At 59.5% G+C, this 54,828-nt stretch carries 57 protein-coding genes, 1 other RNA gene and 1 pseudogene (2 of these 59 running past the window's edge); 34 read left to right on the top strand and 25 right to left on the bottom strand.

Annotated elements, in window-relative coordinates:
* The 3 genes in view from mltG to AB6B39_RS12070 are tightly spaced (at most 54 nt apart) and all read left to right on the top strand, a layout consistent with a single transcriptional unit that may run on beyond the window.
* On the top strand, positions 1 to 202 hold the end of the coding sequence (gene mltG / locus AB6B39_RS12080; protein WP_284370005.1) for an endolytic transglycosylase MltG. 857 nt of this gene lie to the left of the window's left edge; the window shows 202 of its 1,059 coding nt (coding positions 858-1,059); its start codon lies off the left edge, out of view; it ends in the stop codon at positions 200 to 202.
* Positions 203 to 206: 4 nt separating this feature from the next.
* Positions 207 to 857: a guanylate kinase gene (gene gmk, locus AB6B39_RS12075; protein WP_284370007.1), complete on the top strand. Its 651-nt coding sequence runs from the start codon at positions 207 to 209 to the stop codon at positions 855 to 857.
* Positions 858 to 911: 54 nt separating this feature from the next.
* Positions 912 to 1,592 carry a hypothetical protein gene (locus tag AB6B39_RS12070; protein WP_284370009.1) on the top strand — a complete coding sequence of 227 codons (681 nt, stop codon included), beginning with the start codon at positions 912 to 914 and terminating at the stop codon, positions 1,590 to 1,592.
* A 7-nt stretch (positions 1,593 to 1,599) separates the two neighbouring features.
* Here AB6B39_RS12070 and rsmA read toward each other — a convergent pair whose 3' ends face one another.
* The 5 genes from rsmA to AB6B39_RS12045 form a co-directional block, all read right to left on the bottom strand.
* Positions 1,600 to 2,457, bottom strand: coding sequence for a 16S rRNA (adenine(1518)-N(6)/adenine(1519)-N(6))-dimethyltransferase RsmA (gene rsmA / locus AB6B39_RS12065; RefSeq protein WP_284370011.1), 858 nt, complete (start codon positions 2,455 to 2,457; stop codon positions 1,600 to 1,602).
* A gap of 7 nt (positions 2,458 to 2,464) precedes the next feature.
* A complete protein-coding gene (gene pdxA / locus AB6B39_RS12060; RefSeq protein ID WP_284370013.1) occupies positions 2,465 to 3,493 on the bottom strand; it encodes a 4-hydroxythreonine-4-phosphate dehydrogenase PdxA in 1,029 nt (342 codons plus the stop codon).
* Position 3,494: 1 nt separating this feature from the next.
* On the bottom strand, positions 3,495 to 4,775 hold the full coding sequence (locus tag AB6B39_RS12055) for a peptidylprolyl isomerase (RefSeq protein ID WP_284370015.1): 1,281 nt from the start codon (positions 4,773 to 4,775) through the stop codon (positions 3,495 to 3,497).
* A gap of 179 nt (positions 4,776 to 4,954) precedes the next feature.
* Positions 4,955 to 6,049 carry an LptF/LptG family permease gene (locus AB6B39_RS12050; RefSeq protein ID WP_284370017.1) on the bottom strand — a complete coding sequence of 365 codons (1,095 nt, stop codon included), beginning with the start codon at positions 6,047 to 6,049 and terminating at the stop codon, positions 4,955 to 4,957.
* Positions 6,049 to 7,203, bottom strand: coding sequence for an LptF/LptG family permease (locus AB6B39_RS12045; protein ID WP_284370019.1), 1,155 nt, complete (start codon positions 7,201 to 7,203; stop codon positions 6,049 to 6,051). The genes AB6B39_RS12050 and AB6B39_RS12045 overlap by 1 nt, the downstream gene beginning before the upstream one ends.
* 136 nt (positions 7,204 to 7,339) lie before the next feature.
* On the opposite strand from AB6B39_RS12045, the gene AB6B39_RS12040 reads away from it, so the two are divergent.
* Together AB6B39_RS12040 and AB6B39_RS12035 are read left to right on the top strand one after the other, a co-directional pair.
* Positions 7,340 to 8,851, top strand: coding sequence for a leucyl aminopeptidase (locus tag AB6B39_RS12040; RefSeq protein WP_284370021.1), 1,512 nt, complete (start codon positions 7,340 to 7,342; stop codon positions 8,849 to 8,851).
* A gap of 77 nt (positions 8,852 to 8,928) precedes the next feature.
* The gene (locus tag AB6B39_RS12035) at positions 8,929 to 9,384 is read left to right on the top strand and encodes a DNA polymerase III subunit chi (RefSeq protein ID WP_284370023.1); all 456 of its coding nucleotides are present in this window, start codon (positions 8,929 to 8,931) and stop codon (positions 9,382 to 9,384) included.
* Positions 9,385 to 9,457: 73 nt separating this feature from the next.
* Here AB6B39_RS12035 and AB6B39_RS12030 read toward each other — a convergent pair whose 3' ends face one another.
* A complete protein-coding gene (locus AB6B39_RS12030; protein WP_284370025.1) occupies positions 9,458 to 9,718 on the bottom strand; it encodes a DUF1289 domain-containing protein in 261 nt (86 codons plus the stop codon).
* Positions 9,719 to 9,800: 82 nt separating this feature from the next.
* Between AB6B39_RS12030 and AB6B39_RS12025 the strand changes: the two genes are divergently transcribed.
* From AB6B39_RS12025 to AB6B39_RS12005, 5 genes are read left to right on the top strand one after another with little or no spacing between them, the layout of a single operon-like run.
* A complete protein-coding gene (locus AB6B39_RS12025) occupies positions 9,801 to 10,487 on the top strand; it encodes a corrinoid protein (protein ID WP_284370027.1) in 687 nt (228 codons plus the stop codon).
* Entirely contained in the window at positions 10,484 to 11,074 is a 591-nt protein-coding gene (locus AB6B39_RS12020) for a DUF1638 domain-containing protein (protein ID WP_284370030.1), read from the top strand. The genes AB6B39_RS12025 and AB6B39_RS12020 overlap by 4 nt, the downstream gene beginning before the upstream one ends.
* Positions 11,075 to 11,085: 11 nt before the next feature.
* Positions 11,086 to 11,991: a dihydropteroate synthase gene (locus AB6B39_RS12015; RefSeq protein WP_284370032.1), complete on the top strand. Its 906-nt coding sequence runs from the start codon at positions 11,086 to 11,088 to the stop codon at positions 11,989 to 11,991.
* 44 nt (positions 11,992 to 12,035) lie between these two features.
* Positions 12,036 to 13,955: an ASKHA domain-containing protein gene (locus tag AB6B39_RS12010; RefSeq protein WP_284370034.1), complete on the top strand. Its 1,920-nt coding sequence runs from the start codon at positions 12,036 to 12,038 to the stop codon at positions 13,953 to 13,955.
* 10 nt (positions 13,956 to 13,965) lie between these two features.
* Positions 13,966 to 14,643: a PepSY domain-containing protein gene (locus tag AB6B39_RS12005; RefSeq protein ID WP_371398599.1), complete on the top strand. Its 678-nt coding sequence runs from the start codon at positions 13,966 to 13,968 to the stop codon at positions 14,641 to 14,643.
* Here the strand turns inward: AB6B39_RS12005 and fsa are convergent.
* On the bottom strand, positions 14,640 to 15,290 hold the full coding sequence (gene fsa, locus AB6B39_RS12000; RefSeq protein WP_284370038.1) for a fructose-6-phosphate aldolase: 651 nt from the start codon (positions 15,288 to 15,290) through the stop codon (positions 14,640 to 14,642). The two genes, AB6B39_RS12005 and fsa, sit on opposite strands and share 4 nt — an antisense overlap.
* A gap of 62 nt (positions 15,291 to 15,352) precedes the next feature.
* On the opposite strand from fsa, the gene AB6B39_RS11995 reads away from it, so the two are divergent.
* The 3 genes from AB6B39_RS11995 to AB6B39_RS11985 all read left to right on the top strand — a co-directional run bounded on the left by AB6B39_RS11995 (position 15,353) and on the right by AB6B39_RS11985 (position 19,037).
* Positions 15,353 to 17,515 carry a primosomal protein N' gene (locus AB6B39_RS11995; RefSeq protein WP_284370040.1) on the top strand — a complete coding sequence of 721 codons (2,163 nt, stop codon included), beginning with the start codon at positions 15,353 to 15,355 and terminating at the stop codon, positions 17,513 to 17,515.
* Positions 17,516 to 17,628: 113 nt separating this feature from the next.
* Positions 17,629 to 18,318 carry a hypothetical protein gene (locus tag AB6B39_RS11990; protein ID WP_284370042.1) on the top strand — a complete coding sequence of 230 codons (690 nt, stop codon included), beginning with the start codon at positions 17,629 to 17,631 and terminating at the stop codon, positions 18,316 to 18,318.
* Entirely contained in the window at positions 18,315 to 19,037 is a 723-nt protein-coding gene (locus AB6B39_RS11985; RefSeq protein ID WP_371398598.1) for a sensor histidine kinase, read from the top strand. The genes AB6B39_RS11990 and AB6B39_RS11985 overlap by 4 nt, the downstream gene beginning before the upstream one ends.
* A 2-nt stretch (positions 19,038 to 19,039) precedes the next feature.
* Here AB6B39_RS11985 and AB6B39_RS11980 read toward each other — a convergent pair whose 3' ends face one another.
* Both AB6B39_RS11980 and AB6B39_RS11975 read right to left on the bottom strand, forming a co-directional pair.
* Positions 19,040 to 20,335, bottom strand: coding sequence for an adenylosuccinate synthase (locus AB6B39_RS11980; protein WP_284370046.1), 1,296 nt, complete (start codon positions 20,333 to 20,335; stop codon positions 19,040 to 19,042).
* Positions 20,336 to 20,418: 83 nt separating this feature from the next.
* Positions 20,419 to 21,081, bottom strand: a complete 663-nt coding sequence (locus AB6B39_RS11975) for an acyloxyacyl hydrolase (protein ID WP_284370048.1) — start codon at positions 21,079 to 21,081, stop codon at positions 20,419 to 20,421.
* 77 nt (positions 21,082 to 21,158) lie between these two features.
* Between AB6B39_RS11975 and AB6B39_RS11970 the strand changes: the two genes are divergently transcribed.
* Positions 21,159 to 21,650 carry a GAF domain-containing protein gene (locus tag AB6B39_RS11970; protein WP_284370050.1) on the top strand — a complete coding sequence of 164 codons (492 nt, stop codon included), beginning with the start codon at positions 21,159 to 21,161 and terminating at the stop codon, positions 21,648 to 21,650.
* Here the strand turns inward: AB6B39_RS11970 and AB6B39_RS11965 are convergent.
* Genes AB6B39_RS11965 through AB6B39_RS11935 form a run of 7 tightly spaced genes read right to left on the bottom strand, consistent with a single transcriptional unit; the run spans position 21,647 to position 28,150 of the window.
* Entirely contained in the window at positions 21,647 to 22,384 is a 738-nt protein-coding gene (locus tag AB6B39_RS11965) for a HesA/MoeB/ThiF family protein (RefSeq protein WP_284370052.1), read from the bottom strand. The genes AB6B39_RS11970 and AB6B39_RS11965 overlap by 4 nt on opposite strands.
* Before the next feature lie 20 nt (positions 22,385 to 22,404).
* Complete coding sequence (cysK, locus tag AB6B39_RS11960; RefSeq protein WP_371398597.1) at positions 22,405 to 23,364, bottom strand: cysteine synthase A; 960 nt, start codon at positions 23,362 to 23,364, stop codon at positions 22,405 to 22,407.
* A gap of 20 nt (positions 23,365 to 23,384) precedes the next feature.
* Entirely contained in the window at positions 23,385 to 24,350 is a 966-nt protein-coding gene (locus tag AB6B39_RS11955; RefSeq protein WP_284370056.1) for a sensor histidine kinase, read from the bottom strand.
* Positions 24,347 to 24,799 (bottom strand): dUTP diphosphatase, encoded by a 453-nt coding sequence (dut, locus tag AB6B39_RS11950; protein ID WP_284370059.1) that lies wholly within the window; start codon positions 24,797 to 24,799, stop codon positions 24,347 to 24,349. The genes AB6B39_RS11955 and dut overlap by 4 nt, the downstream gene beginning before the upstream one ends.
* Positions 24,800 to 24,857: 58 nt before the next feature.
* Positions 24,858 to 25,337 carry a hypothetical protein gene (locus AB6B39_RS11945; protein ID WP_284370061.1) on the bottom strand — a complete coding sequence of 160 codons (480 nt, stop codon included), beginning with the start codon at positions 25,335 to 25,337 and terminating at the stop codon, positions 24,858 to 24,860.
* Positions 25,334 to 26,551, bottom strand: coding sequence for a bifunctional phosphopantothenoylcysteine decarboxylase/phosphopantothenate--cysteine ligase CoaBC (gene coaBC, locus AB6B39_RS11940; protein WP_284370063.1), 1,218 nt, complete (start codon positions 26,549 to 26,551; stop codon positions 25,334 to 25,336). Before coaBC ends, AB6B39_RS11945 begins: the two co-directional genes overlap by 4 nt.
* A gap of 18 nt (positions 26,552 to 26,569) precedes the next feature.
* Complete coding sequence (locus AB6B39_RS11935) at positions 26,570 to 28,150, bottom strand: ABC1 kinase family protein (RefSeq protein WP_371398596.1); 1,581 nt, start codon at positions 28,148 to 28,150, stop codon at positions 26,570 to 26,572.
* Between the two features lie 279 nt (positions 28,151 to 28,429).
* Here AB6B39_RS11935 and AB6B39_RS11930 point away from each other — a divergent pair, with 279 nt between their 5' ends.
* Positions 28,430 to 29,476 (top strand): ribonucleotide-diphosphate reductase subunit beta, encoded by a 1,047-nt coding sequence (locus tag AB6B39_RS11930; protein ID WP_284370067.1) that lies wholly within the window; start codon positions 28,430 to 28,432, stop codon positions 29,474 to 29,476.
* A 101-nt stretch (positions 29,477 to 29,577) separates the two neighbouring features.
* Positions 29,578 to 30,402 (top strand): tyrosine-protein phosphatase, encoded by an 825-nt coding sequence (locus tag AB6B39_RS11925; RefSeq protein WP_284370069.1) that lies wholly within the window; start codon positions 29,578 to 29,580, stop codon positions 30,400 to 30,402.
* Here AB6B39_RS11925 and AB6B39_RS11920 read toward each other — a convergent pair.
* The 3 genes from AB6B39_RS11920 to AB6B39_RS11910 form a co-directional block, all read right to left on the bottom strand.
* Positions 30,399 to 31,061 (bottom strand): TadE/TadG family type IV pilus assembly protein, encoded by a 663-nt coding sequence (locus tag AB6B39_RS11920; RefSeq protein ID WP_284370071.1) that lies wholly within the window; start codon positions 31,059 to 31,061, stop codon positions 30,399 to 30,401. The genes AB6B39_RS11925 and AB6B39_RS11920 overlap by 4 nt on opposite strands.
* A complete protein-coding gene (locus AB6B39_RS11915) occupies positions 31,058 to 31,687 on the bottom strand; it encodes a TadE/TadG family type IV pilus assembly protein (protein WP_284370073.1) in 630 nt (209 codons plus the stop codon). The genes AB6B39_RS11920 and AB6B39_RS11915 overlap by 4 nt, the downstream gene beginning before the upstream one ends.
* A gap of 119 nt (positions 31,688 to 31,806) precedes the next feature.
* On the bottom strand, positions 31,807 to 32,337 hold the full coding sequence (locus AB6B39_RS11910; RefSeq protein WP_284370075.1) for a pilus assembly protein N-terminal domain-containing protein: 531 nt from the start codon (positions 32,335 to 32,337) through the stop codon (positions 31,807 to 31,809).
* Positions 32,338 to 32,630: 293 nt separating this feature from the next.
* Here AB6B39_RS11910 and AB6B39_RS11905 point away from each other — a divergent pair, with 293 nt between their 5' ends.
* The 5 genes from AB6B39_RS11905 (at position 32,631) to AB6B39_RS11885 (ending at position 36,686) form a co-directional block, all read left to right on the top strand.
* A complete protein-coding gene (locus AB6B39_RS11905; RefSeq protein WP_284370077.1) occupies positions 32,631 to 32,837 on the top strand; it encodes a Flp family type IVb pilin in 207 nt (68 codons plus the stop codon).
* Positions 32,838 to 33,038: 201 nt separating this feature from the next.
* Complete coding sequence (locus AB6B39_RS11900) at positions 33,039 to 33,542, top strand: prepilin peptidase (protein ID WP_284370079.1); 504 nt, start codon at positions 33,039 to 33,041, stop codon at positions 33,540 to 33,542.
* A 112-nt stretch (positions 33,543 to 33,654) separates the two neighbouring features.
* Positions 33,655 to 34,488 (top strand): Flp pilus assembly protein CpaB, encoded by an 834-nt coding sequence (gene cpaB, locus AB6B39_RS11895; RefSeq protein ID WP_284370081.1) that lies wholly within the window; start codon positions 33,655 to 33,657, stop codon positions 34,486 to 34,488.
* Between the two features lie 2 nt (positions 34,489 to 34,490).
* On the top strand, positions 34,491 to 35,972 hold the full coding sequence (locus AB6B39_RS11890; RefSeq protein WP_284370083.1) for a type II and III secretion system protein family protein: 1,482 nt from the start codon (positions 34,491 to 34,493) through the stop codon (positions 35,970 to 35,972).
* A gap of 6 nt (positions 35,973 to 35,978) precedes the next feature.
* Entirely contained in the window at positions 35,979 to 36,686 is a 708-nt protein-coding gene (locus AB6B39_RS11885; protein WP_371398595.1) for a CpaD family pilus assembly lipoprotein, read from the top strand.
* 38 nt (positions 36,687 to 36,724) lie between these two features.
* On the opposite strand, the gene AB6B39_RS11880 is transcribed toward AB6B39_RS11885, so the two are convergent.
* Complete coding sequence (locus AB6B39_RS11880; RefSeq protein ID WP_284370087.1) at positions 36,725 to 36,958, bottom strand: hypothetical protein; 234 nt, start codon at positions 36,956 to 36,958, stop codon at positions 36,725 to 36,727.
* 61 nt (positions 36,959 to 37,019) lie between these two features.
* Here AB6B39_RS11880 and AB6B39_RS11875 point away from each other — a divergent pair, with 61 nt between their 5' ends.
* From AB6B39_RS11875 to AB6B39_RS11860, 4 genes are read left to right on the top strand one after another with little or no spacing between them, the layout of a single operon-like run.
* Positions 37,020 to 38,432 (top strand): AAA family ATPase, encoded by a 1,413-nt coding sequence (locus AB6B39_RS11875; RefSeq protein ID WP_284370089.1) that lies wholly within the window; start codon positions 37,020 to 37,022, stop codon positions 38,430 to 38,432.
* 5 nt (positions 38,433 to 38,437) lie between these two features.
* Entirely contained in the window at positions 38,438 to 39,841 is a 1,404-nt protein-coding gene (locus AB6B39_RS11870) for a CpaF family protein (protein ID WP_284370092.1), read from the top strand.
* A complete protein-coding gene (locus tag AB6B39_RS11865; RefSeq protein ID WP_284370094.1) occupies positions 39,841 to 40,830 on the top strand; it encodes a type II secretion system F family protein in 990 nt (329 codons plus the stop codon). Before AB6B39_RS11870 ends, AB6B39_RS11865 begins: the two co-directional genes overlap by 1 nt.
* A gap of 9 nt (positions 40,831 to 40,839) precedes the next feature.
* On the top strand, positions 40,840 to 41,802 hold the full coding sequence (locus AB6B39_RS11860) for a type II secretion system F family protein (protein ID WP_284370096.1): 963 nt from the start codon (positions 40,840 to 40,842) through the stop codon (positions 41,800 to 41,802).
* Between the two features lie 72 nt (positions 41,803 to 41,874).
* On the opposite strand, the gene AB6B39_RS11855 is transcribed toward AB6B39_RS11860, so the two are convergent.
* Entirely contained in the window at positions 41,875 to 43,005 is a 1,131-nt protein-coding gene (locus AB6B39_RS11855; protein WP_371398594.1) for a tetratricopeptide repeat protein, read from the bottom strand.
* 251 nt (positions 43,006 to 43,256) lie between these two features.
* On the opposite strand from AB6B39_RS11855, the gene AB6B39_RS11850 reads away from it, so the two are divergent.
* A complete protein-coding gene (locus tag AB6B39_RS11850; protein WP_284370100.1) occupies positions 43,257 to 44,684 on the top strand; it encodes a leucyl aminopeptidase family protein in 1,428 nt (475 codons plus the stop codon).
* Here the strand turns inward: AB6B39_RS11850 and AB6B39_RS11845 are convergent.
* A complete protein-coding gene (locus AB6B39_RS11845; RefSeq protein WP_284370102.1) occupies positions 44,643 to 45,746 on the bottom strand; it encodes a hypothetical protein in 1,104 nt (367 codons plus the stop codon). The genes AB6B39_RS11850 and AB6B39_RS11845 overlap by 42 nt on opposite strands.
* A 160-nt stretch (positions 45,747 to 45,906) precedes the next feature.
* Between AB6B39_RS11845 and AB6B39_RS11840 the strand changes: the two genes are divergently transcribed.
* Positions 45,907 to 46,410 (top strand): MarR family transcriptional regulator, encoded by a 504-nt coding sequence (locus AB6B39_RS11840; protein WP_284370104.1) that lies wholly within the window; start codon positions 45,907 to 45,909, stop codon positions 46,408 to 46,410.
* A gap of 6 nt (positions 46,411 to 46,416) precedes the next feature.
* A complete protein-coding gene (locus tag AB6B39_RS11835) occupies positions 46,417 to 47,226 on the top strand; it encodes an NlpC/P60 family protein (protein WP_371398593.1) in 810 nt (269 codons plus the stop codon).
* Here AB6B39_RS11835 and AB6B39_RS11830 read toward each other — a convergent pair.
* Entirely contained in the window at positions 47,223 to 47,951 is a 729-nt protein-coding gene (locus tag AB6B39_RS11830) for a c-type cytochrome (protein WP_284370108.1), read from the bottom strand. The two genes, AB6B39_RS11835 and AB6B39_RS11830, sit on opposite strands and share 4 nt — an antisense overlap.
* Positions 47,952 to 48,118: 167 nt before the next feature.
* On the opposite strand from AB6B39_RS11830, the pseudogene AB6B39_RS11825 reads away from it, so the two are divergent.
* Together AB6B39_RS11825 and AB6B39_RS11820 are read left to right on the top strand one after the other, a co-directional pair.
* Positions 48,119 to 48,959 (top strand): annotated as a pseudogene (locus tag AB6B39_RS11825) (prephenate dehydratase).
* A gap of 100 nt (positions 48,960 to 49,059) precedes the next feature.
* Positions 49,060 to 49,458, top strand: a complete 399-nt coding sequence (locus tag AB6B39_RS11820) for a YHS domain-containing (seleno)protein (RefSeq protein ID WP_371398767.1) — start codon at positions 49,060 to 49,062, stop codon at positions 49,456 to 49,458.
* 6 nt (positions 49,459 to 49,464) lie between these two features.
* Here AB6B39_RS11820 and nudC read toward each other — a convergent pair whose 3' ends face one another.
* Entirely contained in the window at positions 49,465 to 50,373 is a 909-nt protein-coding gene (nudC, locus tag AB6B39_RS11815) for an NAD(+) diphosphatase (RefSeq protein ID WP_371398592.1), read from the bottom strand.
* Between the two features lie 186 nt (positions 50,374 to 50,559).
* Between nudC and AB6B39_RS11810 the strand changes: the two genes are divergently transcribed.
* Both AB6B39_RS11810 and ffs read left to right on the top strand, forming a co-directional pair.
* Positions 50,560 to 51,093, top strand: coding sequence for an outer membrane beta-barrel protein (locus AB6B39_RS11810; RefSeq protein WP_284370116.1), 534 nt, complete (start codon positions 50,560 to 50,562; stop codon positions 51,091 to 51,093).
* 105 nt (positions 51,094 to 51,198) lie between these two features.
* Positions 51,199 to 51,296, top strand: an RNA gene (gene ffs, locus AB6B39_RS11805) — signal recognition particle sRNA small type.
* A gap of 105 nt (positions 51,297 to 51,401) precedes the next feature.
* On the opposite strand, the gene AB6B39_RS11800 is transcribed toward ffs, so the two are convergent.
* Positions 51,402 to 52,874 carry a cytochrome P450 gene (locus AB6B39_RS11800; RefSeq protein WP_371398591.1) on the bottom strand — a complete coding sequence of 491 codons (1,473 nt, stop codon included), beginning with the start codon at positions 52,872 to 52,874 and terminating at the stop codon, positions 51,402 to 51,404.
* A gap of 43 nt (positions 52,875 to 52,917) precedes the next feature.
* Between AB6B39_RS11800 and AB6B39_RS11795 the strand changes: the two genes are divergently transcribed.
* Together AB6B39_RS11795 and AB6B39_RS11790 are read left to right on the top strand one after the other, a co-directional pair.
* Complete coding sequence (locus AB6B39_RS11795) at positions 52,918 to 54,666, top strand: DNA polymerase III subunit gamma/tau (protein ID WP_284370120.1); 1,749 nt, start codon at positions 52,918 to 52,920, stop codon at positions 54,664 to 54,666.
* A protein-coding gene (locus AB6B39_RS11790; RefSeq protein WP_284370122.1) for a YbaB/EbfC family nucleoid-associated protein crosses the window boundary here: on the top strand, positions 54,663 to 54,828 show its 5' portion. It continues 161 nt past the right edge of the window; the window shows 166 of its 327 coding nt (coding positions 1-166); the start codon lies at positions 54,663 to 54,665; its stop codon lies off the right edge, out of view. The genes AB6B39_RS11795 and AB6B39_RS11790 overlap by 4 nt, the downstream gene beginning before the upstream one ends.

Below are 54,828 nucleotides of genomic sequence, written 5' to 3'. Positions count from 1 at the left end.
CCAGATTCCGGGGCTGCCCAAGACACCGATCTGCAATCCGGGCGAAGCGGCGATCCGCGCCGTGCTGAACCCAGCGGAGACGGACGCGCTATTCTTCGTCGCAGACGGGACAGGTGGGCACGCCTTTGCCGCGACGCTGGCGGATCATGAGCGCAATGTCGCCCGGTGGCGGCAGATACAAAGAGACCGGGGGCTGAGATAGTATAATGAGGGCGAAAGACGGCATACCGGCGCAGGACAGGCGCGGCATCATGATCGTCCTGTCGAGCCCGTCCGGGGCGGGTAAGACGACGCTGACGCGGCGTCTTTTGGCCGATAATGCCGATATGGTCATGAGCGTGTCCGCCACCACCCGCTTGCCCCGTCCGGGCGAAGTCGATGGCCAGGACTATTATTTCATCGACAAGCCACGCTTCTCGGCAATGATCGATGCGGATGATTTCCTCGAACATGCGCGCGTGTTCGACAATTATTACGGCACCCCGTCCGGCCCCGTTTTCGATGCGCTCGAACAGGGGCGGGACGTTCTGTTCGATATTGACTGGCAAGGCGCGCAGCAGCTGACACAGGCCGCCAGCGACGATCTGGTCAAGGTTTTCATCCTGCCGCCTTCCCTGCGCGAACTGGAAAAGCGTCTGCGCTCGCGCGCCCAGGACAGCGAAGAAATCATCGCCAAACGGATGAGCAAGTCGGAAGCCGAAATCAGCCACTGGGCGGAATATGACTATGTCATCGTCAATGACGATGTCGAAGATGCTCTGCGAAAGTTGCAGAATGTCGTCGATGCCGAGCGGCTGAAGCGTCGCCGCCAGCCCTGGATCGCTGGTTTCGTCAAGGGATTGATCGACGGCGCCTAGCGATTGATTTTTGCGTCGTCGGGAACCGTTTCAGGGTTGGAGCGCTTCTCCCTCATGCCGACTGATACGCTGACCAACCGCACGCATAGTGTTTTCACCTGGGTGAGCTGGGCCTTGCTGGCCGGCGCCGCGGCCTTTGGCGTGTTTACCGGCAACTGGAACATGGTATTCCTGGCCGGGGTTGTGACCGCGCTGACCCTGATGCCCTTCATCTTTGAAAGCTGGACCGATCTTCGCCTGCCCAAGAGCTTTATCGGTGCCATCACCTTGTTCATTGTCGGGACCATTTTCCTCGGCGAAGTCGGCGATTTCTACGAACGGTTCTGGTGGTGGGACGTGGTGATGCATACGGGCTCCGCCATCGGCTTCGCCATGATCGGGACGGTGATCATGCTGATCTTCGTGCGCGGTGATCGCCTGACAGCCCCACCGCTACTGCTCGCGGTCATGGCGTTCTCATTCGCCGTCTCGATCGGGGCGCTGTGGGAAATCTTCGAATTCGGCATGGATGTTCTGTTCGGCATGAATATGCAGAAATCCGGTCTGGTCGACACAATGTTCGATCTGATCGTGGATAGTATCGGGGCTCTGATCGGTGCTGGTGCGGGTTACTGGTATCTGAAACGCGGCGGCACGCGCTTCCTGCCGCTGACCATCGAAAAGTTCGTGCGCGATAATCCCCATGTCTTCGATGGACAGGACACGGAAGCCGAGGCGCGGCCTGCCAAGTCCTAGACGATAGCTACGTCCCGGACGCGCTATCTGTCGCGACGAGGCGATCAGCCAGTGTCTGAAACGCCGTAATCGGAAGAGTTTCGGGGCGGGCCTGCGGGTCGATCCCGGCCTCGTCCAGCCAGGCCTCGAGTGATAGGTTGGTCTGCTGCGCCAGTGAGCGCAGAGATCGCCGCAACATTTTGCGGCGCTGTCCAAAGGCCGCCTGCGTGACGCGGGCTAGCTGGTCGAGATGTGGGTAAGGCGTTTCCAGCGGATCGATGACGACCACCGCACTGTCTACTTTGGGCGGCGGTGTAAACAGCCGCGCTGGGACCTCCATGGCGATCCGGCAGTCTCCGACGCTCTGACACAGGATCGCGAGACGCCCATAGGCGTTCTCACCGGGTTGAGCGCAGACGCGCTCGGCCACTTCGAGCTGGAACATCAGTACCAGTTGCGTCCAGAAGCGCGGGCTGGCCGTCATCCAGTTGGTCAGCATTTTCGTCCCGACATTATAGGGCAGGTTCGCTACAATCTTGCGCGGGCTCGACAGGCTGTTCGCCATATCGAAGCGAAGCGCGTCGGCGTGATGGACTGTCAGCCTGCCCGATGCCTGCGCAATATCGTCCAGAGGCGGGAAGAAGCGGGTATCCATTTCGATGGCATGAACATGATCCGCCCCTTCCAGGATCAGGGCCCGCGTCAGGCCGCCAGGCCCCGGCCCGACTTCCGCGACCTGTACGCCGTCCAGCGGTCGCGCGAGCCGCGCAATGGAACGGGTCAGGTTAAGATCCAGCAGAAAATGCTGCCCCAATGATTTGTCGGCCCGCAGACCGTGAATGTTTACGGTCTCATGCAGGCTCGGGAGGGCTGACAGTGTCGTCATCCTTGCATCAGCCATGACGGTAGTTCGCAATCTCGCGCGCCTTGCGGATCGCGGCAATCAGACTGTCAGGCCGGGCGATGCCCTGTCCGGCAATGTCGAAGGCAGTGCCGTGATCGGGCGAGGTCCGAACGATCGGCAGGCCGAGGGTGATATTAACACCGCGGTGAAAATCGAGCGTTTTGACCGGGATCAGACCCTGGTCGTGATACATGGCCAGAACCCCGTCGTAAGACCGGCGCGCTTCGGCGTGAAACAGCGTATCGGCGGGCAGAGCGTCCGTCACCTGATGGCCTTCTGCGCGCAGCAGACGGCAGACAGGGTTGATGACGTCGCGGTCTTCAGTCCCGAGCGCGCCATTCTCCCCCGCATGCGGATTCAGACCGCAAACGGCGAGCCGGGGATTTTGAATGCCGAAATCCTGACACAGCGCCCCGAGCATCGTTCGCGCGGCGTCCAATACGGCCTGGTGGGTGATGGCGTCGCAGGTCTGACAGAGCGGAATATGGATTGTAACCAATCCGACGCGGAGGTCGAGGCGCTGTCCTTTGCCGCCTTGGTCATCCGGCGCGCTGAGCATCATGACGGGACCGGGATGATATGGCGTGTCCGTGCCCTCACACAATGCACCGAGATATTCCGTGTGGCCCGGAAAGGCGAACCCGGCCCGGTATAGCACATCCTTGGCGATCGGATTGGTCACGACGGCATCGGCCTGCCGGTCGGATGCCAGCTCCACCGCGGTTCGAATGCTGCGCGTAACCGTGTCAGCGTGGGCCGGGTCGGGTTGCCCGGGGCGGGCCCCGCTACCGTCAATCGGCAGGACCGGAAGCGCCTCGTCGAAGACGGACGCTGCGTCGCCCAGCTGCGCGATCACGCGCAGAGGATAGTCGGCGCGGTCGATCTGCGTCAGCGCGTCGGGCGGTGCAATCAGTGCGAAGGCATGATCCGGCTCGCCGCGCAGACGCTCCCAGGCTTTCCAGCTGATTTCCGGGCCGATGCCCGCCGGGTCGCCCAGTGTCAGGGCGAGCGGTTTCACCCTATCCCCGGACAGAGATAGTGGCCTTGCGGCGTAGATCGCGCAGGTGACGGCGAGATGCCTGTGCCAGCTGCGTATCCATCAGACGGTTTTCGATCGCGTCGCGGGTCGGGATTTCAGATCCTGTCGTCTCGCGCTTGCAGACCATGATTACGGCGGCACCGGTCGGGCCTTCGAATGCATCCGTCATTTCGCCGACCTGAACATCCTGCAGCCGGACCTGAATTTCCTCGCTCAATTCGGAGGCTTTAAGCTCACCCATGGAGGCGGTGGTGACGTCTTCGAGATCGGCAACGGCGTCGTCTAGCGCGTCGCAGCTTGTGAGTGTCGGCTGAATTTCCGTCAATCGGGCCTGGGCGTCCGCGAATGTATCGGCTTCAACCCGCACCTGCGACAGGCGGAACAAGGTATCGACCTCTGACACACGTGTCTCCAGCAAGGCGACAACATAGGCCCCGCCCGGAACGATGATAGGTTCGGAGACTTCGCCGGGATCCAGCTCAGGCAGAACCGCTGCGATCTGCGGACGCAGATCACCCGCTTTCAGCCATCCCATATCGCCGCCCGTAGCCGCCGATGGCGCGCTGGAAAATTGCTGCGCCAGCAAAGGGAAAGGCGCGCCCTGACCCAGCTGGTCGATCATGGCCTGAGCCCCGTCGCGAGCGCCTTGAGGACCGCCAATTTCCGGTGTGGCTTCGATATAGATTTCAGCCAGCCGGTAGGATGGTTCGTTGGCGTCGGCGGTGATGCGGGCCAGGGTTTCCTCGATGACGGTGTCGCTGATCCGGATCCGCGATCCGAACAGACCGTTGACGATCCGCTGCCAGGCAATCTCGGAACGGACCTGATCGCGCAATGTTTCGATCGAAACGCCGACGGCGGACAGGCGCTCGACCACTTCCTGTGGCTCCAGCCCGTTGCGTCCGATCAGCCGGGCGACATTCTGGTTGACCTCCCGGTCGTCAATCGACTGATCATATTTTTCAGCTTCCTGCATCTGGAGATGTTCGTCGATCAGGTTGCGCAGGGCCTGCGCCTGCACGCGTCGCAGATTGTCTTCGGTCCGCTCCACGCCAGTCGTGGCCAGCATGAACAGAACACGCTGGCGCAGGTCATGGCTGGTGATGATGTCGCTATTGACCACGGCAGCGATGCTGTGACTGTTGGGGGACGGGGCCGGCGCGGCTTGTTGCGCCAAGGCTGGCAGCGCGGCTGTAGACAGCGCCAGTGTTACCAGCCCGGATGTCAGCAGGCGTTTGGATGTCGCGAACGTCATGATCATGTCTATCGTCTATTCCATCTGATGTCGGCACAAGGCGACCGGATCCGGTGAGCCTATCGTCTTAGCGGGACTGCCGCAGAGGGGCAATCGCACAAGACGGTTCCTCCTATAGGGATGGGCGGGCCGTGTCGGACCTTAATTAATGGTCATGGCGCAGTGGGACCTATGACAATCCGGTCTTAGCCATCCTCGATCTTAGCCAGATAGCCGACCCCGAGGAACAGGACGATCAACGGGATCGACCAAGCGGCGACATAGACAGGCAGGATGGCGACTTCGCCAAAGGCTCCGACCATCGAATCGGCAAAGAAGACTGTGAACCCCAGGGCTGAGCCGGTAATCAGAAGGCGCAACGTGCCGCCTTCGCGGGTCAGGCTCATGGACACGCCCGCCGCGATAAAGGTCATTGCGATCAGCATGACCGGCAGAGAGAGAAGGCGGTTGAATTTCAGCCGCAGATCGCGGGCGGAAAAGCCGGCTTTCTCGTTCTCGCGGATCGTGGTCGGCATTTCCCAGAACCCGGCTTGGGCACGGCCTCCGGCCTGCTCGCTGAGGATTTGCGTGTCGATGGTTGTTGGCAAAGACACGGCGTCGAGCCGTTCGGGCTGTTCGCCGGGAACGTTTTCGATCACATCGAGAAGCTGCCAGTAACCTTGCACGACGAGCTGGGCGCTGGCGGCGTCATAGCGGCGGGCGAAGCGGGGGTCGCCTTCACTGTCGCGTTCGAGAATGTAGAACGTCGGATTGTCGAGGGTGCGCGCGGCGAGATCAACAGATGGCGCACGGATGACGATCTGCTGATCGTCACGTCCCTCGCGGAGCCAGATATCGCGCTCGAAAAGTTGCTGATCGCCGCCCATCCATTCCGCAGACAGCGCTTCGAATTGATCATTCATGCGCGTGGACAGGGGATTGAAGGCGAGCGCCCACGCAATGCCGAGCAAGGCGGCGAGCCACAGGCAGGGCCTTATGATCGACCAGGCGGACTGTCCGGAAGCGCGCATCACGATCAGTTCCGAACGGCGGTTCATGCCATTGATCGCGCCCATCATGCCGAACAGCACGACGAAAGGAATGGTCTGTTCGATCAGGCTGGGCGTCTTGAGAGCCGTCAGCCACAGAAGCTGCAGGGACGATATGTCCAGTTCCGCCCCGAGGTCGCGATTGGCCTCGACGAAATCGACCAGCATGATGATGCTCGTGACCACGAAAAAGGCGACGAACAGGCTGCGCAGGGCGCGCAGGAAGATATATCGGGTCAGCGTATAGGGCACTATCCGCTCGTCCCGAGTTTCTCGACACTGGCCACATAGGCCGCTCTCCGGCGGCCCGCCCCCAGTTTGACCGGGCGGGGCCGCATGATCAGATAGATACCGCAGAGCAGCATGGTCACGAGCGGAATGGCATATTGCAGGCTGTTGAGGCTGATTGTGTCCTCGGCCGCAGATGCCGCTGCGAAGCCCGACAGACGCAAAACGAAGCCCAGCACCGCACAGATGACGATACGCCGCCCATAGCCCAGCCGCTGATGTTCGCCGCGGATCATGAAGCAGAGAGCCAGCATGACGAGCGCGATATTATAAAGCGGCGCCGCCAGCCGCGAATGACCTTCCGCCGCCATTTCCTGCTTCTGCGTGCCGTAAACGAAGTTTCGCGGGTCGGGGCGCAGCAATTCATGCAGAAACATGTCCGATGGTTTCAGCCGCAGATTGGTGTCAAAGGCGAAGGCATCGGACAGGTCGAGGCGATAATTCTCGAATTCGACCACGTCGAGCGTGTCGTCCGCCAGGCGCTGCTGAACCGTTCCGTCGCTAAGCAGCAGAGCGGCACCGGCAGGTGTCCGCTGCACGATGCCGGTTCTAGCCATATGGGTGATGACGTCCTCCGCATCACGCGCATCATGAATGATGACGTCGCTGAGTTCTCCGCCTGCGCCAAGATCGCGCGCATAGATGGTCAGATCACGCGCCGGAGTGACGAATTCACCCGGCTGTACAAGCTGTGAGGCCAGATCGGTTCTGACTTTCAGAACTTCCTGTCGCATCTCGCGGAACGAGAGCGGCTGGATGGCCAGCGTAATCACCAGATGTGCGATCATGGCCATGACGCCGAGCCTGACCAAGGGCGAGCCGATCTGCCAGGGCGACGCGCCGGCGGCCTTCGCGACGATGATTTCCGAATCACCGTTCATCCGGTTCAGCGCGTAGAGGGCCGCCATGAAAACGGCGAGCGGCAGGATGATTCCGATTAGCTGTGGCAGGGCCAGCCCGGTAATCTTCAGAAAGGTCAGAGCGCTCTGTCGATTTTCGACGATCAGGTCCAGTGTCTGCAAGGATTGCGTCAGCAGCGCCAGGAGCGCCAGGGCCGCCAGCGTCAGCAGGGTCGGCCAGAAGGCTTGCGACCAGAGATATCGCTGAATAAGCGGCATGGGAGCATTGAGACCTTTTCTGACGTCTCGCTGCAATCATTGCCGACGGAACGTCTTATGCTGCTTTTAATTTCAAGCGCACCGCATTACCAGTCAGAACCCGCTTAACTTCCAGATATATTGGACCCGATCCGTCATGAACAAAAACTCAGCCGAATTGACCGAAACTGTGAGCGTCAGCTTCGTGAAGGACGAGGCCGCATCCAGCGGCGCAGCTCTGATCATTGCCGATCATGGCGCTAATGTCGGCTATGACCGACTATATCCCGATGCCGGTCTTGACGCTGTCGCTGCGGCGACAGGCTTCAAAGGCAAGCCGAAGCAGAAATTCTCGACATTCGTCTCCCGTGGCGACGGGGCCGTGCAACTTTTCGTTCGGGCACGGGGCGATGCGGAGACCTTCGATTATGAATTGGCCGTGGCGGAAACGGCCAAAGCCATGAAAGGCTCCGGCGTTACTGAACTGACGATCCATCTTGGCGGGTCCGACGCCACGGCAGATGATGCGGCGCGCGCCGCGCTGGGCGCGCGACTGGCCACCTATATCTTCAACCGCCGCAAATCCAAGGCGACCCTGCCCAAGGTCAAGCCGCTCGATACGGTCAGAATCGCCACGGACGATCCGGAAGCGGCGCAGGCGGCCTATGACAATTATTACGGTCCGATTGGTGACGGCATGGTGTTCGCGCGCGATCTTGTGAACGAACCGCCGAACATGCTCTATCCGGAAACCTATAAGAATCGGCTGACCGAGCTGGAAGCCTTTGGCCTTGAAGTCGAAGTGCTGGACGAAGCCCAGATGGAAGAACTGGGCATGGAAGCGCTGCTCGGTGTCGGCAAGGGCTCGGAGCGGGAAAGCTTCCTCGTCATTCTGAAGCATATGCACGGCGCTGACGATGCGGCACCTGCCCTGCTGGTCGGCAAGGGCCTGACCTTCGATGCCGGGGGTATCAGTCTGAAGCCCGGTCCCAATATGTGGGACATGAAAGGCGATATGGGCGGTTCTGCGGCTGTCGTCGGGACGATGATGACGCTGGCCAAACGCAAGGCCAAGGCGAACGTTATCGGCGTTGTCGGGCTGGTCGAGAACATGCCGGATGGGCGTGCGCAAAATCCGGGCGATATCGTCACTTCCATGTCCGGTCAGACGATCGAAGTGCAGAATACGGACGCGGAAGGCCGTCTCGTTCTTTGCGATGCGCTGCATTACAGTATTGAGCGTTTCAAACCCGCAGCCTGTGTCGATCTGGCGACCCTGACTGGGGCCATCATTATCGGTCTTGGCAATGAATATGCCGGTCTGTTTTCCAATGATGACGGCCTGGCGGAACAGCTCACTCTGGCGGGAGAGGCCAGCACGGACAAGCTCTGGCGTCTGCCGTTACACACTTCCTATGATAAGCTGCTCAACTCGCCCAATGCCGACATGAAGAATATCGGTGGGCGTGCGGCAGGGTCGATCACGGCGGCGCAATTCCTGAAACGCTTTGTCCCCAAAGATACGGCGTGGGCGCATTTGGACGTGGCCGGGACGGCGATGAAACCGTCAGGTCGGACCGATCCGCGCGAAACGACCTTCGGAACCGGTTTCGGCGTGCGCCTGCTCAATCGCTGGATTGCCGACAATCATGAAGGCGCGGAGGGCTAGGTGAACAGCCCTTTGGCGGCTCGCTCCGGAGCGCCGCAGCGCACTGCATTGCGGACCGCGCAGCGCGCGGCTCAGGCGTGACGCAGCCGGAATACTGGTTCTACCATCTGGAAGCGAGCACGCTGAAAGGCGTGCTGCCGGACCTGCTGACCAAAACATTGTCGAAGGGCTGGCGCGCTCTGGTGCGCTTTCCGGACGGCACGGATCTGGCCGAGTGGGATGATTATCTCTGGACCTTTCAGGATCAGAGCTTTCTGCCTCATGGGCGGGAAGATCGGGGCCGCGCGGATCAGCAGCCCATCCTACTGTCCAATGCAACCGAGGCGGCGTCCGGGTTTGATGCCGTTTTCCTGATCGACGGTGCGGCGCTGGCATCGGTCGAAGGCGCGAGCCGGGTTATGGTCATGATCGATGGCCGGTCCGAAGACGCCGTTCAGCGTGAACGCGCGCGCTGGAAAGCGCTTAAGAATCAAGACGCCAAGATGAGCTATTGGCAGCAGACTAGCCAGGGCGGCTGGGAAAAAAAGGCTTGATCTGATCGTCGCTCATTCCCGCGAAGGCGGGGATCCAGCCAGAGCATTGACGATCGGTGTCGCCCTGACCCGCTTATTTTCGTCGCCTGTTGGTCCGACGCTTCTTGCGACGCTCTTCCAGTTTTGCCTTCAACTCCGGCATGCGGGCGGGAAGTTCGGCCATGATGACGTCGCGCTCCTCTTTCGAGCGCAGACCCCAATAGGCGATCTCGTCTGTGGTGCGGCCACAGCCAAAGCAGAATCCGCTCTCCCGATCCATCGAACAAATCAGGACGCAAGGGCTCTCAACGGGTTCCAGTGCCGCGATCTCTTCGGGTGTCATATTCGTCGCCATGCAGTTCCATAGCGGCCCTTTCACAGCATATAAAGTTTTTTTTATATCGACTTTCAGGCTGCTCTGACCTAGAGGCTCGGCCATGTCCGATGAACCCGAATTGATCCTGGCTGATCTGTCCGACGATGAGCTCGTCGAGCAGATGAAGGACGACCTCTATGACGGTATGGGTCCCGAGATTGCCGAGGGGACGCAAATCCTGCTTGATCGGGGGTGGGATGCCAACCGGATCCTGTCTGAATCGCTGGTCGAAGCCATGCGCATCGTCGGGCTCGATTTTGCCGACGGCATTCTCTTCGTGCCGGAAGTGCTCAGCGCCGCCAATGCGATGAAAGGCGGCATGAACCTGCTGCGCCCCATATTGGCGGCGTCGGATACCAAGGTCTCCACAGGCCGTGTCGTGATCGGTACAGTCAAAGGCGACATACACGATATCGGCAAGAATCTGGTCGGCATGATGCTGGAAGGGGCCGGGTTCGACGTGTTCGATCTTGGCATCAACACGTCGCTGGACGAATTCCTCGAAGCGATAGACAAACATGACCCGCATATTCTCGGCATGAGCGCGCTGCTGACCACGACCATGCCCTATATGGGCGTGGTGATCGAGGATCTTGAAAAGCGCAACATGCTCAAGGACTTGCCCGTCATGGTCGGCGGTGCACCCGTCAATCAGGAGTTTGCGGACGCGATCAAGGCGCAGGCTTACGGGCCGGATGCGGCGACGACGGCGGAGCTGGCCAAAACCATTGTCGGTCTCAACAGATGAAGACGCTGATTCTGGCCTGCGGCGCGCTGGCACGCGAAATCCCTGCGCTCAGCGATCAGTTGCCAGCCTATGATCTGCGCTGCGTGCCGGCGATCCTGCATAATCGCCCGGACCGGATCGTGCCGGCGATCGAGGCCTTACTCGACGCGACAGCCGGTCAATATGCGCGAACTGTCATTGCATTTGGCGATTGCGGGACGGGCGGGGGGCTGGACCGGCTCTGTTCCGAGCGCGGCTTGGAGCGTCTGCCGGGCGCGCATTGCTACGCCTTTTTCGCAGGGCGACCCGAATTCGATGCCATGATGGAAGAAGAGCTCGGGACGTTTTTCCTGACCGATTTTTTGGCGCGGCAATTCGAAGCGATGGTGATCCGTCCGCTCGGCCTCGACCGCAAGCCCGAACTGCGCGATCTTTATTTCAATCACTATACCCGGCTGGTCTATCTGTCCCAGAGCGCGGATCCCGATCTGTTGCAGAAGGCAAAGCTGGCTGCGGATCGGCTCGGTCTGGCATTTGAACATCGCCCGACCGGATTGTCACCCTTTGCGCGAGATCTGGCACGTCTCACCGCTCCAATCGCTGCATAAAGAGGTTCTTCATGGCCCGCACTATTCTGGCATCACCGACGCAGGAAGTCGTGATCGGATTCGATCAGCCTTTCGTCATGATCGGCGAGCGCATCAATCCGACCAATCGCCCCAAATTCGCCGCCGAGCTGAAGGACGGTAATTACTGGCGCGTCGTCAAGGAGGCACAAAAGCAGATTGAGGCGGGTGCCCAGCTGCTGGACGTCAATGTCGGTGTTCCGCTGACCGACGAAGCCAAGATCATGTCCGAAGTGATTACGCTGTTGCAGGGACAGGTGGAAACACCGCTCGTGATCGACAGTTCGGTCAAGCCCGCTCTGGAATCCGGTCTAGCCGCCTATCAGGGTCGTCCGCTGGTCAACTCCGTGACGGGTGAGGAAGATAGCCTGGAATTCGTTCTACCGCTGATCAAGAAATATGATTGTGCCGTCGTTGCGATTTCCAACGACGATACAGGCATCAGCGAAGATCCCGACGAGCGTTTCGAGGTCGCCAAACGTATCGTGCATCGCGCGGCTGATTACGGCATCAAAGCGGATGATGTGGTTGTGGATCCGCTCGTCATGCCAGTCGGTGCGGTGAACTCAGCTGGGAAGGATGTCTTTCGACTGGTCCGGCGCCTGCGCGACGAACTGGGGGTCAACACGACCTGCGGCGCGTCCAACGTCGCTTTCGGCCTGCCAAATCGACATGCCGTCCATAATGCCTTCCTGCCGATGTTGCAGGCCGCGGGCATGACCAGTGCGATCCTGAACGTTTATGATGACGGTCTGGTCCCGGCGATCAAGGCAGGCGACATGCTGGCGGGGAATGACCCGGACTGCACCAACTGGATTGCGATAAACCGACCGAAACCGGTGCCCGGCGAGGGCGGTCGCAGAGGCGGTAGCAGGCGTGGTGGGCGACGTCGGGGATAATCAATTTTCCTCCCCCTGAAGGGGGAAGAAACTATGGAACGAAGATGACCGAAACAACCCATACACTCATCTTCACCCCTGCCGGCGTGCAGACCACCGCCACCCCCGGGGAGTCCGTCTATGACGCCGCCTTGCGCGCGGGCGTGGATATTCAGTCGATCTGTGGCGGCCATGGTATCTGCAAGCGGTGCCAGTGCTCGCTGGAAACGGGTCAGCACGCCAAATTCGGGCTGACTGTCACGGATGATGCGCTCTACAAACTCCGTCCGGCGGAGAAGAAAGCCATTCATGACGGGGATATGGCGACTGGTTACCGGCTGGCCTGTCGAGCCAAGGTCACAGGCGATGCCGTTATTGACATCCCGCCCCATGCGCGACACCGCGAAAGCGCAATCCGCAAGGCCGCCTTCGACCTGCCCGGACCTGTTGACCCGCCGATTGCATTGAAGATGGTCAAGCTGCCCGAGCCGACCCTCCATGACCATCTGTCGGATACGGAGAGCCTGATCGATGCGTTGGGCGGGGCGGTCACCGTCGATCCGCGCGTCATTATGACGATCCAGCCTTTGCTGGCGGCGCATGACCGCACACTGATTGCCGTCATTCGGGATGATGTCCGCGTCGTCGACATCTGGCCACCGGACCGGGACGGGCTTTACGGTGCAGCGATCGACATCGGTTCGACCTCGGTCGCGCTCTACCTTTACGACCTGCGTTCCGGCGTGCTGGTGCATCAGGCCTCCGCCATGAACCCGCAGATCCGCTTTGGCGAAGACGTGATGAGCCGCGTCAGCTACGTTATGATGAATGTGGACGGGCGCGAGAAGCTGGCAGCGGCGGTGCAGGGTCAACTCCGTGAGATGATCGCGGAGGCGCGCAATTCCATCGGCGCAGATGTCGACCAGATCCTGGAACTGGTTTGTGTCGGCAATCCGATCATGCACCATACGCTGATCGGCGTAGACCCGACACCGCTGGGGCAATCGCCCTTTACGCTGGCGGTCAAGGACTGGCTCGACCTGCCCGGCGATATGCTCGATCTCGGCCTGACAGAACAGGCGCGCGTCTCGCTCCTGCCGCTGATCGGCGGACATGTCGGCGCAGACACGGCGGCGGCTTATCTGACCCAGATGGACCGGATGGATGGGCGCACCGTGCTGCTCGTCGATATCGGAACGAATGCAGAAATCGTGCTGAGCCATAATGGGAAGGTCGCGGCAGCCAGTTCGCCGACGGGACCCGCATTGGAAGGCGCGGAGATCAGCTGCGGCGTCAGGGCCTGTGATTCTGCAATCGAACGGGTAAGGATCAATCCAGAGACCTTTGATTGCGAAGTGAAGGTCATCGGTCGGGACGAAGGCTTTTCTGATGACACCATCACTGATGTGAACTCTCCCGGCCTCTGCGGGTCGGCGATCTTCGAAGTCATCGTCGAACTGGCGCGTGCCGGGCTGATCGATCGGTCCGGATTGTTCAGACCGGAAATCGCGCCTGATCGCTTTTCCGAAGAGGGTGGCGTCACGACCTACCGTTTGATTGGCGACATCACACTCAAGCAGACTGATATTCGTGCCGTTCAGCTCGCCAAGGCAGCACTCATGGCAGGGGCGCGCCTCGTCGCGGAAGAACTAGACTGCGAACATTTCGATGAAGTATTGCTGGCCGGGGCCTTCGGCACCCATCTCGATCCGACTTACGTCGCGGAGATCGGGATCATCCCGCACAATGGCGCAGACACGATCAAGGCGGTCGGCAATGCGGCCGGGATGGGGGCGGCCATGTGCCTGATAGACAAAACTCAGCGCCAGCGCGTCCGGGACGCTGTCAAAACCGTCGTAAAAATCGAAACGGCGCTGGAACCGCGCTTTCAGACCTACTTCGTTGAGGCTATGGCCTTCCCGAGCGCGCCCGAAGCGACGGGACGCACCAAAGGTCGCCGATCCGGTGGCCGCAGACGACGTTAGGGTCGCTTCCATGTCACGCTTTCAATTCCTGCGTATCGTCCGTCAGGCGCATTACTGGTCAGGCTGGGCGTTGGGTCTCTTGGCTCTCAGCTGGTTCGCGACCGGTTTTTTCATGACGCTCAAACCGATCGAGGAAATTCGCGGCAACCATCTGGCCGGAGAGCCGGCCTTTGATCTGATTGCCGCCGATTACTCCCTGCCGCTGGTTAACGATGCCCGGTCCGTGACCTTGATCGACGCGCTCGGAACCCCGGCATTCATTATCAACCGTCCCGGCGGTCGGTCCGTGATCGATGCACGCACGGGCGTAGCGCTGCCCGCATTCGAAGAAGCTGCCATTCGCAACAAGGTCGGGGATGTACTGAAGGTCAAGAGCGAAATCGCGCATATGCGCAAGCTTGATCGGGCGCCGATGGATTATTCAGGACCCTTGCCCGTCTGGCAAGTCACGCTGACTCAGCCCGCCAATGCGCGGCTCTACATCGATGCAACGACGGGACAACTGATCCGCGTGCGGACGTCCCGCTGGCGCTGGTTCGATATCGCCTGGCGTATTCATATTCTCGAACCATCCGGCGAGAATTTTAATACATGGTGGATTTGTCTGGCGAGCGGGCTGGCAACTCTCTTCGCCCTGAGCGGCCTGATCCTGCTGTGGCGACCGAGGCGCCGATCAGTACGCAGTTAGATCGACTGCCCCGTGCCTTCCCAGTCTTTCAGAAAGGCGGCGAGCCCCTTGTCCGTCAGAGGATGGTTGGCGAGGTTCTTGATAACGGCAGGCGGGGCCGTGATGACGTCGGCACCGACTAGCGCGCAGTCCTTGACGTGATTGACGGACCTGATCGATGCCGCGAGCACTTCGGTTTCATACCCATAATTGTCGTAAATCTCGCGAATGTCCTGGATCAGCTCCATTCCGTCCAGCGTGATGTCGTCCAGCCGACCGATGAAGGGCGAGATATAGGTCGCGCCCACTTTGGCGGCTAGCAACGCCTGATTGGGCGAAAAACAAAGCGTGACATTGGTCGGCGTGCCTTCGGATGACAACGTCTTGCATGCCTTCAGCCCGTCCAGCGTCAGAGGCAGCTTGACGCAGACATTATCCGCAATGGTGCGCAGTGTCCGGCCTTCGCGGATCATGTCGTCGGCCTGGGTGGCGACGACCTCTGCCGAGACATGGCCCTGCGTAAGGCCACAGATTTCCTTGACCACCTCTTTGAAGTCGCGACCCGATTTGGCGATGATGGACGGGTTCGTGGTCACACCGTCGACCAGTCCGATGTCCGCGAGTTCGGAAATGGCGTCTATATCAGCGCTATCGACGAAGAATTTCATGGTGGGTGCGTCCTGTGTGGATAATTGCAAGCGAGTCTGTCTCACTTGCGTTATCACGCCCTATGGGTTCGCGCACCGCTCAAATCCTGTTTCCCGTCAATGTCCCCGGCGCATTCGATTACGCCGTGCCGGACCCTATGCGTTTGTCGCGAGGCGAATTTGTCTTCGCGCCGATCGGCAAGCAGATGAAGCTTGGTGTCGTCATGTCGCTCGGCGAGGCCGAGCCCGGACGCGCACTCAAGGAAATTGCGGAGATCAAGGCGACCCGGGCTTTGCCACTCGCCATGCTCGATTTCATCGACTGGGTCGCCCGTTACAATGTGGCCTCGCCGGGCCAAGTGTTGCGGATGGTCCTGCGAAGCTGGAAGGCACTTGATCCGTCACCTGTCGCGACCCTTTACGAGCCCACCGGGGACCGCCCGCTCAATCTGACCCCTGCGCGCCGCGCCGCGCTGAGTGAGGGCGGACCTTTTCCCGCTCGCGCGTCGGAGATTGCGGCCCGAGCCGGTATTTCGCCGGGCGTGGTCAAGGGCCTGGTCAAAACGGGGCTGATGCGCAGTGAGCTGCGGCCCGTCGATGCCCCCTATCCTGTTCCCAATCCAGACAGAGCTGGCCGCGATCTGACCGAGGCGCAATCTGTCGCCGCGCGGGAGCTGGTGACGCAAGTGCAAAAGGACCGGTTTTCCGTCTCTCTGCTGGACGGCGTCACGGGATCCGGAAAAACCGAAGTCTATTTCGAGGCGGTCGCCGAAGCATTGCGGCAAGGGCGGCAGGTCTTGATCCTCGTCCCGGAGATTGCCCTGACACAGGCAGGTCTGGCTCGCTTTGCGCAGCGCTTCGGGGCCGAACCCGTCGCTTGGCATAGCAGCATCACGGACACGGAACGCCGTCGCGGCTGGCGCGAAGTGGCGTCTGGCCGGGCGCAGCTGGTTGTCGGCGCACGCTCGGCTCTGTTTCTGCCTTTCGCAAAGCTGGGTCTGATCGTGGTGGATGAAGAACATGATACGTCCTTCAAGCAGGAAGAGGGCGTAATCTATAATGCGCGCGATATGTCCGTCCTGCGGGGCCGGCTGGAAGATCGTCCGGTCATTCTCGCTTCGGCCACCCCGTCGCTGGAAAGTCTGCATAATGCGCAGAGCGGACGCTACGCCCATATCGTCCTGCCGGAACGACCCGGAGCGATCACCTTGCCGGATATCGACCTGATCGACATGAAGGTCCACAAGCCGGAAACGGGCGCGTTTCTCTCTGCCCCCATGGTTCAGGCGGTCGCGGACAGCATCAGCCGGGGTGAACAGTCGCTGCTCTATATGAACCGGCGCGGTTACGCGCCGCTGATCCTTTGCCGGGCGTGCGGGGAGCGGCTGAAAAGCCCGGACACGGATAGCTGGCTGGTCGAACACCGCGCCACGGGCCGCGCCGTCTGTCACTTGACGGGGTTTTCCATGCGAATGCCGCGTGAGTGCCCGAAATGTGGCGCGGAGGACGGGCTGACCTCGATCGGCCCCGGGGTCGAACGCATCGCCGATGAAATCCAGACGCACTTTCCGCAGACACGTGTGGAAATACTGTCATCGGATACGACCGCGACGCCTGACGAGATCAAGGCGCGCCTCGGCCGGATGGAGCAGGGCGAGATCGATATTCTGGTCGGAACGCAAATGGTGGTCAAAGGTCACAATTTCCCCAAGTTGACCTTTGTCGGTGTCGTCGACGGCGATCTGTTGATGGGCGGGGCGGATCCGCGGGCGGGCGAACGCACCTACCAGACGCTGGTACAAGTCGCCGGGCGTGCTGGCCGTGCCGACAAGGCGGGCGAAGCGCTGATCCAGACCCACCACCCGGAACATGAAGCGCTGCAAGCCCTGGTCGCCGGGGACCGCGACCTGTTCGTCGGCGTCGAAATGGCGATGCGGGAGATGCTGGGCCTGCCGCCCTATGGCCGGATCGCCGCCGTGATCCTCTGGGGCCCCGACCTGAAAAAGGTCAAGGACCTGGCGAAAGACTTCGTGACAAAGGCCCCGCGCGCCGATGGTGTGGAGATATTGGGGCCTTCTGAGGCCCCGATTGCGCGCTTGCGCGGTCTGTATCGGCAACGCCTGTTCATCCGCGCGGATCCGGATGTGAACCTGTCAAAATATATGACGACCTGGCGTGCCAAACAAAAACGCATCCCGACCAAATACAAGATCCAGATCGACATCGACCCGCAGAGTTTCATGTAGGGGCGAGGAGATATGAAGAGTGTTATAAAATCTAAGGGTGTTAGTTTACAAAAGTTCAACAATAAGCTAGGGTTACAAATGCGATTAGGGAGAAACGACGGGGCGTTTTAATCATGAAGATTGTTTCCTGTCTTCTATTTCCGAAAACATTATCTGATGCGGACGTCGTTCCGATCAGCGAAACACATTTGAGAAGTATATCGAAGATCGCTGTAATTGATGATGAACCCTTTGAACATATCGTTTCTCTAACAAATGGATACGGTTTTTCAATCCGTCAATTTGACGATATTGACAGCCCAATACTGATGGGGGACAGAGATCTTATTGTTTGTGACATAAAAGATGTAGGTAAAGTCATGAATTCTCGTGATGAAGGGTATGCTTTGATTGAGGAGATCAAAAAACATTACCCCACTAAACCAATTATTATTTATTCTTCAAAAGCGTTTAATGTTAAAAAGCAGAAGTATTCCAAGTATATCGACGAAGCGGTATTTAAAGGAGATTTTGATACTCAGGAGTGGGCCAATTTATTCGACCGCATGTTAAACGAATCTATGGCGTTTGTTCCGGGTTGGAAAAGGTTGCGATTGCAAATGCTGGACGACGGTGTCCCAGTTATTGAGGTTGCGAAAGTCGAGTCAAAATTGGTTCAATTTTACAACAAAAAAGGTAGATCTAGCTCTCCTAGCTTTAATGATCTTAGGGTCCTATCTGAAAAAGATGCTCTGATAAGCGCGTTAACAGAGTTTGTGAAAGTGACGACTAAGTTAATTAAAATTACTTCTGGGCAATCATGAGCGATGAATTTGAATATCATGGCCTTATGCTTGATTTTGTACATGAAACCTTTCGACATTACCGCAAGTTTGATCAGTCCATAAATAATCTCAAAGATTATTTTGAGCACCCAGAGTTTAGAACAGAGGGCGCTCAAAAGAAAATTGTGGGGCTCCAGAAAATATGTGATGCTATGCGTACAGATGTTGCGTATCTTATGCTGAACGCTAAAATTTCAAACGAAGAACTTGATCCGCTGCTTAAAGCAAGGTCTCGGAATATTTATAATGTTTATAGGCGGGCTAGAGAGCTCTTTAATACTGAAAGAAAAAGGAAGGGGATTAAATATGATGATCGCGGAGAGGCTTATGGTGAGGTGTATTTAAATAGTTTATTTCCAATAGTTCCTAAAATCATCTACCAAAACGCTATAAAGTATTCTCTTCCCCGCCAAGAAATCTCTACGTATTATTCTGAGGATGCCCAGAAAATTGAAGTAAGGGTTGAAAATTATGGCCCTGTTCTGGAGGAGGACCCTAAGCGAGTTTTCGAAAAAGGTTTTCGCGGAAGCAATGCTTCGAAAGATAAATCTGAAGGTGGTGGCCGGGGGTTATATCTCGCCAAAATACTGTGTGAGAAAAACGATGTAGATATTCGAGCTGAATCGGATACTCGTAACTTCCAAGTTACTGATATACCTTACGGTGTATTTGCTATAACAACCACATATTATAAATAGAACTAACTTGCCTTGAACGGATCGCGCATCAGGATGACGTCTTCGCGTTCGGGTGATGTGCTGACCATGCTGACGGGACAGCCGATCAGTTCTTCGACGCGGCGGACATATTTGACGGCTTCGGCGGGCAGGTCGGCCCAACTGCGGGCCCCGCGCGTACTGCCTTGCCAGCCTTCGAGCGTCTCGTAGATCGGCTTGACCTTGGCTTGCGGGCTTGCGCCTGCAGGCAGGCGGCGCAGAATTTTACCGTCAAGCTTGTAGCCCGTGCAGATTTTCAGCTCCGGCAGGCCGTCCAGAACATCCAGTTTGGTCAAGGCGATGCCGGTTATGCCGCCCGTAATGATGGCCTGGCGGACCATGACCGCGTCGAACCAGCCGCACCGTCTCTGACGACCCGTGACCGTCCCGAATTCATGCCCGCGTTCGCCGAGCCTTTGCCCGATGGCGTCGTCCAGTTCCGTCGGGAACGGGCCTTCGCCGACGCGCGTCGTATAGGCCTTGGTGATGCCCAGCACATAGTTGAGCGCGCGCGGTCCCAAGCCTGTGCCCGCCGCCGCCTGTCCGGCAATGGTGTTGGAACTGGTCACGAACGGATAGGTCCCGTGATCAATATCGAGCATGGCGCCCTGCGCGCCTTCGAACAGGATCTTCTTTTCCGCACGCCGCGCATCGTCGAGCACCTGCCAGACCGGCGCCATGAAGGGCAGGATGTCAGGCGCGATTTCAAGCAGCTGTTTGGTCAGCGCGTCGGCATCGACCGATGGATGGCCCAGACCGCTGCGCAGGGCGTTGTGGTGGTGCAGCAGGTTTTCGACCCGCTGTTTCAGATGGACGGGATCATCCAGATCGCAGACACGGATGGCGCGCCGGGCAACCTTATCCTCATAGGCCGGGCCGATGCCGCGTTTCGTCGTGCCGATCTTGATGCCGTCGACGCGATTTTCACGGATGCCGTCCAGTTCGGAATGGATCGGCAGGATCAGCGCAGCCGATTCGGAAATCTTCAGATTGTCAGCTGTGATCTTCACACCCTGATCGCGGATGCGGGCCATTTCCTTCAGAAAGGCCCACGGGTCGAGCACAACCCCGTTACCAATGACGGAGAGCTTACCCCCGCGAACAATCCCGCTCGGCAGCAAGGAGAGCTTATAAGTCGTCCCGTCGACGACGAGCGTATGCCCGGCATTGTGGCCGCCCTGGAAGCGCGCCACAACATCGGCCCGGCTGGACAGCCAATCGACAATCTTGCCTTTTCCCTCGTCTCCCCATTGGGAGCCGACGACGACAACGTTAGCCATGTCAAAATCCTTCGCGCGTGCGGCAATGCCAGAAGCCCGGCGCGGCTTAGCGGAACGCTGCCCTCAAGGCGAGGGGATAAGCGCTAGTCGAAGCGATAGGCGAGACGGAAACCGTAAGCGTCGAGCCCTTCATTCGGCCCGCTGGACAGGATCTTGCCGTGCGACAGATGCTCGACGAATGCTTCGCCTGCCCAAGTGTCATTAAACCGCACGCCAAGGGCAAAGGCATTGCGAAACAGGACGCGGCTGCCAAACTCGATCTCATTGTCGAGCCGGAACGCATACTCGGCATTTTCGACCTGTGCACGTCGCAGCTGATCAGGTGTCAGCGCTGACGGGTTGGTCAGCAGGGTCTGAAGTGGAAAATTGGGATCGGTAAAAAGGGGGGGCAGGTCAGTTTCCAGAACCCCGTCATGAATGACAAGACCCGTCGACCAGTCGCCGTAAAACCGTTCACCGAATGTCTGACGGAACAGGAAGCCTGCGCCGCCATAGCTGGTGCGCCCGCCTAGATTGAGCGTACCGCCCACCCAGGGCTGTGGCGAGAGAAAACGCTTCAGAAATTCCGGCTCCTCGAACAGGATTTCTGCGTGGATCGCTGCGCTATTTTCCTTGCCCTTGTCAGAACCGAGTCCGAAAATCTGAACGTCATGTTCGGTGACCCCGGCGCGCAGTTCGGCGATCTGCGCAGAGGCGGGCACGCTCAGGCCCAAGACGATCGCCGCTGATAGGAGCAAATGTTTCATGATGTAGGGGTCTCCAGCTTTTATTGCGATTTGACCTGAAACCGGGGTCGGGTCAACTGACGCAGCGTCTTTACAGAATGAAACTTGATCGGAAGCGCCGCGCCGCCTACGCGCGGCCCATGCGAGACTATAGCGATGTTGAACTTCAGATTGGCGGTGTGCTGGACGGCGAACCAAATCGGATCGCGCGGCTGGCGACGGTAGCCTGCCTGCTCAGCGAAGCGTTCGAAGATTATTACTGGACGGGGTTTTACATGGTTGATGAGGACAAGCCGGATGAGCTTGTCGTCGGACCCTATCAAGGCACATTGGGATGTTTGCGGATCCCCTTCGGTCGCGGTGTCTGCGGCACGGCTGCGGCGGAGCGCAAGACCCAGATCGTGGCCGATGTTCACGCCTTTCCGGGCCATATTGCCTGCGATGCGGCGACCGAATCCGAAATCGTCGTGCCCGTCTTCGATGGCGATCGGCTAATCGCCGTTCTGGATGTGGACAGTACGCGAAAAAGCAGCTTCGATCAGCATGACGCCGAGGCGCTGGAACGCATTGCCGCGATGATTGCGGCTTAGCCTGCTCCGCAGGTTGGGCAGTCCGGATCGCGCGGCAGATCGACCGTGCGGCTCTGCGCCGTAAGGCCGTCATAGATCCACAATCGCCCGGCCAACGTCTGGCCCGCACCTGTGATCCACTTGATCGCTTCTATCGCCATCATCGACCCGGCGATCCCGGTCAGGGCGCCGACCACGCCGACTTCGTCGCATGTCTCCTCCTGTGGCGGAAGCTCAGGAACAAGGCAGCGATAGCAAGGTCCGGGACGTGCAAACAGTCCGACTTGCGCGTCGAAGCGACCTACGGCGCCTGAGATCAAAGCGGTTTCGAGCGTGTGAGCGGCGGCGTTGATGGTGAACCGGGTCGCGAAACGATCCGTCCCATCCAGAATCAGATCGTGTTCGGCAAGGCATGCCTGCGCATTGTCCGCGTCAAGGTGTGTCGAGACGGGGTCGACGCGAACGTCGGGATTTAACGCCTTGAGACGTTCGGCAAACCGGGCGACCTTACTGTGTCCCACCATGTCGGTGTCGAACTGGATTTGTCGCTGCAAATTGGACAGGCTGACCGCATCATCGTCGATCATTGTGATCTGTCCAACCCCTGCGGCGGCCAGATAAAGCCCGGCTGGACCACCAAGGCCCCCTGCACCAACGATGGCGATGCGCGCAGTGCGCAGCGCGTTCTGCCCGCTGCCGCCGATCTCACGCAGAACGAGATGTCGGGCGTATCGTTCGACCTGTTCGGGCGTCATCGTCTCATGTTGGGGGCGATCTACGCGCCCGTACTGGCATCGAAGAGCGGCGTGGAGAGGTAACGTTCGGCAAAGCTGGGGATGATCGTCACGATCCGTTTGCCGCGCATGTCAGGTCTCGCGCCGACCAGCAAGCTGGCGGCAATCGCGGCACCGGAGCTGATGCCGACAGGGACGCCGTCTTCTGCGGCGACGTGCCGGGCCGTGCCGAAAGCCGTGTCGGAATTGATCGTGACAGTCTCGTCGACCAGATTCGTATCCAGATTGTCCGGAATGAAGCCGGCCCCAATACCCTGAATTTTATGCGGACCTTTGTCGCCGCCGGAAATGACCGGGCTCTCAACAGGTTCGACAGCGATGATCCGGCAGTCAGGATTCTGTTCCTTCAGATATTTGCCTGCCCCGGACAGGGTTCCGCCAGTGCCGACCCCGGCGATGATCGCATCGACCTGACCGGCGCAGTCCTGCCAGATTTCTGGACCCGTGGTTGCATAATGGATTGCCGGGTTGGCCGGATTGTCGAACTGACCCGCGCGGACAGCTCCGGGCGTTTCTGCAATGATCTGTTCGGCCTTTTCCATGGCTCCGGGAATGCCGCCCGCCGCGGGCGTGAGAACGAGCTCCGCGCCCAGGATCGCCATCATTTTCCGGCGTTCGATACTCATGCTTTCGGGCATGACGAGGATGGCCTTATAGCCCATGGCCGCAGCGGCGAAGGCTACCCCGATGCCGGTATTGCCGGAAGTCGGCTCGACGATCGTGCCGCCCGGTTTCAATGTGCCGTTGCTTACCAATTCGCGCAGCATGGCAATCCCGATCCGGTCCTTGACCGACGCGCAAGGGTTGAAGAATTCCAGCTTGTAGCAAAGATCAGCCGGAACACCGTCCGTGATACGCGGCAGGCGTACCAACGGGGTTCCGCCCATCGTGTCGAGTATGCTGTCGTAAATCTGGCCGTGGGCGCGCATGAGATCTCTCATCAAAGGGTGGCTAGGGTCGCTTATCCGAAGACGGTCTCGCCTTCCATGCGGATGGTGAGGTGCAAACCGTTTGGTGTAAAGTCCCGCTCCACAGTGACATGGGGCAACATGTCAAACAGGCGTGTGCCAAATCCTGTTTCGCCGACGGCTCCGATCTCATGCGGGCATGTTTCGCGCCATTCAATGGTCAGCCGGTCGCCCTTGCGCCGCCAGCTCACACTCAGATGGCCCCCTGGCTTACCCAGACAGCCATATTTGACGGCATTGGTCGCCAGTTCGTGACACACCATGGACAAATCCTTCGTCGAATCGATCGACAGACGGACACGCGGACCGGTCAGGGCAAAGGCGTCGGCTTCAGCTTCCGAAAAAGGCGACAGTTCGTCTTCGAAGATCGCGGCCACATCCAGCCCGCTCCAGTTTCCGCGAGCCAGCAGATCATTGGTCCGGCTCATCGCGTTAATTCGGGCGGTAAAGCTTTTGACGAAGCTCTGCACATTTGTCGCGTTTCGACCGGTGATGCGGGCCACTGAACTGACCACGGCCATGACGTTTTTCACGCGGTGGGATAGCTCATGCCCGATGGCGAGGTTGCGCTGTTCGAGCTGATATTGCTGCGTAATGTCCCGGGCGCGCTGAATCAGTCCGATAATGTTGCCTTCGTCATCTCGCAACGGATCCTGCGTCGCCTGCCAGACGGATTCGATGACTTCGCCATCCTCCTGTTCGATGTGGAAGGGTTGGGCCTCCAGCACGGTCGTTTCGCCGTCCAGCGCCGCCAGCATCTTACGTTTTACGGAGACAACCCTGTCTTCGCTTTCGGGAAAGGCGTCGAATACATGCTGGCCGTCCAATTCGCCGGGCAATTTGTGAACAGCGTCAAGATAGGCCTTGTTCGCATAGATGAACCGCAAATCGCGGTCGAGCATCATGACGGGCAGGGACCAGTCATCGAACAGGCGCGTATCGCGAGGTGAGAGGCTCATCCTGTTCCTGTTGAGCCGTAACCGCCGGATCCGCGTACCGTGTCGTCCAAGATCTCGACCGACTGAAATTTCCCCTGGGTGACGGGGGCGATGACCATTTGCGCAAAGCGGTCTCCGCGCGACACGGTGAAATCGCGGTCGCCATGATTGATCAGCAGCACGCCGACTTCTCCGCGATAATCGGCATCGATGGTGCCGGGAGAATTCAAAACGGTGATGCCATGTTTCAAGGCCAGGCCCGAACGGGGTCGTACCTGCGCTTCGTAACCCGCCGGCAAGGCCATGCAAAAGCCTGTCGGGATCAGTTTGCGTTCACCGGGGGCCAGAATGATGTTATCCGTAATGGCGGCGCGAAGGTCCGCGCCAGCAGCCTGTTCGGTTTCGAAATGCGGCAGGTCGATCCCATCCATATGGGGCAGGCGTTTGATTTCGATCGCGACTGTTTTCATGCGCGACCCGCTACGGCTTTTCCAAGGTTTCACCTAGCATTTTCTGATGTCCTGCGCGCTATTGCGTGGCTTGATCGTCCAGACCGTGATCCCGAGCAGAGAAATCAGCCAGACGGGTCTCGATCGCCTGTTTGAATTCGTCACTCATCGGGTAGGCGGAGCTGTAAGTATGGCGGAAGGTGCCGTCCTGATAGACGACCGTCAGGCTATCGGAATCGCTGCTGTCGAAATCCTGTGACAGAGCCATCATAACCCCGGTCGCCAGGACGGGATAATCGTCTTCCGTCGGGACGAGATCGTTGCGCACGCACATGATGGCGCGAATGGGATGATCGCCGATCGTGAGCATCGGCTCTTGAGATATGTCCCGGACGCTGGCGAGAAACTCTTCGGCCGGACGGAAGGAGGCGATGTCCGCGCCTCCACCATCTTCATCCGGAATGAACTGCATGATGACCAGTTCACAGCTGTCATAGTCCGCAGCCCACGCCGCGGCTGGCGACAGCAGGCAGATTGTAGCGGCCAGCAGGGCTTTCATGACGGGCCTCCGAAATGGCTGGCAATACGACGCGCCAGCGCGCGCGCTGCCGCCGTTTTGGATTGACGCGGGAGATGGATTTCATCCGTCTCGGTCACAATGATCATCATATTCTCCTGACCGCCCATAACGTCGCCGGACACATCATTGGCGACGATCCAGTCACAGCCTTTGCGAACGCGTTTGGCGCGCGCCAGTTCCAGGACGTCATGCGTTTCAGCCGCGAATCCCACGACCAGTTCAGGGCGCTTATCGCTCAGGCAAACTGAACGCAGTATGTCTGGATTTTCAACAAGCTGTAAGGGCGCAGGGCCGTCGACCGGCTTTTTCGTCTTCCGCTCCGTCCGCGTGGCGGGCCGCCAGTCGGCGACGGCAGCGACGGAGACGAAAATGTCGGCTGGTAAGGCGCGCTTCACAGCTGAGAACATCTCCTCGGCGGTTTCGACCGGACTGTTTCGCGTGCCATGCGGCAGAGGGATTGCGGTCGGTCCGCTCACCAGCTCGACATCCGCTCCCAGATCCGCCAGCGCCTGCGCGACAGCGTAGCCTTGTCGCCCCGAAGAATGGTTGGAGAGATAGCGCACGGGATCGATCGGCTCGCGCGTTGGACCAGCCGTGACAACGGCCCGGCGACCCGCCAGCGGTTTAGGCGCGCTCAAACCGTCCAGACTCATATCGCCCTGCAGGGCCGACATGACGCTGTCGGCTATCGCATCGGGCTCGGCCATCCGGCCATCGCCAAATTCCCCACAGGCCATCTCGCCGGCATCGGGGCCGACGAATAGCGCGCCGCGGTCGCGCAAGGTCGCAATGTTGGCCTGGGTTGCGGTGGCCTCATACATGCGCACATTCATGGCGGGGGCGTAGAGGACGCGCGTATCGGTCGCGAGCAATGTCGTGGTCGCCAAATCGGCAGCGACGCCCTGCGCGGCCTGCGCCATCAGATTGGCTGTAGCGGGCGCGACAACGATCAGATCAGCGCTGCGCGACAATTCGATATGGCCCATCTCCGACTCGGCGGTCAGATCCCACAAATCCGTCAGTACAGTCTCTCCGGACAATGCCTGCGCCGATAGCGGCGTGACAAACTGCGTGCCACCCTTGGTCAGGATCACGCGCGTCGACACACCCCGCCGCGCCAGTTCGCGGATCAGCAGGAGCGACTTGTAGGCCGCAATGCCGCCACCGATGATAAGAAGGACATGTTTGTTCATGCGAGGAGCCTAGCGCGCCTAAAGCTGGGCCGCTACCCAGGCCCCGCCAAGCGCCATGGCTGCTCCGAAAGCGGCATAGGCGACAGGCCGAAAGGGACTGACTCGTCGCTGTTCTGCTGATCGCGACGGTACAGTTGACAAATCGATGTCCCCGTCGGCCCAGGCTTGCGCCAGTTTGGCGATATTTTCTGTCGCTTCCGGCAGGCGGTTCAGTGTCTTGCGGGTCCGGTCGAGCCCGTCGAGCAGGTCGTTGATATAGCGTTCGGGGCCGAGTTCGGCGCGGACGGCGTCTTCCACGATGGGGCGCGAGGCTTCCCACATATCGAAATGCGGATCGAGGCGTCGCGCCACGCCTTCGGCCTGCATCATGGTCTTTTGCAGCAGAATGAGCTGCGGTTGAAGCGGCATGTCGAACATTTCGGTGATTTCGAGGAGCTGCAGCAGGACCTTGGACATGGAGACGTCTTCGGCGTTCTTGCCGAAAATCGGCTCGCCGACAGCCCGCAAAGCGGTCGCGAATTCGTCGACGCTGTGATTGGGTGGGACGTAACCGATGTCGAAATGGACCTGGGCGATCTTGTAATAGTCGCGCTGGAGAAATCCGTAGAGCGTGTCGATCTCGAAGCGAATTTCTTCGTCACCCAGCCGCCCCAGAATGCCGAAATCGAGCAGAACGAGATCGCCGTCCGGGCCGCGGAAGAGATTGCCCTCATGCATGTCTGCATGAAAGATGCCGTATGTGAACGTCGAGGCCAGAAAGCTCTGAATGACGGCGGTCGCGAGGGCGCGGCGCTCCTCAATCGGCAGCTCCAGAATATCGGGTGACGAAAAGGCCGTGCCCTCGATCCACTCCGTCGCCATGACGTTCTTGTCCACCAGTTCCCAGTGAATGGAAGGAACCCGGAACAGGCCTGTGGCCTCGGCAATGTCCGACATTTCCGACGCGGCTGCGGCTTCCAGCCGCAGGTCGAGCTCAAGCATCACGGCGCGCCGCGCTTCGGCGACGAAGGCTTTGGGCTGCATCCGGCGAATGGCCGGCACGGCTGCATGCGCCATTTTCGCCACCAGTTCGATCACATTCATGTCGCGCGTCATCCGCGTCACGATGTTGGGCCGCAGGATCTTGATGGCGATGGTTTCGCCGTCAGGATGATCGTCCGTCGGTTTCAGCACGGCCTTGTGGACCTGTGCGACCGAGGCGGCTGCGACGGGTTCGGACAGCGATAGCAGGCGATTCTGCCAAGGCTCGCCCCAATCGGCGACGAGCATGGCTTCGGCCTTTTCCAAGGGGAAGGGCGGCACCTTGTCCTTAAGACGCGACAGACCTTCGGCAAAGACAGGATCGAACATGTCGCCGCGGGTGGACAATATCTGTCCGAACTTGATGTAGGCCGGGCCGAGCTTTTCGAGCGCATTGGCGAAACGCGCGCCCGGATTGTCGTCGCGGTCGCGAATGGAGAAAAACCGGGATATCGCCGCGACGAATCGCACTGGCCCCGGCACGAACGGCTCATATTCTTTCGGCACAAGCGCATCATGGCGCACCAGCACCCAGGCCGTGCGTAAGAGTCGGAGGAATGTCACCACGCTTCGGAGCATTGGTGGGGCTATAGTGACGCACCCGAAACGGTCAAAGGACTAATTGCGGTCCGTGTCGATCCGGTATTTGTCCAACGCTGCGAAGTACTTAGCCGATGATTGCGGGCAATCCCCATAATTCACTGCGCAAAACATGCCTCTTGATTGGACAAATGGAATCGCGGCTTTAGGGTTTGGCGTAGGGAGGGCTACCACATCTAGTGCGTAGCCAGGGCATCACCACAATGGCTTGCGGTCATCTGACAGGCAAGTCGCGGTCTAACAGACAGAGACGTCATCATGGGAATCGTTGAACCAGTCAGCACATCACGGTCGGGTCTTCTGGAGCCGAGCCTGACATATAAGCCGTTTCGCTATCCTTGGGCCTATGAATTCTGGCGCCGTCAGCAGCAGATCCACTGGATGCCGGAAGAGGTGCCGCTGGGCGAGGATCTGAAGGACTGGTCCACCAATCTGACGGCGGACGAGAAAAACCTCCTGACGCAGATTTTCCGTTTCTTCACGCAAAGCGATGTCGAAGTCGGTGGCAATTATATGGAAAACTATATGCCGCTGTTCAAACCGGTCGAAGTCCGGATGATGCTGGCGTCATTTTCCAACATGGAAACGATCCACATCGCCGCCTATGCGTTGCTGCTGGAAACCATCGGCATGCCTGACAGCGAATTTTCCATGTTCATGGAATATGAGGAGATGGCGGCCAAGCACGACTATCTGGGTCAGTTCGGAGTCGAGACGGACGAGGATATTCTGACATCCATGGCGGTCTTCGGAGCCTTTACAGAAGGGCTGCAGCTTTTTGCGTCCTTCGCCATGCTGATGAACTTCCCGCGCCTGAACAAGATGAAGGGCATGGGTCAGATCGTGTCCTGGTCGATCCGGGATGAGAGCCTGCATTGCGAAGGCATGATCAAGCTGTTCCACACATTCGCCAAGGAAACGGGGGCGCTGACGCAAGAGGTGAAGGACAAGATCGCCGACTGCTGCAAGACGGTGGTGAAGCTGGAAGACAAGTTCATCGATCTGGCGTTCGAAAAAGGTCCCGTCGAAGGCATGACCGCGGAAGATATCAAACGCTATATCCGGTATATCGCCAATTGGCGCATGGGGCAGCTCGGCCTCGAAAAGATCTATGACGGCGTCGATGAACATCCGCTCCCTTGGCTGACGGAAATCACCAACGGAGTCGAACATGCCAACTTCTTCGAAGCGCGGGCCACGGAATATTCCAAGGGCGCGACCGAGGGGGACTGGCACGGCGACAATGGCGTCTGGAACAAGTTCGAAACCTACGATGCCAAACGCGGCATAGAGGCCGCCGAATAGGCTGGAGCATTCGTCGCCCCGGTCTGATCTTCAGTTTCGATCACGGTTTTCTGACTCTAACCTGTCTTCCCATGAGGGTCGCAGCCTGTTAGCCGACGGGCATGTCCCTCATCGATGTGACAGACCGGCTGAAGCCCTATGGCTCGATCTATAACTTTCGTGATTTCGGAGGTTATTCCGGTCTGGGCGGTCAGTCCGTGCGGACAGGGGTGCTGTTCCGCTCTGCCCATCTGAACGGCCTGAGCGAAGCCGATCAGGCCGAGATCGACGCCCTGACCATCGGGACGGTGGTCGATCTGCGGCATGCTCCGGAACGCAAACGCCAACCGTCGAAATGGCCCGAAAATGAAGCGCGCGCAGCGGTGCTGACTCAGCCTGTCACGCCTGAGCTGGCCGCGGCGACCGTCGCGCCGCATGAGGCCTTCGCCGAACAGAGCCTCTATTCAGCGCAGGATGCGCGCGACTATATGACGACATCCTATCGCAACCGGCCGCATGATGCCGGGTTCATGGCGCTGTTTTCGGACACGTTGACCCGGATGACAGAACCACAGGTCGATCAAGGCGAGGGCGTTCTGGTTCACTGCGCGGCGGGTAAAGACAGGACCGGAACGCTGGTCGCCCTGATTCAGGGTCTGCTGGGCGTATCGGACGGTGATATAATGGCGGATTATATGCTGACGGAAACTGCCGTCGACATTGAAGCCTTTCTCGAGCCCGCGGCAGCGATGTTCAGTCAGCGCTACGGGCGGACGATTGACGCCGACTCGCTCCGTCCGATGTTCGGGGTCGAACCGGATTATCTTAGCGCCAGTCTCGAGGCGATGGGCGATATGGAACGCTATGCGGTAGACACGCTCGGTCTTGACGGTGCGCAGCTTGATCGGTTGCGGGCGCGCTACCTGACAAATGGCCACACGGCTTAGCTGCTGCAGTTCATACCTGATGCAGAGCCAGTACAGGTAAATTTCGTGCCCGTGCCGGCGCCGACTTCGACTGTGGCGGATCGACGGGGTTTCAGCAGAAATGTTTCCGTCAGAGTCAGCGATGTGGGCAGCAATCCCTTCTTGCTATCCGTGTCGAGCGTATTGGGCATGCCCATTGGGGTGTAACGGTAAGCTACGCGCGCGACGACGATCCCTGATCCTTCCGCCAGCATGTCGGCGCTCAGATCGGCGGCATCGAAATCTTCAAGCCAGCTTTCCCGGCCTGCGCCATAGACGATTTCGCCAAGGCTGACTTCCGACCCGGACGAGTCCCGGTCGAAGCTTTCCATATGCAGAACATAGTCATTCGTGTCCGACACATTGGCGACGCGCAATGTCGCGGAGAGGATGTCTTCAATATCGGCTTCTTCCAGAACGGCGGCCTGTGTCGCCAGATCGCCGGCGACACTGGCGGAATGCGACACCTGTCGCTCTACGCCGAGTACCATGGCCAGCTCGGCCAGACCAAGATAGACGCCGATGATGATCGGCGCGATGATGGCGAATTCCATCGCGGCCACACCGCTTTCATCGCGGTGAAAGCCCGTAATCCGTCGCAACCGACGACGCAGATGAGTGGCTGGCGGATATAGGGTCATCCGAGGATTCCTTCCAGCTCGTCCTTGATGGAGGGATTGCAGGATCCGCCGCCGGGGAAAGGCTCGTTCCGGAACGCCGTCGAAACCGTGATAACATGACGACCTGTTCCGGGCTGGTTTTCCAGACGGGTCATGAAATTCGGCAGAACCAGCGGATAGTAGAATGTCCCGCGCATGACGACAGGTTCGCCTGGACCCGTATTGTCGAATTCGCCGTTCTCGACGCCCTTCGTGTCGTCGTCCGGGTCAAGACCGCCATCGCCCGGATCCTTCATCGCGACGGATTGAAACGAGGCCGCAGTGACAAGGTCGACCCGCAGGTTGTTTTCGCAGCTCATCATCCCTTGCATGCGGTCGCAGACCATGGCCTTGAATTCCGCCGCGCTGCCACAGCCTTGAAAGGCGCCGACGCGGACAAGACGGCCCGTATCATTCATGGATTGCGTCAGGACGGATCCTGTGAAGAAGACAAGGGCCAGTTCCAGAATGCCGAAGATGATTGCCAGGAAAGGGAGTGAGACCATGGCGAATTCGACTGCCGTGGCCCCGTCCGTGTTTTTGGAATACCGGTCGCGCAGCGCGCTCGCGCGGCGCCAGGCACGTCCTGTAAAACTGGTCCGACCCATGATCATTCCATGCTCCCATGCGCATGCCGCCTGTGCGACTGCGTCAACTTACGGGACTGGAATACAGGGAAGGGCTTAATGAACGACTGATGGCCAGGTTTAAGAAAGGACTAACCCGGCTATTGATCGCCGGACAGTTCGGATTGAGCCGCATCGAACGGGCTGCCGCCTGCGGCGAGCGGGCTGTCGAAAATGGCCCCGACGCCGGAGCTTTCAGGAGTCTGGCCAGCATTCGCGCCCACAAAGTCGGCACTGTCGCCCAGAACGGGTGAGGGCTGGCAGTAGGGCGAGCAGGAATAGGAACGGCGGCTGCTGGCATTGAAAAGACGGATGCCATTTGTCGGCGTAATGGCCGTGACCTGAATGTCCGCATCGACCATCGTGCCGCCATTGCGGTCCAGAATGACCAGATTGGTTTCGCCGTAACCGCGCCCGACCACAAAAATCATGTTGGGGGAATGGATGGTCACATCGGCGATGCTCGGATTGCCGACGATTACGGAGCCCGCCGCAGCCGGCAGACGCAAGATCTGGGTCTTGTTCAGGTCGACGCGGTAGATGGGATCAGAGGCGGAGGCCGACAGGCTGAGGGCTGCGGTAGCAACCAGACCGGCAAAGCTTGCCAGGGTCGCGCGCAGGGATGTTTTCATACTCAGGCGCATAGCCGTCTCCACAAATTCGGCCCCGTTCTAGCGCGGCAGGGTGAATGAAGTCTTTATGGCGCTGGGGCAGTCGGGGTGGAGTCTTTCCTTATAGGGGCTGCTGCGACTGGTCCGGTCAGGGCGAGGCAGATAAATCTGACAGAAAGTACAGATTTACGGGCTGTTCACCGTGTCTCCGAACCTCACGTTAAACTGGCTCCCCTAGATACGTCCTTGTCAGGGATGACCCCCGGGCAACTGGGAATAATCCCAAAATCGACTAGCATACGTGGGAGCAAGTTATGCAAAATCTTATCAAAAACTTCGTCAATGACGAATCTGGTGCAACGGCCATCGAATACGGCCTGATCGCCGCTCTTATCGCTGTTGCGATGATCGCTGGTGCAACTGCACTGGGTGAGTCCATCAACGACAAGTTTGCCGATGTCTCTGCCGAGATGGACAAGGTGAAAGACACTAAAGGCAAGAAGATCAAAGGCGGCGACTGATCCGTCCGGTTGGCCTAGCCAACTGATCTAATGCGCGGCCAGCCTTCGGGCTGGCCGTTTTCGTTTGTGCCGTCGCCAAGCGGAATAAGCGACAGAAGCAGAATGAGAGATGCTGTCAATCGCGCCGACTCTCATCAAATCTTAACCGACCGGCGCTATTGACGTGACACCAGACAACGCCCCGACCGTCGGAGTTTTCGCATGATCGTCGCCTTTATCGTGACACTGATTTTCGCCGTCCCCTTGCTGATTGCGGCCTATACCGACTTCTGGTCGATGAAAATTCCCAACAAGGTCTCTCTGGCCATGGCCGCAGGCTTCGTGATCGCCTTGCCGATGACCTGGCAGGGTCTGCCCGCACTGGCCGAGCATCTGAGCGTCGGTCTGGTTTTCTTCGCAGCCGGTTTTGCAATGTTCGCTCTGGGTTGGCTCGGTGGCGGGGATGCGAAGCTGATGGCCGCCATCAGCCTGTGGTTCGGCTGGGGCGATGTCATGCCGTTCGTGCTCTACACGACCCTGTTCGGTGCGGCGCTGGGTATCTTCATGATGCTGAGCGATACGCTGCTGCCTGTCCGCGTCAGAACGTCGGAGCTGGGCATGCGCATGTTCCAGGGCGGAAAAGACATGCCTTACGGGCTGGCGCTTGCAGCCGGGGCCTTGTTCGTCTGGCCAACCAGCAGCCTGTTCGTCGCCCTTGTTGGCTGATACCGGGCCGTGTCCGGCACATTAATCCTTCAGACCTGTTTCCTCTTGTTAACCATGCCTTAGCGGGTCTGGCCTAGTTCGGAGTCCAAACCTTCCTTGAGGAGCGGGCGACGTGGACAGAAAACGGCTGATAATGATTGCCGCTTTGGTCATTCTGATGGCCATCGTGTTTATCACATTGCGCGGCATGAATAGCGGTACAGATGCCGAGCCGATGGTCGAGACGATTGTCGAGGAAGTCGACTACACACCCGTTCTGACCGTGTCCGAGCCTCTATCGCGGGGTCACCGCGTCAGTGAGGGTGATCTCAGCTGGATCGACTGGCCGACGGAAGCGCTGACGCCAGCCCTGATCGTCGAAGATCCCGAAGCCGAAACCCCGATTGTCGAAACATTGATCAATGCCGTCGTCCGCGAGCCTCTGACGCCGGGCGAGCCGCTCGTTCTGTCGCGTTTCATTCGCGCGGGCGATGCAGGCATCATGGCCGCACTTTTGAAGCCCGGCATGCGGGCGGTTACGGTCCGGATCAGCGTCGACACGGCGGCTGGCGGCTTCATTCAGCCCGGCGACAAGGTCGATGTGATCTTGCAGGAGGCCGTGGAGACGACGCTGGGTGATTTCGGGTCGGAGGCTGAGCTGGTCGCATCGACAATCTTCAATAATGTCACGGTTCTGGCGATCGATCAGTCCTTTTCAGCTGATCCATCGGGCTCTGCAGCCCTCCCAGGATCGACGGCGACACTGGAGCTGTCTCCCCGTGATGCAGAGCGCATTACCGTCGCGCAGGTCCGAGGTGATCTGTCGCTGGTCCTCCGCGGCTTTGCCGGGGCGACCATGTATGCGCCGAGCCATGCGACGGAGCCTGATGACGCCAAGAAGCAAATTCCGCCTGTGACGATTTACCGATCCGGTGAGGCGCAATCCGTCCCGGTGCGGGGGAGATAGTGATGAGCGGAACCAATATGTTTACAATTGGGGGAGCGCCGCGCTGGACACGCTTTGCCGCGCCCCTGATGCTGTCTGCGGTCATGGCCGTTCCCGCTCTGGCGACAGAGCGCAGCTATAGCGCAATTGCGTCCATTCCGGTCGAAGCCTCCGCGGACGGAATCCGTATTCAGTCGCCGGGCGAAGGTCTGAACAGATCCATCGTGCTGCCTTATTCCAAATCGACAGTCATTGAGTTGCCATCCAATGCGATGGACGTGTTCGTGTCTAATCCGGACATTGTCGAAGCCATTCCCCATACATCGCGCCGGACCCTGCTGATCGGCAAGAGTTCGGGTCAGACCAACGTTTATTTCTACGACCATAACGGCAATGAGCTGCTCAATATCGACATTCGGGTCGAGCGGGACATTAACGGGCTGACGGAGCTTGTCCGAAAGCATGCGCCGAGTGCGGATGTCGAAGTCCAGTCGATCAACAGTAACATCATGCTGACAGGCCGCGTGCCGAACGCAGAGACCGCGCTGAAAGTCGAGCGCATAGCCGAGATGTGGCAGGGCGCAGCCGATGGAACGGGCGAAATCGTCAATCTTCTGTCTGTCGAAGGCAAGGATCAGGTGATGCTGAAGGTCCGCATCGTCGAGATGCAGCGCTCAGTCGTCAAACAGATGGGCTTCAATCTCTCAGCTGTGGCCGAACTGGGCGATTCGACGGTTTCCCTGGTCAATAATCTTGGTGTCAGTAGTGGTGCGGGCTTTACGGGCAATGTCGGTTTTCAGAATTCATCCGGCGGCGATCTGCGCTCTCTGAGCGGAGCGCTGACAGCGCTGGAACGAGTCGGCCTGATCCGGACGCTCGCAGAGCCGACTCTGGTCGCGATTTCGGGGGAAACGGCCAACTTCCTGGCGGGCGGTGAGTTCCCGGTTCTAGGTGGCGTTTTTCTCGATGATAATGGGCAGCTGCAGCGCTCTTTCGAATTCAAATCATTCGGCGTTTCGCTCGGCTTTACCCCCGTTGTCCTATCCGAGGGACTGATTTCATTGAATATTTCAACCGAAGTATCCGAGCCGACTACCGAAAACTCGTTCGAAACAGGCGGTGAGGGCGGCGATATTCTGGGTCTGCGCGTGCGTCGGGCCAATACGGTTGTCGAGCTTCCGGCGGGCGGCAGTCTTGTGATTGCCGGCATGATCCGGGAAGAGGCGCGCAGCGCGTTTGACGGCGTTCCGGGGGCCAAGGATATTCCGGGTCTGGGCGCATTGTTCCGCAATCGCGACAGTCAGAGCGTACAGACGGAACTTGTCGTGATCGTGACGCCCTATCTGGTCGACCCGACGCATCCTGACAAATTGCAGACGCCGCTTGAGGGCTATCAGCCCGCCAGCGAGCGCGCACAGGTCCTGATGGGGCGCCTGAATACGGTTTATGGCGAAAAGGCCACGTCCGAAACATTGACCGGGCCGTTCGGCCATGTGGTCGATTAGGAGTTGATGATGAAACAACCGCGTCAATTCGCTCGGACCCGCCGTTTTTCAGTCTCGGCGCTGACATTGATGGTCGCTGCGCCGCTTCTTCTGGCGGGCTGCCTGCAGGGCAGCAATATACATCAGCCGACCCACCGCCTTAATCCGGTCAAGGTCGCCGAGTCGGTCGAACGGCTGGAACTTTACGCGCGCCCCAATGGGCTCGAGCTCTCGGCGCGGGACGAATTCGCCGTTCAGACATTTCTCAGAAGCTATACTGCCGAAGGATCCGGCCCGATTTACATTAACCGTCCTGCCAATGCGCTGACCGGACAAGGGGTCATCCAGACGGATGCATTGCTAACGCGGTTGATGGCGGCCAGTGCGATCCGGCCTGATGCCGTTCAGTCGGGCGAATATTACTCCCGTCCCGGTGATCCGGCGCCGGTCGTTCTATCCTATCGGACCCTGAAGGCGATTTCGCAGGATTGCTCGCGTCTTGGCGATCTGTCGCAGACTTACGGCAATGGCGTGACGCCCGAATTTGGCTGTTTTGCATCGGCCAATCTGGCCGCCATGATCAGCGATCCGCGTCAGCTGATCGAACCCTACGCATCCGACACACCCAACGCGCAGCGGCGTCAGGTTGTCTATGATCGTTACATCCAAGGTTCCTCGACAGCCTCTGAGCGTCCTGAAGGTCAGAGTGTGAGCTCTCAGGAAGCTGGCGGTTAGAGCGGAAGGACAGACATGACACATCCTTCGCACCCGGATCAGCCCCTGCCGCAACCGGCCATGCCGCAGCCGACCATGCCGCAACCTTCGCCCATGCCTGCGCCCATCTCTGCGCAAGCGCCGATGCCTGCACAGTCCATGCCGATGCCAACACCTGGAAATGCATCCCACGGCGCGATGCCGCCGCCCGTGCCGCGTCCCATGGCAGCGCCGGGCATGCCACAGGCTGCGCCTGTTCCCGCACCTATGCCTTCACAGGTGGCCGCGCCCATGCCAGCCCCCATGCCTGTACCGTCGCCTTCTCAGGGGCATGCGGCATATGGGCACGCGCCCATGCCAGCGCCGCAATCGCACCCGTATCCGGGACAGCCTGCATCTCATGTCGCCCCACAAGGTGTCGTACATTCCGCTATGCCCGCGCCCGTCGCGCCTCTGCCAACGGCTGACATGGGGCCAGAGATGCGCGAAGAGGGCGAGCGCCCCCTGCCGCAGATTGCGATCCACGCTTTTTGCGATCGCCAAGAAACGGCTGGCTGCATCCATGAAATGACACGAGACTGGCGGATGCGCCGGACTAATTCGAAAATCTATATGGGCGGCCTGTCCGCCGCCATCGATTATTATCACAAGGAGAACACGCCCGGTCTGGTGATCATCGAATCCGGCATGCGCGGTGCGGAACTGTTCAATCAACTCGAGCAGCTGGCCAGCGTTTGTGACGAAGGAACGAAAGTCGTCATTATCGGGGCCGCCAACGATATTCGCCTGTATCGTCAGCTCATGGATAAAGGCGTGTCGGATTATCTGGTCCCGCCACTTCATCCGCTCAACATCATTCGCTCACTGTCCGATCTCTACTCCGATCCGGAAAGCCCGTTTACGGGTCGAGCCGTTGCTTTCTTCGGCTCCAAAGGCGGCGTCGGCAGTTCGACGCTGGCGCACAACATTGCCTACACGCTGGCTGAACGCATGATGCAGGAAACGGCCCTGATCGATCTCGACAGCAGCTGGGGCACGACTGCGCTCGATTTTGCCTATGACAGCGCGTCCGGGCTGGAAGAAGCCTTGGCCGAGCCGGACCGTCTCGACGATACGCTGCTGGATCGGATCATGGTCCGCCATACGGAGCGTCTTTCGCTGCTGCCAACCTCCAGCTCATTGAATTCAAAACCTGTTTTCAACTCCGATGCCTATGAGGCCGTTGTCGCCGCCGTGCGATCGGTCAGTCCGCTCGCCCTGCTGGATGTTCCCCATATCTGGGCCGACTGGACCACCAATATTCTGACCACGGTCGATGATGTGGTGATCACAACGGTCCCTGATCTGGCCAATCTGCGTAATACGAAGAATCTGGTCGATTTCCTGAAGGCGCAGCGTCCGAATGACGGCGAGCCCATTCTGGTTCTCAACCAGACAGGACGTTGCAAATCCAAGGATGATGAGATCAGCGTCGAGAATTTTGCCGGAGCTGTCGGTCTGGAGCCTGCCCTGGTGATCGGGTTTGATCCAGACACATTTAGCCGCGCCTGTAATGAAGGCAAGATGCTGCCGGAAATGAAGACGACGGACGCGCTCGTGCCCGGCCTCGATTATCTGGCGGCCCGTCTGCGTACGGGACAGTTCAGCCAGCCACCGGTTGCCAGCGCTCCGCGCGGTCGTCTCAGCCTCATCGGCAAGTCATCGGAGACCGGTGAGTCTCAGAAAAGCAAGTCGCTCTTCGCCTCTCTGCTCAAGCAGAAAGGGTAGGGCGCATGTTCGGAAAGCGATCCGAAGCGACTGCGGTCAAGGTCAAGCAGCCGAGCGCGCCGAAACCTGCGCCCGAGCCGGTTGCGCCGACGCCGGAGCCTGTCAATCAGGCCCCGCGCAGCGGGAATGAGCCGTCCGAAGAGTATTACGAGACCAAGGCGACCATCTTCAACGCCCTGTTCGAAACGATCGACGTGTCGGCCTTGGCCGGCATGCATCCGGACAAGGCCCGGACCGAGATCCGCACCATTGTCGATGAGATCATCGCGATCCGGAACGTTCGCCTGTCCGTCGCCGAGCAAACGCAACTGATTACGGAAATCTGCGACGATATTCTGGGTTACGGGCCGCTCGAACCTCTGCTGGCTCGCGACGACATTGCCGACATCATGGTCAACGGGGCCAAACACGTCTTCATCGAAACCAACGGCAAGATGCAGAAGACGAATATCCGCTTCCGCGACAATACGCAGTTGATGAACATCTGCCAGCGTATCGTCAGCCAAGTCGGTCGCCGCGTCGATGAAGCCTCGCCGATCTGTGACGCGCGTCTGCTGGACGGTTCGCGGGTCAATGTCATCGCGCCGCCTCTGTCGATCGATGGTCCGGCGCTGACGATCCGGAAGTTCAAGAAGGACAAGCTAACCCTCAACGATCTGGTCAACTTCAAGTCCATTTCCCCGGCCGGCGCCAAGGTGCTTCAGATCATCGGGGCATGCCAGTGTAATATCGTGATCTCCGGCGGTACCGGTTCAGGCAAGACGACACTGCTCAATTGTCTGACTGGTTTCATCCATCCGGATGAGCGCATCATCACGTGCGAAGACGCCGCCGAATTGCAGCTGCAACAGCCGCACGTCGTCCGTCTGGAGACGCGCCCGCCCAATTTGGAAGGCAAGGGCAAGGTCACCATGGCCGATCTGGTCAAGAACTGTCTGCGGATGCGTCCCGAACGGATCATCGTTGGCGAGGTGCGTGGCCCTGAAGCGTTCGACCTGTTGCAAGCCATGAATACGGGTCATGACGGCTCGATGGGGACGCTGCACGCCAACAGCCCGCGCGAAGCGCTGTCGCGGCTCGAATCCATGATCACTATGGGCGGCTTCTCGCTGCCCGCCAGAACGATCCGTGAAATGATCGTCGGTTCCGTCGACGTGGTCGTTCAGGCGACCCGCCTACGTGACGGCTCACGTCGCATCACTCACATTACCGAGGTGATCGGCATGGAAGGCGACGTGATCGTGACGCAGGACCTGCTGAAGTATGAAATGGACGGCGAGGACGCGGACGGCAACATTATCGGTCAGCATCGCTCAACCGGGATCGCCCGTCCGGCCTTCTGGGACCGTGCCCGGTACTTCAATCTGGAAAAAGACCTCGCCATGGCGCTCGATGAGGCTGGCGGCTGATGGAGCAGACGCTCATACTGGCTCTGGCCGGCGCCGGCATTGTCGGCATTATCGGCTATATGCTGATCAGCGGGAGTGGCGGGTCGGCCAAGTCTGCACGCGTGGGCACCTATACGGGCAAAAAGTCCATCGCCGCCAGTCTACGCGGCGGCCAGACGAAAGTCGACGAAAGCGGTAATCGCCGCAAACAGATCGAGGAATCGCTGAAGAAACTGGAGGACACGCAAAAGTCCAAAAAGAAAGCGGCCAAGTCTATCAATGCCAAACTGCTTCAGGCCGATGTGTCCATGTCGCGGTCGACTTTTCTGACCATCTCGCTGGCGATCGCGCTGGTCGTTGCCGTTCTGGGGCTCATTCTGGGCTTCCCGATCCTGTTGCTGGCAGCCGCCAGTTTCGTGGCCGGTTTTGGTCTGCCGCGGATGGTGCTGAACATGAAGATCAAGCGTCGGCAGAAAAAGTTCGTGGCCCATTTTGCGGACGGTATGGACATCATCGTGCGCGGTGTGCGGACCGGACTGCCCTTAGGCGACTGCCTGAAGATCATCGCCCATGAAAGCCCGGATCCAATGGGCGCGGAATTCAGGCGTGTTGTCGAAGCCGAGGCTGTTGGTGTGCCGATCGAAATCTGTCTGGAGCAGATGTTCGAACGTCTGCCAATCGCGGAAGTCAATTTCTTTGCCACAGTCCTGAATATTCAGAAGACGACAGGCGGTAATCTGGGGGAATCTTTGGCCAACCTGTCCAACGTCTTGCGCTCGCGAAAAATTCTGGCGGAGAAGATCAAGGCTCTGTCCGCAGAAGCGAAGATGAGCGCGATTATCATCGGCGCACTGCCGATCGTGGTGATGGGCCTCGTTTCCATCATGTCGCCGGATTATATGACGCAACTTTTCACAACGGATCGCGGTCAGCAGAATCTGATGATCGGTGCGGTCATGATGGGAATGGGTATCTTCATCATGCGCAAAATGATCGACTTCAAATATTAGGGTGGCGCGATGACGGACGGCACTCTTCAGCTTCTGACCAATGCGGGTTACTTCGTAATCGCACTGTTGCTTGCGGTAACAGTTTATATGATCGTCGTGCCTCTGTTTGAGGGTGATAAGCTGAAGAAGCGCATGGCCTCCGTTTCGGCTCAGCGCGACACATTGCGCGGCGCGCGCATGGATCAGTTGAACGGAGAGCGCAGTCTTCGCACGAATGACAAGGGTCTGGCGCGGAAGCTGGTCGACAGGTTCAGTCTTGAACGCCTGCTGGAAGCCACGGATCTGCGGGACAAAATGGCTCAGGCCGGGCTTCGCGGGCAGGGGCCGATCTATAAATTCTATTTCTTCCGGATGATCCTGCCTATCGCGCTTGGCTGTTTCGGGCTGGTTTTTCTCATCATTCTCAACACGCCGGGCTGGGCGATGGCGCAACGGGCGGCCGCGACGCTGGGGCTGGTCGTGTTCGGCTACTACCTGCCAGGCATCTATGTGAAAAACATGGCCAAGAAACGACTGGCCTCGATCATGGCAGTCTTTCCAGATGCGCTGGATCTACTTCTGATCTGCGTGGAATCGGGCATGTCAGTCGAACTAGCTTTCGCCCGTGTCGCCGATGAACTGGCGGAAAACTCGGTAGAGTTGGCCGAGGAGTTTCACCTGACCACGGCAGAGCTTTCCTACCTGTCCTCGCGGCGGGCCGCCTTTGAAAACCTCGCGCGGCGCAATGATCACCTCGGCATTCGCTCCGTGGCGACCGCGCTCATTCAGGCTGAGCGGTACGGGACCCCGCTGGGCGAAAGCCTGCGAACAATGGCCAATGAGAACCGGCAGATGCGGATGATGGCCGCCGAGAAGAAGGCAGCCGCTTTGCCGGCCAAGCTGACGGTCCCGATGATCGTGTTCTTCCTGCCCGTGCTGTTTATCGTGATCCTGACTCCGGCGGCCATGCGCCTAGCCGGAGCGCTTTCATAGATCATACCGAGCGCGACCAAGAAAAAAGCCCGGCTTGTCGAGCCGGGCTTTTTTCTTGCGTGTCAGGTGGCCTCAGCGCCGCTGACGGGCCGGCGTGCGCCGTGTCGTTTGCGCCTCCGGGGCGGGATAACCGCCGCTCTGCACGGGCGCGGTCGCTGGGGGTTGCTGATAAGCATAGGGCTGTGTGGTCTGTAGGCTCGGCCCGACGACATGCGGCGCATTCATGGAACCGTCCATTTCGGCCACGCCAGCCTGTCTGGACTGCTGAATTTGCGACAGAATAGCCGCCTGTTCCTGTGTCATGGGTGCGCCCGTATAGAGCGGTTGCGGCGACGCGGCTGCAGACCCGTTGCCCTGCCTCTGACGGGCGGCAGCGCGGGCTGCATCGGCAGCAGAGGTAAACTGTCGTCCGTCTGGTGCTGTCGTCGTGAGCCGCGGCCCAGCCATTGAATTCATCTGACGCGCAGGATTGGCCCGTCTTGGCGCATACTGTCCCGGCACCGAGGCGGTGCCTGCCGATGGCTGGCGCGGCGTGAAGGCCGGAACGGGCTCGGGCGGCAGCTTGCGGTCTCCGCGCGTCAATCGCGACAGGCGCGTCTGCCGCTCGGCGTCTTCTGTCCGACCCTGTAATTGCAGCACCATAGCCAGGTTCTGTCTGACCCCGGCTCCCGCACCCGGTGTTTCAGTCGCGCGGCGTAGCCATGTTTCGGCCATGGTGAGATCACCGGCGAGGGCGTAGCTGAGCCCGAGGTTGGACAAGACGTTCGGGTCGTTCGGCGTGATTTGCAGTGCACGCTGATAGTGCTGACGCGCTGCATCATATTCTTCCATCTGATCGAGTGCCGCGCCTTTGAGTGACCAGAGGCGACCATAGGCTGGCGCTATCCGCAGGGCATCATCGATGACGGGAATGGCGTCCAGAGCGCGCTCTTCAGCGATCAGGGCCGCTGAATGCTCCGCTAGAAGATAGGGATTACGCGGGTGAATGGCGCGCGAGGTCTGCGTGATTTCGGCGGCCCGACCCGGATTACCCAGTCGCCGCACGGCGGATGCGAGCTTGATCGTGGCTTCCAGATCAGAGGGGTTTAGCTCATATTCATGCGACCAGAACGCGGCTTGGGCGAATAGTTCCTGGGTCTCGATATTGTCCCGCATTTCGCGCGTGGCCGGCATGAAGCGCTCGACGGCGATCTCGTCACGCATCGAGGCTTCCTGATCGGTCATTCCAGGGGCGACGGCGCATGCCGACAGGATCATCGCGCTTCCAAGAAGAAGCGCTGAGGCGCGGCGTAAACGGGATCGAGAATGCGGCATAGGAGCCTCGGGCAGATTGGCGGGCAGGGCCGCTCGGCCAAATGCCGATTGCGTCCCTGCGCGATTTTGTTAACAATCGTAAAGAGCTAGAGTTAATGGGACCTTTACAGGGCCGCTCTGGACATGAAGAGCATTTCACCATGACATACAGCCTTAATCTGACCCCGATCATCGACGTGCCTAATGGCGAACCTGTCGTGCCGATCCACGCCGTTCGACCTGATGACTGGGCAATACTGTCCGAAGACTTGCCGTCAGCCCAAGTCGGCTTTGCCAAAGCCAACCGGTTTGCGGGAGAGACGGGACAGACGGTCAATCTTCCCGCAGAGGACGGACAGATCGCGGCAGTGCTGCTGGGCTGTGGTGAGATTGAAAGCGACATGGACGCGGAAATGCGCGCCGGACAGCTCGCAACGGCGCTGCCGGCGGGCTTCTACCGATTGGCCTCGCTACCCGAAGATTGGTCCGAACGGCTTGCAACCATCGGCTGGGGGATCGGCGGATACCGCTTCTCCCGCTATCTGAAAGATACGCCGGACCCGGCCATGCTTGTGCTGGGTGAGAATGTGGATGCGGCATCCATCATGGATTCGGTCAGGGCCACGGCGCTCGGGCGGGACCTCATCAATACGCCTGCTGGCGATATGGGCCCCGTGGCCTTGCAGCAGGCCGCCGAAGACCTGGCCCATGCGTATGACGCCGATGTGAGCGTCGTCGTCGGTGATGATCTTCTGGAACAGAATTATCCGATGATCCACGCCGTCGGTCGAGCCGCGCATGAAGCGCCGCGTCTGGTTGAAATCGAATGGGGCGATCCGGATCATCCGCGTCTGGCGGTGATCGGCAAAGGCATCACCTTCGATACGGGCGGCGTAAATATGAAGAGCGCGTCGGGCGCCCGCCTGATGAAGAAGGATATGGGCGGGGCGGCGCATGCCTTGGCGCTGTCTTCCATGATCATGGCGGCAAAACTGCCCGTTCGCCTGCATTGTTTGTTGGCGATCGCCGAAAACGCCGTCAGCGCCAATGCCTACCGACCGGGCGATGTCCTGACTTCGCGCGCAGGTCTGACCGTTGAAATTGACAATACGGACGCGGAAGGCCGCCTGGTTCTGGGCGACGCCCTGACGAAGGCGAGCGAAGATGATCCCGTCTTGATGATCGATTTCGCCACGCTGACAGGCGCGGCGCGGGTTGCGCTCGGCCCGCAGCTGCCACCGTTCTTCACAAATCGTCCGCACCTTCATGATGCGGTCGCGCGTCATGCCATGGCCGAACTCGACCCGGTCTGGCCGATGCCGTTATGGCAGCCCTATAATGCCATGCTGCGCTCTCCGATCGCCGATATGAAGAATGCGGGCGGGTCCTTTGCCGGATCCGTCACGGCGGGATTGTTTCTGGAACGGTTTGTGGCGGACATGCCGTGGATGCATTTCGACGTTTACGGCTGGAATCCTGCGTCCCGCCCCGGCCATCCGAAAGGGGCGGATGTCTATGCTGTCAGGGCACTGTTTTCCTGGCTGGCCTCAGGCGGTCTGAACACGCCGATGGGCGGGGCTGACGCTTAGGCTCAGCAAGCCGCGCAGGAACAGGGCGAGGCCGACACTGATCGACACGGTCGCGAGGACGAGCGTGGGCACTGATATGTCCGGATGCTGTGACAAAAGCCACTGCGCGACGGGCCAGATGCCGAGATAGGTCGGGAGTGTCAGGTTCGGCCATCTTCTCAGGCCGGCAAGGGGGCTAAGCAGTAGCGCCATGGCCAGCGCGCACCAGCCAAGCGAGGCCAGCACTTCGATCATATGGGTCCAGGTCAGGCCGACATAATGCAATGTCGCCAGGCCCAGACAGGTGGCACTGATCGCCAGCCAGCCGCGCCAGCTTTTGAGACGGACATGGTTCACCGATCGCATGACCGCGCCGAACAAAAACGCATAACCCAAGCGGAGGCCCGGCACGAGCGGGTCGAAGGCCGTCGACTCTGTGCGCAACGACCAGCTGCCGATGGCGATGTGGGCGGCAATGCACAGGGCCAGAAGCCCGATCAGCGTGCGTGTCCGCATCCCGGTGGCATAGATCAGGATGAGCCCGGCAAAGGCGACCACGCCCCAGCGCAGGGTCCAGATCGTGCCCTGCAACAGACAGGCATAGAGCGCGTCGTCGAGCGCGCCGGGTAAGGGTCCCCCTGGATCGACAAGCGTGACGGTTTTGAAAAAATAGAGTGCCAGCTGGAGCGCTCCCTGCGCAGCCGGGGAATCGTGATTGCAAAGCAGCGGATACAGCACGACCGAAACGATCAGCGTGTAGAGGATAACCCAGGGGAGATTGCGTAAGGCTCGCGACCGGATGAAGGCTGCCACGCCGCGTCCGGAGGAGAGGCTTCGCCAGGCCAGCCAGCCCGACAGGAAGAACAGAACCTGGATACCGTACCAGCTTGGATCGTGCCCCAGAACATGTAGCCACTCTTTCGATTGCGGGCCGACCGCCATCGTCGATGCATAGCCGATCCCGATCATCACAACGGTGAGAAAGCGGACCGCGTTGAGGCGCGACAGGATCGCGGCGTCAGCCGGATTGTTGTCCCTCTGAGGGGGCGAAAAACGGCTTGCTATCTGTCTCGGGGCAAACATGGATGAAGGCTAGAGCCGAGTTGTTAAAAAAGTTGTCAGGATTTTGAATCACTTGACTGATTCTTATCGTGGCAAGCCCCTCTTGTTCTTGACCGATGAATCAAGACCGTGCGAGTCTGCCTTATAAGGAAGTGATTCAGTGACCTTGGGAGGGGTGTTCATGGCGGCGAAGAAGGACTTGGCTGCGGACACCGCGAACGGCCCTGACCGCGCTTCACAATCCCCTGAACCTTCCGCTTTTGTCGACGATGCGCCGCAGGATGCAGCCATATCGCGATCACACCCTCGGGTCAAAGCATCGCGCCTGTCATCGACTGTCGCGCTGGCCTTGTGGAAAGATGTGACGGTTGGCTCCGTTGCGGGCGACATGCCGGACCTGTCGGCGCGTCAAACGGCCGTTCTGATGTGCGTCTATCTGGAAGAAGGGCCGCATACGGTCCGGTCTCTGGCCGCGCGTCTCAATGTGACCAAGGCGGTCATTTCGCGCGCGATCGACCGGCTGAAATCCTATGATTATATCGTCAGGGCTGATGATCCGCGCGATCGTCGTTCGATCGTTCTGCGCCGGACACCGGAAGGCATCAACTATCTGCGGGCGTTCGCCGAATTGATACAGGGCGAGTTGCCAGACGGTTTGGGCAACCGCCGCGCTTCGCGGCGCTAGGCCTGGATGGCACGCGACCCCAGGGTCAGCTTGCCGCGCGGTAGCGCCGCGAAAATCGCCCGCCATCGTGTGGCATTCGCCTATGCGCCGATATTGTCGGAGCCTGACCACAGAGCGCGGCAACTCTCCGAACTGGTCCATGGTCAGGACTTCGATATCCACGCGGAACAAGGCGGCTGGGTTCTGGGGCGGGCCCGTTCGCTGATTCCAGGGCAGCGCAGACATGGTTATGTCGGTTGGGTCGACAGCCAGGCGCTGGTCGAGGCATCATCGCGCAGAACGCACCGCGTCAGCACGCTTAGTGCGCCCCTGTTCAGTCGCCCGGACCTGAAATCCCATATCGTCATGTCCTTGCCCATGGGATCCTGTGTTACGGTTACGGCGCAGCGCGATGGCTATCTGCAGCTGGGGTCCGGGGCCTATCTCAGTCTCCATCATGTGCGTCCTCTGAATGATCCGGAGACGGGCTGGGTCACAGTTGCGCGACGTTATCTCGGCCAGCCCTATGTTTGGGGCGGCAACGGCGCACGCGGGGTGGACTGTTCGGGTCTGGTGCAGATGAGTTTTGCGGTCTGCGGGATTGATGCGCCCCGCGATGCCGACATGCAGGAGAGAGCATTAGGCCACGTGGTCGACGCTCCGGAACAGGCCGGGGATTTGCTATTCTGGCCCGGCCATGTCGGCATTCTGACGACGAAAACGCGCCTCCTGCATGCCAACGCCCATCATATGGGTGTCGTGGAGGAGCCGCTGGGGCCGGCGCTGAAAAGAATGGCGCGCGCAGATGTTCACCTGCGCACTGTGAAGCGTCTCTAATCGACGTCTTCAAGCTCTTCGGGGCTGAGAACTTCCGCGTCTTCAACCGCATCGACGACAGGCTGATCGCCTCCTTCCGCGATATTATTGTCATCCATTTCCGATGGATCCGTTGTCGGATCGGTAATGACGGACTGATCGGGAAGCGTTGCAGCCTCTTCAGCTTCGACGCTCAGCGCAACTTCGACCGCTGCAGGTTCGGGACGGGGCATCGGATTGTCGGATGCCAGACGCAGATATTCGATGACGGCGGCGCGGTCGCTTTCCTTCCGGATACCCGCGAAGTTCATTTTGGTGCCAGACATATAGCTCTTCGGGCGCTCCAGGAACGCGTCCAGGCTCTCATAGCTCCATGTGTAGCCGGCATTGCCCATAGCGTCCGAATAGTTGAAGCCTTCATGCACACCGACCTGTGCGCCAACCACGCCCCACAGGCCCGGCCCCGTTCCATTTGCGCCGCCCTTTTCAAGAACATGGCAGGATGTGCAGTTGCGGAAGACACGTGCGCCGCGATCGGCATCCATCGCCGCGACCCATTCGGGCTGCGGGAAGGGGAGTTCGACCTCTTCTTCTTCGCCTGACGTTTCCAGCTCGCCAACAATATAGGCCGGAACCTTCGGTGCGTCATGATGCATGAAGATTTCCGGCAACATGCGGATCCCCATGAAGACGAGTGCAGCTGCAAGAATGGCAGCGAAAATCTTGTTATTGCCAAGCGGATCCATGACTGTCGGATTCCCTGTTTTGTCCCTGGCCCACGACAATGCCGTCTGCGGGCTCCGTATGGGTGGTCTAATACGGATTTAGGCACTCATCGCAATTGGAAAAGGCCTTGCGGCACAGGGTCGCAACCGCTCTATTCACAGTTTCGCTGTATCAGAGGGCCGTTCGCATGACTGCACGCATTGTTTATCAAGGAGAGGCCGGGGCTTATTCGCATCTCGCCTGCCGGGAGCATTTCCCGGATATGGAGCCTTGGGCGTGTCAGAGTTTCAGCGAAGCCTTTGCTAGGGTGCGGAGCGGTGAGGCTGATCTGGCCATGATCCCTGTCGAGAACACGGTGGCCGGTCGCGTCAGCGATATCTATCATCTGCTGCCCGAGGGCGGTCTATCCATCATCGCGGAGCGCTATCAGCCGATCCATCATCAACTGCTTGCTCTGCCGGGGGTCAGCCTGAGCGACATCACGACCGCGCGGTCTCACCCCATGGCGCTTGGACAGGTCAGGGATCGGCTGACGGGACTGGGCATTGCCGCGATTGCGGATGTTGATACGGCTGCTGCTGCCCGCAAGGTCGCCGAACGCGGCGATCGACAGATCGCCGCAGTGGCGAGCCGAGTTGCCGCCGAAGTGTATGGCCTGCAGATACTGGCCGAGGATATCGAAGATTTCGGGCTCGAATACGACGCGCTTTATCGTTTTGTCGCGAACGCCGCATATTCCGGATATGGATGGTGGACCGGTTGTATCGTCCTTCGTTTTCCGCACCCGATCCGTGCCGAGCGCGCTCTACAAGGCGCTTGGTGGATTTGCGTCGAATGGGCTCAATCTGACGAAACTGGAAAGCTACATGATTGGCGGCGGTTTCACGGCGGCACAATTCTATGTCGACGTGGAAGGGCACCCTGACAGTGACGCCATGCGCCATGCGCTGGAAGAACTGGACTTTTTTACAGAAGATGTTCGCCATCTCGGGACATATCCGGCTGACGGCATTCGGGCGCAATCGTGAAACGGCCCGACTTGCCGCACGTCGCAAAGCCGGGCAGACAAGATCCATGAAAGCCTTTCCGATTGCTGTGATTGCTGCCCTGTTCTGCTGGCTGACTCCCATGACGGCGGCGGCGCAAAAGTCGGAAATCTATACCTCGTGGCGCAATAATCTGGCGGTCGATGGGTATGATGTCGTCAGTTTTCACGCCGGCAAGCCGGTGAAAGGTCGCGAACGCTATGTGACGGTCTATAAGGACGCCGACTGGCGGTTCGACACGCAGGCCAATATGGATCTGTTTCTGATGAACCCGGATGCATTCGTGCCGCAATATGGCGGGTATTGCGCATGGGCTGTGGCCAAGCAAAAGCTCGCCCCCGGCAAAGCGGATTATTGGCATGTCGAAGACGGCAAGCTCTATCTCAACTATTCCAAGCGTGTGAAGAAGCGCTGGGACGCGCTTCGCGATGAGTTTATCGAACAGAGCGACCGCCATTGGCCCGCCCTTCTGAACGAGTGATTCGATTCAGCCTGACGCGCTGCCGAGCCAGGCTTTCAGCAGTTGATGCGCGATCGTGGTTCGCGGCGGTCGCATGAAGGCCTCCCCCGTCTTGCTGAATACGGCAGAAACATCGGCGCGGCTGAACCAGCGGGCGTCTTCCAATTCCTTCTTGTCGATCGTGACACGTTTGTCGCGCGCCTGGCTGACAAGGCCGATCATCAGTTGTGAGGGAAACGGCCAGGGTTGGCAGAACAGATAGCGGTGGCCGGACAGGACCGCGCCGACTTCCTCAAGACCTTCGCGACTGGCTGCTTCCTCGATCGTTTCCCCGGGCGAGACGAAACCCGCCAGTGCGGAGTAAAAGCCCGGCGGCCATCCATGACCGCGACCGAGAAGAACGCTGTCCTCATGCTCGATCAGGAAAATCACGACGGGATTGACGCGGGGGAAATGTTCCGTCTCGCACGCCCCGCAGACGCGTTTCGCGCCGCCTTCGGAAGAAACTGTTGCCTGTCCGCATTGGGCGCAAAACGGATGCGTCCGGTGCCAGTCGAAGATGGAGCGCGCCCGCCCGGCCAGTGCCAGAGCATCGGCGGCTAGCCTGTGTCCCTGCAGGCGGAGATCGATCAGCGCGTCCGGAGGCAGCAGGCTGTCATCCCTGAGCGAAGCGGCAAAGACCGGGTCGCCGTCGCCTTCAAACCCGAGAAAGATCAGGCCGGGATCATAGAGCGGCAAGGCTGCCACCTGCGCTGGTGCGGCGCGTAAGAGCTGCGGTCCGTCGCTCGCAACCTGACCTTTATGCAGTAGGATTGTGCTTGCCCGACTCTCCGCCTGCAGTTCGGCAAGCTTTGCCTCAGAGCGATGCAGTTCCGCAAAATCGACCTGCGATCCGGCAAACGGGATGGGGCAGTCGGGCATGAAGTCATTGTCCATGACAGCGCCGTAATGGGTTGCGCAACGTCTGGCAATTAATTGAATTTAATCCAATGATAACAAACTGTTGTAACTGCGCCACACGCATAATGTAACATCATGTGAGGGGGTGGAACTTTCGTGGGCGGGGGCCATTTAGCGCTCAAGTGCACCCCCGCACATCACACAAATATGGAGCGTACTGAGATGAAGTTCGCAAAAATTACGGCTGCTGCAGCAGCAATCGCCATGATCGGCGGAACCGCAATGGCCCAGGACGGTCAGGCCTATGTCGGCGTCGGCGTCGATGCCGTAGAGTTCGACAGCTACAACCTCTCCGGTAAGGCGGGCTATAATTTCAACGAGTTTTTCGGTGTTGAAGCCCAGGGCGGTTTCGGGATCATCGATCAGGAAGAAACCATTGCCGGCGTCAATGCCGAGGCTGGTGTCGATTACTACCTGTCCGGTTTCCTGACGGGCCGTATTCCGGCTTCCGAGCAATTCGAGCTGATCGGGCGCGTCGGTTATTATTTCGGTGAGGTTGAGGGGTCCGTCGGAAACATCAGCATCTCGGAAGATATTGACGGCTTCGCCGCAGGTGTCGGTGCGCAGTTCAACTTCGGTGCCGGCAATCTGAACGGTATCCGGGCGGAATATACCTATCTGGACGTCAATACGGGCACGGCCAATCTGGATGCAGATGGCGACCTCTGGTCTCTCTCGTTCATCCGCAAATTCTAAAGCGTCGCGACTGACGATTTCGGGCCCGCCTTCCTTCGGGGATGGCGGGCTTTTTTGTGCGCATCGATCTTGTCAGCATAAAAGCATCTCGCCATAAATGCGATCGGAAGATCGGCCCGGACGTGGGCTGTCGCCAACCCGGTCAGGTCGGGAACGAAGCAGCCGTAACGATTCGCTCGCGGGTCGGATCCCGGTCTTCCACTCTTGCCGTGTTACCCGCCTCTGGCGGGTAATTTTGTTTCCGAGACATATAAAATAGCGGCAAGCCGTGAGCGTATGCGAACTGAGCAGCGCTAGATGCTTCCAACTCATCCCTGACTGCGTCGCTCGATCTGCATCATGAGTGGCTTTTCCGGGCGTATGGTGACGCGCGCGATGGGCCAGGGGTGATCGCCAATCAAGGTAAGGCGGAACTGCCGCGCGATCAGTGCCGTCAGAACGATGGCTTCCAGCTGCGCGAAGCGCGCGCCGATACAGATATGGGGACCGAGTCCGAAGGGCAGATATTGAAACCGTCCAATACGATCCCGCACGTCCGGCAGAAACCGTTCCGGCACGAACGCATCCGGCTGATCCCAGAGGGCCCGGTGGCGATGCAAAGCCCAGAGGCTGCCGAAGACGACCGACCCTGTGGGCAGATCATGCTCCCCCAGCGTCTCCGGCTGCTTCAATTCGCGCGATAGAAACGGCGCAGGCGGGTAGAGGCGCATGGCTTCTTCGAAACAGGCATAGGTGAAGGGCAGGGCGGCTGCCCATTCGATCGCAGGGCGGGTAATATCCAGCGCGTCGCATTCCGTTTCCAGGCGTGTGCGTGCCGCATCGTCCTGGGACAGCAGATAGAACAGAAAGGTCAGCGCGCGGCTGGTCGTTTCGTGACCGGCCGCGATGAAGGTGATCATCTGATCTTCGATCTGTTCCATTGTGAAGGGCCTGTCGTCATCGCCCTTGATGCTCAAAATCAGGCTGAGCAGATCATCCGGCACTGCCGCTCCGTCTGCGATGCGCGTCAATCGGCTTTCTGCCAGCTCGCGAACCTGCCGGCGCATCCGTTTGACGATGCCCATCCGTCCAATTCGAGTCGGGCGAGGTATCCATTCCGGCAATCGTGTGAAATCAAGCGGGTCCGGGCGTCCCATACTGGAGAGAAAACGGTCGATTTCGCGCAGATTGGCGGTGCGACCGCCATCCAGCTCGCCGGAAAACATCACGTCGCTGAGAACCTGATAGGTCAGATCGACCATGGCCGCTCCGAAATCGATCGTGTCGGTCTCGAGCAGCCGCGCAATATGTGGCCCGGCGGAGTTACGGATGCCGTCTGCATAGCCATTCACATGGCGCGGGGTGAAAAGCGGCGCGAGTGCGCGGCGGTCCTGTCGCCAGCGTTCGCCTTCGGCTGTCAGCAGACCCTCCCGCAAGGCCGGCTTCAGAATGGCATTGCGTATTTTCGAATGGCGCAGACTGCCGGACTTCTCGACAAAGGCTTCGCGGACTGTTTCCGGTCGGGTCGGCGTGAAGAAGATCGCGCCCATTCCGGTGGCAATTTCATCGAATTCCGTGAGGGCCATATGCGTGACGCCATGCAAGGGGTTGCGGCTGGACTCGCGCATATAGCGTAGCCAGTCGATCCAGTCCCAGTCGGACACCGCTGTCTCGATCGGAACGATGGTTGGCGGAACGAACCGACCGTTTTCCCAGAGAGGTTCGGGTCTGAAACGATAGTCGTGCCGGGCGGTCGCCATGTTGGTCTCTTGCGCTGTGGCCTGCTTGTGCGCAACCGACATCCTGCGCTTTCCAACACTGTCCGCCCTGCCTATACGCATAGGGATGTCTGACAGCGCGACAAACCAGACCTATCAGGTTCTTGCCCGGAAATACCGTCCCTCGACCTTCGAGGATATGATCGGGCAGGATGCGATGGTCACGACGCTGAAAAATGCGTTCGAGACGGGTCGCATCGCCCATGCCTTCATGCTGACCGGCGTGCGCGGCATCGGCAAGACGACGACAGCGCGCCTGCTGGCGCGCGCTCTGAACTATCAGACGGATGCAATCGACAGCCCGTCCGTGGATCTGGCCACGCCGGGCCGCCACTGCGAAGCCATCATGGCGTCGACCCATATGGACGTGCTGGAAATGGACGCGGCTTCGCGCACCGGCGTGGACAATATGCGCGAGCTGCTGGACGGGGTGCGCTATGCGCCTGCGGATGCGCGCTACAAGGTCTATATCATCGACGAGGTCCACATGCTCAGCGCGGGCGCGTTCAACGCCCTGCTGAAGACGCTGGAAGAGCCGCCGGACCATGCCAAGTTCATCTTCGCCACGACCGAAATCCGCAAAGTGCCGATTACGGTGCTGTCGCGCTGCCAGCGGTTCGACTTACGCCGCGTCGAGGGCGATGTCCTCGCCCAGCATCTGAAAGGGATTGCCGGGCAGGAGGGCATCGCCGTGTCAGACGACGGATTGTCGTTGATCGCGCGCGCTGCCGAGGGCTCGGTCCGTGACGGGCTGTCCCTGCTCGACCAGGCGATCGTGCAAAGCGGGCTGTCCGGCGATGAAGTCACCGCGGAACAGGTCCGGACCATGCTCGGCTTGGCCGACCGGGTTCGGCTGATCGATCTGTTCGAGCATGCGATGAGCGGCGATGCGAAAGCGGCGCTGAACGCCATGCGGGCGCAATATGATGACGGGGCGGCCCCGGATGTCGTGATGGGGGACCTGCTGGATATCTGTCATGAAGTGTCCCGAGCGCAGACGCTGGGCAGTGATGCCGCTTTCGATTTCGCGCCGGATCAAGTGGAACGGTTACGTCATCTCGGCGAGCGTTTCAGCACGGGCCAGCTGACCCGGGCCTGGCAGATCCTGATGGGATCCCATGCGGAGGTCCGGCAGGCCCCCGTGCCGCTGGCCGCAGCCGAAATGGCATTGTTAAAGCTGTCTCTGGCAGGGCAGATGCCGCCACCCGAACTGGCCGCGCAGATCATCCGCGAAGCGCAGAAGATGGAGAGCGAGGGCGGCGCGGGATTGCCGACGCTCACACCGCCGTCGGACGCACCGACCGCGCCGCTCAATGATGATCCGGCCCCGGCGTCAACTCAGCCATCCGCATCGGGTTCGACGACGCAAACGGCTCAGGCCGTCGCAATGACGCCACCCAAACCCGTAACGCCGGCTGCGCCAACCATGCGGCTGGACAGTTTCAAGACTTATGTCGAGCAGATTGACGATCTGCGTCTGCGGTCGGATCTGGAACGTTATGTCAGCGTCGTCAGCTTTACGGAGGGGCAGGCGGAAATCCATATTACCGAGCCACGCCATAATGCGCTGGTCGGGCGGATGGTGCGATCGCTGCAGGAACTGACGGGTCAGCAATGGCTGGTCAGCCCGGTCGATCAACCCGGTGAGCCACCGCTGGCAGACCAGCGCCGCTCCGCCAAGGCGGCGCAGATGCAGGCGGACCGCGCGCATCCCGCTTTCGATCATCCGCTGCTAAAAGGTGCCAAGCTGCTTGAGATCAGGGACCGGGCTCCCAATGTGATCGCTGCAGACTTCAAGAGCGGAGAAAACGAATGAAAGACCTGATGGGCCTGATGAAACAGGCAAAGGAAATGCAGGCCAAGATGGAGGCCGCACAGGCCCAAGTCGCCGATACGGAAGCGACCGGTCGCGCTGGTGGTGGCTTGGTCAGTGTCACGCTGGTCGGGGGCGGCAATATGAAAGCGCTGACGCTTGATC

The organism is Algimonas porphyrae (assembly GCF_041429795.1).
GTDB classification, from domain to species: Bacteria; Pseudomonadota; Alphaproteobacteria; order Caulobacterales; family Maricaulaceae; genus Litorimonas; species Litorimonas porphyrae.
This window is presented reverse-complemented; position numbering and strand designations above follow the sequence as displayed.

What these genes read in the sequence shown, in the direction of transcription:
- gmk (WP_284370007.1), top strand. Translation starts at nt 207, where the DNA reads ATGAGGGCGAAAGACGGCATACCGGCGCAGGACAGGCGCGGCATCATG.
- AB6B39_RS12070 (WP_284370009.1), top strand. Translation starts at nt 912, where the DNA reads ATGCCGACTGATACGCTGACCAACCGCACGCATAGTGTTTTCACCTGG.
- rsmA (WP_284370011.1), bottom strand. Translation starts at nt 2,457, where the DNA reads ATGACGACACTGTCAGCCCTCCCGAGCCTGCATGAGACCGTAAACATT.
- AB6B39_RS12055 (WP_284370015.1), bottom strand. Translation starts at nt 4,775, where the DNA reads ATGATCATGACGTTCGCGACATCCAAACGCCTGCTGACATCCGGGCTG.
- AB6B39_RS12045 (WP_284370019.1), bottom strand. Translation starts at nt 7,203, where the DNA reads ATGCCGCTTATTCAGCGATATCTCTGGTCGCAAGCCTTCTGGCCGACC.
- AB6B39_RS12040 (WP_284370021.1), top strand. Translation starts at nt 7,340, where the DNA reads ATGAACAAAAACTCAGCCGAATTGACCGAAACTGTGAGCGTCAGCTTC.
- AB6B39_RS12030 (WP_284370025.1), bottom strand. Translation starts at nt 9,718, where the DNA reads ATGGCGACGAATATGACACCCGAAGAGATCGCGGCACTGGAACCCGTT.
- AB6B39_RS12025 (WP_284370027.1), top strand. Translation starts at nt 9,801, where the DNA reads ATGTCCGATGAACCCGAATTGATCCTGGCTGATCTGTCCGACGATGAG.
- AB6B39_RS12020 (WP_284370030.1), top strand. Translation starts at nt 10,484, where the DNA reads ATGAAGACGCTGATTCTGGCCTGCGGCGCGCTGGCACGCGAAATCCCT.
- AB6B39_RS12015 (WP_284370032.1), top strand. Translation starts at nt 11,086, where the DNA reads ATGGCCCGCACTATTCTGGCATCACCGACGCAGGAAGTCGTGATCGGA.
- AB6B39_RS12010 (WP_284370034.1), top strand. Translation starts at nt 12,036, where the DNA reads ATGACCGAAACAACCCATACACTCATCTTCACCCCTGCCGGCGTGCAG.
- AB6B39_RS12005 (WP_371398599.1), top strand. Translation starts at nt 13,966, where the DNA reads ATGTCACGCTTTCAATTCCTGCGTATCGTCCGTCAGGCGCATTACTGG.
- fsa (WP_284370038.1), bottom strand. Translation starts at nt 15,290, where the DNA reads ATGAAATTCTTCGTCGATAGCGCTGATATAGACGCCATTTCCGAACTC.
- AB6B39_RS11995 (WP_284370040.1), top strand. Translation starts at nt 15,353, where the DNA reads ATGGGTTCGCGCACCGCTCAAATCCTGTTTCCCGTCAATGTCCCCGGC.
- AB6B39_RS11990 (WP_284370042.1), top strand. Translation starts at nt 17,629, where the DNA reads ATGAAGATTGTTTCCTGTCTTCTATTTCCGAAAACATTATCTGATGCG.
- AB6B39_RS11985 (WP_371398598.1), top strand. Translation starts at nt 18,315, where the DNA reads ATGAGCGATGAATTTGAATATCATGGCCTTATGCTTGATTTTGTACAT.
- AB6B39_RS11980 (WP_284370046.1), bottom strand. Translation starts at nt 20,335, where the DNA reads ATGGCTAACGTTGTCGTCGTCGGCTCCCAATGGGGAGACGAGGGAAAA.
- AB6B39_RS11975 (WP_284370048.1), bottom strand. Translation starts at nt 21,081, where the DNA reads ATGAAACATTTGCTCCTATCAGCGGCGATCGTCTTGGGCCTGAGCGTG.
- AB6B39_RS11970 (WP_284370050.1), top strand. Translation starts at nt 21,159, where the DNA reads ATGAAACTTGATCGGAAGCGCCGCGCCGCCTACGCGCGGCCCATGCGA.
- AB6B39_RS11965 (WP_284370052.1), bottom strand. Translation starts at nt 22,384, where the DNA reads ATGACGCCCGAACAGGTCGAACGATACGCCCGACATCTCGTTCTGCGT.
- cysK (WP_371398597.1), bottom strand. Translation starts at nt 23,364, where the DNA reads ATGAGAGATCTCATGCGCGCCCACGGCCAGATTTACGACAGCATACTC.
- AB6B39_RS11955 (WP_284370056.1), bottom strand. Translation starts at nt 24,350, where the DNA reads ATGAGCCTCTCACCTCGCGATACGCGCCTGTTCGATGACTGGTCCCTG.
- dut (WP_284370059.1), bottom strand. Translation starts at nt 24,799, where the DNA reads ATGAAAACAGTCGCGATCGAAATCAAACGCCTGCCCCATATGGATGGG.
- AB6B39_RS11945 (WP_284370061.1), bottom strand. Translation starts at nt 25,337, where the DNA reads ATGAAAGCCCTGCTGGCCGCTACAATCTGCCTGCTGTCGCCAGCCGCG.
- coaBC (WP_284370063.1), bottom strand. Translation starts at nt 26,551, where the DNA reads ATGAACAAACATGTCCTTCTTATCATCGGTGGCGGCATTGCGGCCTAC.
- AB6B39_RS11935 (WP_371398596.1), bottom strand. Translation starts at nt 28,150, where the DNA reads ATGCTCCGAAGCGTGGTGACATTCCTCCGACTCTTACGCACGGCCTGG.
- AB6B39_RS11930 (WP_284370067.1), top strand. Translation starts at nt 28,430, where the DNA reads ATGGGAATCGTTGAACCAGTCAGCACATCACGGTCGGGTCTTCTGGAG.
- AB6B39_RS11925 (WP_284370069.1), top strand. Translation starts at nt 29,578, where the DNA reads ATGTCCCTCATCGATGTGACAGACCGGCTGAAGCCCTATGGCTCGATC.
- AB6B39_RS11920 (WP_284370071.1), bottom strand. Translation starts at nt 31,061, where the DNA reads ATGACCCTATATCCGCCAGCCACTCATCTGCGTCGTCGGTTGCGACGG.
- AB6B39_RS11915 (WP_284370073.1), bottom strand. Translation starts at nt 31,687, where the DNA reads ATGGGTCGGACCAGTTTTACAGGACGTGCCTGGCGCCGCGCGAGCGCG.
- AB6B39_RS11910 (WP_284370075.1), bottom strand. Translation starts at nt 32,337, where the DNA reads ATGAAAACATCCCTGCGCGCGACCCTGGCAAGCTTTGCCGGTCTGGTT.
- AB6B39_RS11905 (WP_284370077.1), top strand. Translation starts at nt 32,631, where the DNA reads ATGCAAAATCTTATCAAAAACTTCGTCAATGACGAATCTGGTGCAACG.
- AB6B39_RS11900 (WP_284370079.1), top strand. Translation starts at nt 33,039, where the DNA reads ATGATCGTCGCCTTTATCGTGACACTGATTTTCGCCGTCCCCTTGCTG.
- AB6B39_RS11890 (WP_284370083.1), top strand. Translation starts at nt 34,491, where the DNA reads ATGAGCGGAACCAATATGTTTACAATTGGGGGAGCGCCGCGCTGGACA.
- AB6B39_RS11885 (WP_371398595.1), top strand. Translation starts at nt 35,979, where the DNA reads ATGATGAAACAACCGCGTCAATTCGCTCGGACCCGCCGTTTTTCAGTC.
- AB6B39_RS11880 (WP_284370087.1), bottom strand. Translation starts at nt 36,958, where the DNA reads ATGGGCGCGGCCACCTGTGAAGGCATAGGTGCGGGAACAGGCGCAGCC.
- AB6B39_RS11875 (WP_284370089.1), top strand. Translation starts at nt 37,020, where the DNA reads ATGCCAGCGCCGCAATCGCACCCGTATCCGGGACAGCCTGCATCTCAT.
- AB6B39_RS11870 (WP_284370092.1), top strand. Translation starts at nt 38,438, where the DNA reads ATGTTCGGAAAGCGATCCGAAGCGACTGCGGTCAAGGTCAAGCAGCCG.
- AB6B39_RS11865 (WP_284370094.1), top strand. Translation starts at nt 39,841, where the DNA reads ATGGAGCAGACGCTCATACTGGCTCTGGCCGGCGCCGGCATTGTCGGC.
- AB6B39_RS11860 (WP_284370096.1), top strand. Translation starts at nt 40,840, where the DNA reads ATGACGGACGGCACTCTTCAGCTTCTGACCAATGCGGGTTACTTCGTA.
- AB6B39_RS11855 (WP_371398594.1), bottom strand. Translation starts at nt 43,005, where the DNA reads ATGCGTGACGAGATCGCCGTCGAGCGCTTCATGCCGGCCACGCGCGAA.
- AB6B39_RS11850 (WP_284370100.1), top strand. Translation starts at nt 43,257, where the DNA reads ATGACATACAGCCTTAATCTGACCCCGATCATCGACGTGCCTAATGGC.
- AB6B39_RS11845 (WP_284370102.1), bottom strand. Translation starts at nt 45,746, where the DNA reads ATGTTTGCCCCGAGACAGATAGCAAGCCGTTTTTCGCCCCCTCAGAGG.
- AB6B39_RS11840 (WP_284370104.1), top strand. Translation starts at nt 45,907, where the DNA reads ATGGCGGCGAAGAAGGACTTGGCTGCGGACACCGCGAACGGCCCTGAC.
- AB6B39_RS11835 (WP_371398593.1), top strand. Translation starts at nt 46,417, where the DNA reads ATGGCACGCGACCCCAGGGTCAGCTTGCCGCGCGGTAGCGCCGCGAAA.
- AB6B39_RS11830 (WP_284370108.1), bottom strand. Translation starts at nt 47,951, where the DNA reads ATGGATCCGCTTGGCAATAACAAGATTTTCGCTGCCATTCTTGCAGCT.
- AB6B39_RS11820 (WP_371398767.1), top strand. Translation starts at nt 49,060, where the DNA reads ATGACGGCGGCGGCGCAAAAGTCGGAAATCTATACCTCGTGGCGCAAT.
- nudC (WP_371398592.1), bottom strand. Translation starts at nt 50,373, where the DNA reads ATGGACAATGACTTCATGCCCGACTGCCCCATCCCGTTTGCCGGATCG.
- AB6B39_RS11810 (WP_284370116.1), top strand. Translation starts at nt 50,560, where the DNA reads ATGAAGTTCGCAAAAATTACGGCTGCTGCAGCAGCAATCGCCATGATC.
- AB6B39_RS11800 (WP_371398591.1), bottom strand. Translation starts at nt 52,874, where the DNA reads ATGTCGGTTGCGCACAAGCAGGCCACAGCGCAAGAGACCAACATGGCG.
- AB6B39_RS11795 (WP_284370120.1), top strand. Translation starts at nt 52,918, where the DNA reads ATGTCTGACAGCGCGACAAACCAGACCTATCAGGTTCTTGCCCGGAAA.